General features: G+C 63.0%; 52 protein-coding genes (1 of these 52 cut by a window edge). 14 read left to right on the top strand and 38 right to left on the bottom strand.

Going from position 1 to position 57,508, the window contains the following annotated elements; all coding sequences use genetic code 11:
* The 14 genes from paaK to GSQ88_RS20430 all read right to left on the bottom strand — a co-directional run.
* Positions 1-312 carry the beginning of a phenylacetate--CoA ligase PaaK gene (paaK, locus tag GSQ88_RS20495; RefSeq protein ID WP_159009566.1) on the bottom strand. 1,023 nt of this gene lie to the left of the window's left edge, so the window shows 312 of its 1,335 coding nt (coding positions 1-312); it begins with the start codon at positions 310-312; its stop codon lies off the left edge, out of view.
* A 50-nt stretch (positions 313-362) separates the two neighbouring features.
* On the bottom strand, positions 363-824 hold the full coding sequence (gene paaI, locus GSQ88_RS20490; protein WP_174248073.1) for a hydroxyphenylacetyl-CoA thioesterase PaaI: 462 nt from the start codon (positions 822-824) through the stop codon (positions 363-365).
* Positions 817-1,896 carry a 1,2-phenylacetyl-CoA epoxidase subunit PaaE gene (gene paaE, locus GSQ88_RS20485; protein WP_159009564.1) on the bottom strand — a complete coding sequence of 360 codons (1,080 nt, stop codon included), beginning with the start codon at positions 1,894-1,896 and terminating at the stop codon, positions 817-819. The genes paaI and paaE overlap by 8 nt, the downstream gene beginning before the upstream one ends.
* A 108-nt stretch (positions 1,897-2,004) precedes the next feature.
* The gene (gene paaD / locus GSQ88_RS20480; RefSeq protein WP_159009563.1) at positions 2,005-2,508 is read right to left on the bottom strand and encodes a 1,2-phenylacetyl-CoA epoxidase subunit PaaD; all 504 of its coding nucleotides are present in this window, start codon (positions 2,506-2,508) and stop codon (positions 2,005-2,007) included.
* Positions 2,502-3,278 carry a 1,2-phenylacetyl-CoA epoxidase subunit PaaC gene (gene paaC / locus GSQ88_RS20475; RefSeq protein WP_159009562.1) on the bottom strand — a complete coding sequence of 259 codons (777 nt, stop codon included), beginning with the start codon at positions 3,276-3,278 and terminating at the stop codon, positions 2,502-2,504. Before paaC ends, paaD begins: the two co-directional genes overlap by 7 nt.
* 147 nt (positions 3,279-3,425) lie before the next feature.
* Complete coding sequence (gene paaB, locus GSQ88_RS20470) at positions 3,426-3,713, bottom strand: 1,2-phenylacetyl-CoA epoxidase subunit PaaB (protein ID WP_159009561.1); 288 nt, start codon at positions 3,711-3,713, stop codon at positions 3,426-3,428.
* A gap of 10 nt (positions 3,714-3,723) precedes the next feature.
* Positions 3,724-4,716: a 1,2-phenylacetyl-CoA epoxidase subunit PaaA gene (gene paaA / locus GSQ88_RS20465; protein ID WP_159009560.1), complete on the bottom strand. Its 993-nt coding sequence runs from the start codon at positions 4,714-4,716 to the stop codon at positions 3,724-3,726.
* A gap of 81 nt (positions 4,717-4,797) precedes the next feature.
* Complete coding sequence (paaX, locus tag GSQ88_RS20460; RefSeq protein WP_159009559.1) at positions 4,798-5,661, bottom strand: phenylacetic acid degradation operon negative regulatory protein PaaX; 864 nt, start codon at positions 5,659-5,661, stop codon at positions 4,798-4,800.
* Between the two features lie 304 nt (positions 5,662-5,965).
* Complete coding sequence (locus GSQ88_RS20455; RefSeq protein ID WP_159009558.1) at positions 5,966-6,736, bottom strand: esterase/lipase family protein; 771 nt, start codon at positions 6,734-6,736, stop codon at positions 5,966-5,968.
* Between the two features lie 235 nt (positions 6,737-6,971).
* Complete coding sequence (locus tag GSQ88_RS20450) at positions 6,972-8,258, bottom strand: DUF445 domain-containing protein (RefSeq protein WP_159009557.1); 1,287 nt, start codon at positions 8,256-8,258, stop codon at positions 6,972-6,974.
* Between the two features lie 269 nt (positions 8,259-8,527).
* Positions 8,528-8,995 (bottom strand): phasin, encoded by a 468-nt coding sequence (locus tag GSQ88_RS20445; protein WP_159009556.1) that lies wholly within the window; start codon positions 8,993-8,995, stop codon positions 8,528-8,530.
* 281 nt (positions 8,996-9,276) lie between these two features.
* The gene (locus tag GSQ88_RS20440; RefSeq protein ID WP_174248072.1) at positions 9,277-9,870 is read right to left on the bottom strand and encodes a GNAT family N-acetyltransferase; all 594 of its coding nucleotides are present in this window, start codon (positions 9,868-9,870) and stop codon (positions 9,277-9,279) included.
* Positions 9,867-10,964, bottom strand: coding sequence for a PHA/PHB synthase family protein (locus GSQ88_RS20435; RefSeq protein ID WP_502706754.1), 1,098 nt, complete (start codon positions 10,962-10,964; stop codon positions 9,867-9,869). The genes GSQ88_RS20440 and GSQ88_RS20435 overlap by 4 nt, the downstream gene beginning before the upstream one ends.
* Positions 10,961-11,347, bottom strand: coding sequence for a hypothetical protein (locus GSQ88_RS20430; RefSeq protein WP_159009554.1), 387 nt, complete (start codon positions 11,345-11,347; stop codon positions 10,961-10,963). Before GSQ88_RS20430 ends, GSQ88_RS20435 begins: the two co-directional genes overlap by 4 nt.
* Before the next feature lie 181 nt (positions 11,348-11,528).
* On the opposite strand from GSQ88_RS20430, the gene GSQ88_RS20425 reads away from it, so the two are divergent.
* Positions 11,529-12,452 (top strand): alpha/beta fold hydrolase, encoded by a 924-nt coding sequence (locus GSQ88_RS20425; RefSeq protein WP_159009553.1) that lies wholly within the window; start codon positions 11,529-11,531, stop codon positions 12,450-12,452.
* A 21-nt stretch (positions 12,453-12,473) separates the two neighbouring features.
* Positions 12,474-12,881, top strand: coding sequence for a GFA family protein (locus GSQ88_RS20420; RefSeq protein ID WP_159009552.1), 408 nt, complete (start codon positions 12,474-12,476; stop codon positions 12,879-12,881).
* Positions 12,882-13,154: 273 nt separating this feature from the next.
* Here GSQ88_RS20420 and GSQ88_RS20415 read toward each other — a convergent pair whose 3' ends face one another.
* The 6 genes from GSQ88_RS20415 to GSQ88_RS20390 form a co-directional block, all read right to left on the bottom strand.
* Complete coding sequence (locus GSQ88_RS20415) at positions 13,155-16,391, bottom strand: bifunctional cytochrome P450/NADPH--P450 reductase (RefSeq protein WP_159009930.1); 3,237 nt, start codon at positions 16,389-16,391, stop codon at positions 13,155-13,157.
* 174 nt (positions 16,392-16,565) lie between these two features.
* A complete protein-coding gene (locus tag GSQ88_RS20410; RefSeq protein WP_159009551.1) occupies positions 16,566-17,561 on the bottom strand; it encodes an alpha/beta fold hydrolase in 996 nt (331 codons plus the stop codon).
* A gap of 13 nt (positions 17,562-17,574) precedes the next feature.
* Positions 17,575-19,119 carry a WS/DGAT/MGAT family O-acyltransferase gene (locus tag GSQ88_RS20405; protein WP_159009550.1) on the bottom strand — a complete coding sequence of 515 codons (1,545 nt, stop codon included), beginning with the start codon at positions 19,117-19,119 and terminating at the stop codon, positions 17,575-17,577.
* Between the two features lie 80 nt (positions 19,120-19,199).
* Positions 19,200-20,015, bottom strand: coding sequence for an esterase/lipase family protein (locus GSQ88_RS20400; protein ID WP_159009929.1), 816 nt, complete (start codon positions 20,013-20,015; stop codon positions 19,200-19,202).
* Positions 20,015-20,272, bottom strand: coding sequence for a DUF6489 family protein (locus GSQ88_RS20395; protein ID WP_159009549.1), 258 nt, complete (start codon positions 20,270-20,272; stop codon positions 20,015-20,017). The genes GSQ88_RS20400 and GSQ88_RS20395 overlap by 1 nt, the downstream gene beginning before the upstream one ends.
* Before the next feature lie 145 nt (positions 20,273-20,417).
* Positions 20,418-21,671, bottom strand: a complete 1,254-nt coding sequence (locus GSQ88_RS20390; RefSeq protein WP_159009548.1) for an NAD(P)/FAD-dependent oxidoreductase — start codon at positions 21,669-21,671, stop codon at positions 20,418-20,420.
* Between the two features lie 309 nt (positions 21,672-21,980).
* Between GSQ88_RS20390 and GSQ88_RS20385 the strand changes: the two genes are divergently transcribed.
* The 7 genes from GSQ88_RS20385 (at position 21,981) to GSQ88_RS20355 (ending at position 30,447) form a co-directional block, all read left to right on the top strand.
* Entirely contained in the window at positions 21,981-23,576 is a 1,596-nt protein-coding gene (locus GSQ88_RS20385) for an ABC transporter substrate-binding protein (protein ID WP_159009547.1), read from the top strand.
* 141 nt (positions 23,577-23,717) lie between these two features.
* Positions 23,718-24,698, top strand: a complete 981-nt coding sequence (locus GSQ88_RS20380) for an ABC transporter permease (protein WP_159009546.1) — start codon at positions 23,718-23,720, stop codon at positions 24,696-24,698.
* Positions 24,699-24,712: 14 nt separating this feature from the next.
* Positions 24,713-25,687 (top strand): ABC transporter permease, encoded by a 975-nt coding sequence (locus tag GSQ88_RS20375; RefSeq protein ID WP_159009545.1) that lies wholly within the window; start codon positions 24,713-24,715, stop codon positions 25,685-25,687.
* A gap of 61 nt (positions 25,688-25,748) precedes the next feature.
* Positions 25,749-26,744: an ABC transporter ATP-binding protein gene (locus GSQ88_RS20370; protein ID WP_159009544.1), complete on the top strand. Its 996-nt coding sequence runs from the start codon at positions 25,749-25,751 to the stop codon at positions 26,742-26,744.
* Entirely contained in the window at positions 26,741-27,742 is a 1,002-nt protein-coding gene (locus GSQ88_RS20365) for an ABC transporter ATP-binding protein (protein WP_159009543.1), read from the top strand. The genes GSQ88_RS20370 and GSQ88_RS20365 overlap by 4 nt, the downstream gene beginning before the upstream one ends.
* 100 nt (positions 27,743-27,842) lie before the next feature.
* Positions 27,843-29,648 (top strand): gamma-glutamyltransferase family protein, encoded by a 1,806-nt coding sequence (locus tag GSQ88_RS20360; RefSeq protein ID WP_159009542.1) that lies wholly within the window; start codon positions 27,843-27,845, stop codon positions 29,646-29,648.
* A gap of 76 nt (positions 29,649-29,724) precedes the next feature.
* On the top strand, positions 29,725-30,447 hold the full coding sequence (locus GSQ88_RS20355) for a DUF1028 domain-containing protein (protein ID WP_159009541.1): 723 nt from the start codon (positions 29,725-29,727) through the stop codon (positions 30,445-30,447).
* A 205-nt stretch (positions 30,448-30,652) separates the two neighbouring features.
* Here GSQ88_RS20355 and cnbZ read toward each other — a convergent pair whose 3' ends face one another.
* The 6 genes from cnbZ to GSQ88_RS20325 all read right to left on the bottom strand — a co-directional run bounded on the left by cnbZ (position 30,653) and on the right by GSQ88_RS20325 (position 37,784).
* On the bottom strand, positions 30,653-31,399 hold the full coding sequence (cnbZ, locus tag GSQ88_RS20350; protein WP_159009540.1) for a 2-amino-5-chloromuconate deaminase CnbZ: 747 nt from the start codon (positions 31,397-31,399) through the stop codon (positions 30,653-30,655).
* A 143-nt stretch (positions 31,400-31,542) separates the two neighbouring features.
* Entirely contained in the window at positions 31,543-34,638 is a 3,096-nt protein-coding gene (locus tag GSQ88_RS20345; RefSeq protein ID WP_159009539.1) for a MexW/MexI family multidrug efflux RND transporter permease subunit, read from the bottom strand.
* Positions 34,639-34,670: 32 nt separating this feature from the next.
* Positions 34,671-35,864, bottom strand: a complete 1,194-nt coding sequence (locus tag GSQ88_RS20340; protein ID WP_159009928.1) for an efflux RND transporter periplasmic adaptor subunit — start codon at positions 35,862-35,864, stop codon at positions 34,671-34,673.
* Positions 35,865-35,866: 2 nt separating this feature from the next.
* A complete protein-coding gene (locus GSQ88_RS20335; RefSeq protein WP_159009538.1) occupies positions 35,867-36,568 on the bottom strand; it encodes a TetR/AcrR family transcriptional regulator in 702 nt (233 codons plus the stop codon).
* A gap of 83 nt (positions 36,569-36,651) precedes the next feature.
* Complete coding sequence (locus tag GSQ88_RS20330; protein WP_159009537.1) at positions 36,652-37,242, bottom strand: thiamine pyrophosphate-dependent enzyme; 591 nt, start codon at positions 37,240-37,242, stop codon at positions 36,652-36,654.
* Positions 37,239-37,784, bottom strand: a complete 546-nt coding sequence (locus GSQ88_RS20325; RefSeq protein WP_159009536.1) for a thiamine pyrophosphate-binding protein — start codon at positions 37,782-37,784, stop codon at positions 37,239-37,241. Before GSQ88_RS20325 ends, GSQ88_RS20330 begins: the two co-directional genes overlap by 4 nt.
* Before the next feature lie 213 nt (positions 37,785-37,997).
* Between GSQ88_RS20325 and GSQ88_RS20320 the strand changes: the two genes are divergently transcribed.
* Complete coding sequence (locus GSQ88_RS20320; protein WP_159009535.1) at positions 37,998-39,224, top strand: cytochrome P450; 1,227 nt, start codon at positions 37,998-38,000, stop codon at positions 39,222-39,224.
* On the opposite strand, the gene GSQ88_RS20315 is transcribed toward GSQ88_RS20320, so the two are convergent.
* The 10 genes from GSQ88_RS20315 to GSQ88_RS20270 all read right to left on the bottom strand — a co-directional run bounded on the left by GSQ88_RS20315 (position 39,217) and on the right by GSQ88_RS20270 (position 50,063).
* Positions 39,217-40,362, bottom strand: coding sequence for an alpha-hydroxy acid oxidase (locus GSQ88_RS20315; RefSeq protein WP_159009534.1), 1,146 nt, complete (start codon positions 40,360-40,362; stop codon positions 39,217-39,219). The two genes, GSQ88_RS20320 and GSQ88_RS20315, sit on opposite strands and share 8 nt — an antisense overlap.
* A 129-nt stretch (positions 40,363-40,491) precedes the next feature.
* Complete coding sequence (locus tag GSQ88_RS20310) at positions 40,492-41,355, bottom strand: sugar phosphate isomerase/epimerase family protein (protein WP_159009533.1); 864 nt, start codon at positions 41,353-41,355, stop codon at positions 40,492-40,494.
* Complete coding sequence (locus tag GSQ88_RS20305) at positions 41,355-42,548, bottom strand: dihydrodipicolinate synthase family protein (protein WP_159009532.1); 1,194 nt, start codon at positions 42,546-42,548, stop codon at positions 41,355-41,357. Before GSQ88_RS20305 ends, GSQ88_RS20310 begins: the two co-directional genes overlap by 1 nt.
* Before the next feature lie 10 nt (positions 42,549-42,558).
* Positions 42,559-43,710 (bottom strand): Gfo/Idh/MocA family protein, encoded by a 1,152-nt coding sequence (locus tag GSQ88_RS20300; protein WP_159009531.1) that lies wholly within the window; start codon positions 43,708-43,710, stop codon positions 42,559-42,561.
* The gene (locus GSQ88_RS20295) at positions 43,707-45,101 is read right to left on the bottom strand and encodes an enolase-like domain-containing protein (RefSeq protein WP_502706753.1); all 1,395 of its coding nucleotides are present in this window, start codon (positions 45,099-45,101) and stop codon (positions 43,707-43,709) included. Before GSQ88_RS20295 ends, GSQ88_RS20300 begins: the two co-directional genes overlap by 4 nt.
* A 5-nt stretch (positions 45,102-45,106) precedes the next feature.
* Complete coding sequence (locus tag GSQ88_RS20290; RefSeq protein ID WP_159009529.1) at positions 45,107-45,955, bottom strand: ABC transporter ATP-binding protein; 849 nt, start codon at positions 45,953-45,955, stop codon at positions 45,107-45,109.
* 175 nt (positions 45,956-46,130) lie between these two features.
* On the bottom strand, positions 46,131-47,129 hold the full coding sequence (locus tag GSQ88_RS20285) for an ABC transporter substrate-binding protein (protein WP_159009528.1): 999 nt from the start codon (positions 47,127-47,129) through the stop codon (positions 46,131-46,133).
* 130 nt (positions 47,130-47,259) lie between these two features.
* Complete coding sequence (locus GSQ88_RS20280; RefSeq protein ID WP_159009527.1) at positions 47,260-48,069, bottom strand: ABC transporter permease; 810 nt, start codon at positions 48,067-48,069, stop codon at positions 47,260-47,262.
* A 212-nt stretch (positions 48,070-48,281) separates the two neighbouring features.
* Entirely contained in the window at positions 48,282-48,992 is a 711-nt protein-coding gene (locus GSQ88_RS20275) for a TetR/AcrR family transcriptional regulator (RefSeq protein ID WP_174248071.1), read from the bottom strand.
* A gap of 201 nt (positions 48,993-49,193) precedes the next feature.
* Complete coding sequence (locus GSQ88_RS20270; RefSeq protein WP_159009526.1) at positions 49,194-50,063, bottom strand: VOC family protein; 870 nt, start codon at positions 50,061-50,063, stop codon at positions 49,194-49,196.
* A 285-nt stretch (positions 50,064-50,348) separates the two neighbouring features.
* Between GSQ88_RS20270 and aspA the strand changes: the two genes are divergently transcribed.
* The 3 genes from aspA to GSQ88_RS20255 all read left to right on the top strand — a co-directional run bounded on the left by aspA (position 50,349) and on the right by GSQ88_RS20255 (position 53,793).
* Positions 50,349-51,761: an aspartate ammonia-lyase gene (aspA, locus tag GSQ88_RS20265; protein ID WP_159009525.1), complete on the top strand. Its 1,413-nt coding sequence runs from the start codon at positions 50,349-50,351 to the stop codon at positions 51,759-51,761.
* 185 nt (positions 51,762-51,946) lie between these two features.
* Positions 51,947-52,858 carry a sugar kinase gene (locus GSQ88_RS20260; RefSeq protein WP_159009524.1) on the top strand — a complete coding sequence of 304 codons (912 nt, stop codon included), beginning with the start codon at positions 51,947-51,949 and terminating at the stop codon, positions 52,856-52,858.
* Between the two features lie 2 nt (positions 52,859-52,860).
* A complete protein-coding gene (locus GSQ88_RS20255; protein ID WP_159009523.1) occupies positions 52,861-53,793 on the top strand; it encodes a ribokinase in 933 nt (310 codons plus the stop codon).
* Positions 53,794-53,933: 140 nt separating this feature from the next.
* Here GSQ88_RS20255 and GSQ88_RS20250 read toward each other — a convergent pair whose 3' ends face one another.
* Positions 53,934-55,154, bottom strand: a complete 1,221-nt coding sequence (locus tag GSQ88_RS20250) for an NAD(P)/FAD-dependent oxidoreductase (RefSeq protein WP_159009522.1) — start codon at positions 55,152-55,154, stop codon at positions 53,934-53,936.
* 4 nt (positions 55,155-55,158) lie between these two features.
* A complete protein-coding gene (locus GSQ88_RS20245; RefSeq protein ID WP_159009521.1) occupies positions 55,159-56,361 on the bottom strand; it encodes a cytochrome P450 in 1,203 nt (400 codons plus the stop codon).
* 165 nt (positions 56,362-56,526) lie between these two features.
* Here GSQ88_RS20245 and GSQ88_RS20240 point away from each other — a divergent pair, with 165 nt between their 5' ends.
* Positions 56,527-57,327 carry an enoyl-CoA hydratase/isomerase family protein gene (locus GSQ88_RS20240; protein ID WP_159009520.1) on the top strand — a complete coding sequence of 267 codons (801 nt, stop codon included), beginning with the start codon at positions 56,527-56,529 and terminating at the stop codon, positions 57,325-57,327.
* Positions 57,328-57,508 lie beyond the last annotated feature (181 nt).

Raw genomic sequence — 57,508 nt, 5'->3', positions numbered from 1 at the left:
AGAGGCGTGGACCCGCACCAGTTGCTCGCGCGGCACCGCGAACATGTTGAAGGGATAATTGTCGCGTAAATCGGTTTTCACCGTGAACGGAAATTTGGCGAGATCGGATATCTGCCTGAAATCGGCCGGATGAACGCCGGCTCTGTCGAACGCCTTTTTGTAGTGCGCGACATTGTCGTAGGCATGCGCCAGCGACCATGCGAGGCGTTTGGTTTGCAGGGCCAGGATTTCGTCGCGCGACGCTCGCTCGGCGTCGTCAAGTTCGGCCTGGTAGCCGCCGCTTCCTGCGGACTTAAGCCTTGTGGTAGCCATCTCGCGTTTCCCTGGTTTGCTTTTTGCTTTTATTGTTTTGACTTGTCGTTCTATTTTTCGCCTTTATCCGCCACCGGCAGCCACGTGCCGGCGATGGTGCGGGAATGCCCGCGGAATTCCGCGATCACGACATCATCCGCCATGACCTGAATATCGTAAATCCCCGACCGCCCGCTGCGCGAGATTTCGCGTGCGGTCGCGACCAGCCGGTCGCCGAGCTTGCCCGGTCGGATGAAGGTGATATCGCATTGCGCCGCCACGGCACGCTCGTTGCGCGAATTGCAGGCAAACGCGAACGTCGAATCCGCCAGCAGGAAGATAAAACCGCCATGGGCGATGCGCTGGCCGTTGACCATATGCGGCTTGACCGTCATCGCCAAGGTCGCGCGCCCCGGCCCGACCTCGACGATCTCCATGCCGAGACCCTTGCTGGCATCGTCTTCCGCCCACATCGCGTCCGCACAGGCGCGCGCGAGTTGGTCCGGCGAGAGCGTGGCTGCGGCGTCAGACATGATCATAATCCACCACAACCCTATCCGACGCCGGCCGCGCCTGACAGGTCAGGATAAACCCCGCCTTCAGCTCCCACGGCTCCAGCGAATAATTGACGTCCATCGGCGCCGCGCCCTCGACGAGATGAGCGCGGCAGGTCGAGCACATGCCGCCCTTGCAGGCGAACGGCAGGTCCATGCCGGCGCGCAACGCGGCGTCGAGAATGGACTCACCCTCGGCGACCGGCACTTCGCGGCGTTTGCCGTCCACCGTCAGCGAGGCCACCGCCTTCGGCGGCGCGCCCGGCGCGACCACCGCTTTGGCGCGCGGCTTGCCGCCGAGCCCGGACACAAAACGCTCGACATGGATACGGTCCTCGGCGATGCCGATATCGCGGCAGGTCGCCTCGATATCCTCGCTCATGCCGGTGGGGCCGCAGATGAAGACGTGATCGACACTTGTCGCCGGCACCAGCGAGCGCAGCAGCACCCGCACTTTTTCGCCATCGAGCCGGCCATGCAGGATCGGGATATCCTGCTCCTCGCCGGAGATGACATGGAAGATCGACAGCCGCTGCATGAAGCGGTCCTTGAGTTCTTCGAGCGCCTCGCGGAACAGCATGCCGCCGGTCGAGCGGTTGCCGTAGAACAGGAAGAACCGGCTCAGCGGCTCGCGCGCGAGGACGCCCTTCACGATCGACAGGATCGGCGTGATGCCGGAGCCCGCGGCGAAGCCGACATAGACCCTCGCCTCAGCCGGCGCCGGCGCGATGCCGAAACGGCCGGTCGGCGTCATCACGTCGAGCTGGTCGCCGGCCTTCAATTCATCGGCGGCCCAGTTCGAGAACGCGCCGCCATCGACCTTCTTCACCGCGATGCGCAATTCGCCATCGTCCGGGCCGGAGCAGATCGAATAAGAGCGGCGCACTTCCTCGCCGTCCATCGTGGTGCGCAGGGTCAGATACTGGCCGGGCGCGAAGCTGAAATCATCTTCCAATTCCTGGGGGATCGCAAACGTCAACGACACCGCGTCGGACGATTCACGGCGCAAATCATCGACGGCGAGACGGTGAAAGCGAGGGGTTAGTGACATCGGTTATTTCCCAGCGTCATTGCGAGGAGCGAAGCGACGAAGCAATCCAGTCTTTCTTGCAGCCCTGGATTGCTTCGCTGCGCTCGCAATGACGACATTAGATTAGCCTCAATGACACTTGAAATAATCAAAAGGTTCGCGGCAGCTCTTGCAACGCCACAGCGCCTTGCAGGAGGTCGAGCCGAATTCGGACAGCAATTCGGTATTGTCGGAACCGCATTGCGGGCAAGCCACCTGCTGCTCGCCGAACAGCGCACGGCGGCCGCTGCCGGCTTGTGGCGGCGCGATGCCATATTCGCGGAGCTTGCGGCGGCCATCGTCGCTCATCCAGTCGGTGGTCCAGGCCGGCGACAGCACAGTGCGGACCTTCGGACGGCCGAAACCTTCGCGCTCCAGCGCCAGTTCGATTTCGAGTGCGATCATGTTCATCGCGGGACAGCCCGAATAGGTCGGCGTGATCGCAACCTCGACATGGCCATCGCTGACCACGACATCGCGCAGCACGCCGAGATCGGCGATGGTCAGCACCGGGATCTCGGGATCGACCACGGAAGCCGCGGCATCCCAGGCGCGTTGCCGTAATTCGTTGTCGCTGATCGTGGCGGTCACCATGTCGCCCCCGGAAAACTCCGCTGCATCGATTGCAGATCGCTGAGCAGATGACCGAGATGCTCGCTATGGCGACCGCTGCGGCCGCCCTGCTGCATCCAGTCGCTTTTCGGCAGCGCCAGCGTCGCCTCAGCCACCACGCTTGAAATCGTCTTGAGCCATTGCGGGCGCAACGATGCGGGATCGCAGGCGATGCCGCGATCGATCAAGCCGCGCTCACTGTCATCCACCGCGAACATCTCGCCGGTAAAGGCCCAGAGGTCGTCAATCGCGGTCTGCGCACGGCGATGGCTTTCCTCGGTGCCGTCGCCGAGACGAACGATCCATTCCGAGGAATGCCGCACATGATAGGCGCTCTCCTTCTCGGACTTCGCGGCAATCGCCGCCAGCGTGGCATCCGACGAGTGCATCATCGCGCGCCAATACAGATCGGCGAATACCGCATAGAAGAACTGCCGCACCATGGTGCGCGCGAAATCGCCGTTCAGCTGTTCGACCAGCAACAGATTGCGGTACTGCCGCACATCGCGCAGATAGGCAAACTTGTCTTCGTCGTTATCCCGGTCTTCGACTTTTGCCGCGTAAGCATACAGCTCACGCGCCTGGCCGAGCAGATCGAGCCCCATGTTGGCCAGCGCCATGTCCTCTTCCAGCGCCGGCGCATGGCCGCACCATTCCGACAGCCGGTGTCCGAGGACCAAGGCATCGTCGGCCCGGCGCAGCGTGTACAGCACCAGCGGGGTTTCGGAGACTGATATCGATGCGACGGACATGTTCCACAATCAGGTTAAGAGGTTGCGTTCGTCATTGTGAGGAGCGAAGCGACGAAGCAATCCAGTTCTTCCTTGTTGCCCTGGATTGCTTCGCTGCGCTCGCAATGACGGCCGGTGGCAAGCTCCTCAGGATGAGGGCAGTGCTCTTCACATATGCCCGACTTCGTCCGGCACGTCGTAAAACGTCGGATGGCGATAGATCTTGGATTCCGCCGGCTCGAACATCATGCCCTTCTCGGCGGGATCGGAGGCGGTGATCGCGTTTGACGGCACCACCCAGATCGACAATCCTTCGCCGCGGCGGGTGTAGATGTCGCGTGCGGCCTGTAGCGCCAGGGTCGTGTCGGTCGCGTGCAGCGAGCCGACATGCTTGTGCGCAAGCCCGTTGCGGCTGCGGATGAAAACTTCCCAAAGCGGCACGTTCGGCGTCGCCATGATGATCTCCCTATTCGGCCGCTTGCAGAGCGGAGCGTTGCCGGCGCTTTTCGGCATAGGCCGAGGCGGCCTCGCGCACCCAGGCGCCGTCGTCATGGGCCTTGCGTCGCGCCGCCAGCCGCTCGCGGTTACACGGGCCGTTGCCGGCGAGCACCTGGTTGAATTCGTCCCAATCGATCGCGCTGTATTCCCAATTGCCATCGGCGTTCTGCTTCATGCCGGGATCCGGAATGGTCAGGCCGAGAAACTGCGCCTGCGGCACGGTGGCGTCGACGAATTTCTGGCGCAGCTCGTCGTTGGAAAACCGCTTGATCTTCCATTTGGTCGAGGTGTCCGAGTGCTGGCTCGCTTTATCGGGCGGCCCGAACATCATCAGCACCGGCCACCACCAGCGATCGAGCGCGCCCTGCGCCATCGCCTTCTGGTCTTCGCTGCCGCGCGCCAGCGTCATCATGATCTCAAAACCCTGTCGTTGATGGAACGACTCTTCCTTGCAGACGCGGATCATCGCGCGGGCATAGGGACCGTAAGAACAGCGGCACAACGGAATCTGGTTCATGATCGCGGCGCCATCGACCAGCCATCCGACCGCGCCGATATCGGCCCAGGTCAAAGTGGGATAATTGAAGATCGAGGAATACCTCGACTTCCCCGCCAGCATCATATCGACCAGCTCTTCGCGCGAAGTGCCGAGCGTCTCGGCGGCCGCATAGAGATAAAGTCCGTGGCCGCATTCGTCCTGCACCTTGGCGAGCAAGGCCGCCTTGCGGCGCAGCGACGGCGCGCGCGTGATCCAGTTGCCTTCGGGAAGCATGCCGACGATTTCGGAATGAGCGTGCTGGGAAATCTGCCGCGTCAGCGTCTTGCGATAGGCCGCCGGCATCCAGTCATTGGGCTCGATGCGGTCATCGACATCGATGCGCGCCTGGAATTGCGCGGAGCGTTCGGCGTCCTCGATATTGCGGTCGTCGGTATCCGCATTGTTCAGCGCTTGCGTATACATGGCCTTCCTCCCGGGAAGTTGTTGACGCCAACATATAACATAAAAATCGAAACGCAAGTTAATTTTGTAACATATTCGTACCTAGCCGAACCGGCGCCCGAGTTCCCCGCCCGGCGGCGGAAGCGGTCCATTTTCGTTGCTGGCATGGCGGTCGAGCCATTGTTCGGACGCCGGAAGCAGCCCGCGATAGATCTCGCCGCAGAGCGCACGCGCCGCCCTGCCCGGCCAATCCGCCGGCAATAGCGCGGTGGGCAACAGCGGATCGCGCAGCACCACCCGGCGATAATGGTGGATCAGCAGAATGCGCGCGGTGAAGGCGTCGGCGTCCGAAAGCGCCTCGCCGCGGCCGATCCAGCCGCGCAGGGGTTCAAAGGTCTTCATGAACTTCAGATAGGCATCCGAGGTGCGATCGAGCGGCCAGCTCTGGCTCAGCAATCGCCTGCCGCTGTCGTCTTCGGCGGAGACCTCCAGCCGGATCGCGGAGGCGGCTTCCTCGGGGATGGCAACGCCCGACGGCGCGAGCCATACGCCCGGCAGCGGGCTGCCAAAACCGGCATTCTTCAGCGCCTCCCGGCTGGTGTCGCGATCCTCGCTGGCTGGAATCAGCAACAACTCAAAGCGTCCGGTCCAGTCGGACGGCGGCGGATCGTAGATATGCCGGGTCGCGGCATCGAAGGTCTGCCGCCCCTTCGTGACCAGCCCGTAGTAAGCGTTGCGGCCGACCTTATGGCGCTCGAGCCAGCCATCGGCGGCCAACCGCGACATCGCGGTGCGCACCACGCCGCTGTCGATGTCGAGTGCTTTGAAAAACTCCAGCAGCGTGCCGAGCCAGACCGAACCGCCGCGCGGCACGATGGCATCGCCGAACAGCGTGATGACGATGGAGCCGGTACGCGAGGGTTCGCGCTTGAGCTGGTCGATAATGCGGGAGAGCGGCTGCGGCATCCGAAACGCATAGCGCGTTTTGCGCGGCCGCTACAACGGCGGCATTAACCGGCGCGCGATCCCTCGATACGCCGCGGAGCCTGTGAAGGTATCTCGGCCGTCATCCCCGGGATGAACGCAATTGCGTTCACCCGTGAGGAGCGCGCTCTTGCGCGCGTCTCGAAGGATGGACGCAACACGTGCACTCGCGGCCATCCTTCGAGACGCGGCGAAAACGCCGCTCCTCAGGATGACGTCGGAGATAGCCTCATGGTGAGGAGCGCGGCAACGCCGCGCGTCCCGAACCGTGGCCGCATCACGCGCGTTAGCGAGTGGGATCCGGATAAACCATGCTGCGCCAGCCCGAGCGATCGAACGGCGCCCATTTGCCTTCGGGCTGCGCCAGGCGATCGGCCACCGCATAGACCACGGCGGGGTGATGGCCCATGCCGCAATGGCTGCTTTCGACTTCGATGCTTTCCGACGTCGCCGAGGTCTTTTCCATGCAGCCCTGCCAGGCGCAGATGCCATCGGTGCGGCTGAAGATCGCGGTGGTCGGCACCGGCGGCGTTTCCGACAGCGATCCGCCAAACCGCCTGTCCTCTTCGTCGGCGCGGCGGCCGCTGGCCATCTCATAAACCCGCCAGGCATTGGTCGCCTTCGGGCTGCCGGCAAACGGACTGCCGAGCGTGATCACCGAGCGCACCCGGTCCGGCATCATCTTGGCGAGCTGTCGCGCATAGAGACCGCCCAGGCTCCAGCCGACCAGGCTGATCTTGCGGCCATGCGCGTCGCTGAGTTCATTCACCAGATCGACCATCGCGTGCTGTACGCCGTCGCGCAGTCCGAGATTGCGGCCTTGGCGCCAGCCGCTGACGGCGTAGCCGCGGCTCTTCAGGAAGCTGCGCAGCGGCCGGGTCGACATGTCGGAAGCGACCAGCCCGGGCAGCACCAGCACCGGATGGCCATCGCCGCGCGGCGCCAGGCTGAGCAGCGGCAGCGCCCCGAGAAAGGCGCCGAATTCATGCATGGCGCGCCCTTCCAGAAACATCAGGGTCCTGGAAGGCGGGGCAAGCGTCTGCGCAGCAACGGACATTCTTAGCTCCTGTTCTGGCCCGGCCCCTTACGTCGCGGCAGCCGGCCAATTAGGTCAAATGAAATTCGGGGATCAATCAACCCCGATCGATGGGAAGACGCCAATCTCGACAAATCGTTCCGCAATGCAACAAAACCTGTGAATCAAGTTAGGTCGTCGTCTTGCGCATTCAAGCGGGTGAGCCCGGACCGGACAATAGGCATCAACAACTAAACTCGCTTCCGTGGTTTAAAAGTCACAGCCACCGCAACAGGAATTCGGCCGTGTAGAGCCCCAATCCCGCGAGACCGCCGATCAGCGAGCCGTTGAAGCGGATATATTGCAGGTCGCGGCCGATGTTGATTTCGATCAGCGAAATCAGTTGACCCATATCCCAGCCCTTGACCTGGTCGGAGATGAAGGTGGAGACGCCGCTCTTCTGGTCGGCGATGAAACTTCGCAGCACGGCGACAAAACCCTGGTTGATTTCGCCGCGCAGTTCGCCATCGCCGACCAGCGCCTCCCCGGCTTCCATGAACATACGGCCGAGATGCTGCTGCAACACCTGGCTCTCGCCGGATGCGCTGCGCTCGATGAACGATCGCGCGTTCGACCAGATGTTTCGCGCCAGATCGGCCAGTTCGGGCCGCGCCAGCAGATCGCGTTTCAGGCCGTCGATCTTGCCGGCATACAGCGGATCGCTGCCGAGCCGGTCGACGAACGACAGCACCATGCGGTCGAACTCGCCGCGGAACGGATGGCTGGGATCGTTGCGTACGTCGTCGAAGAACGAGGTCGCGGAGGCAAGGAGCTTGTTCACCAGGAACTTGTCGGCGCGATAGAGTTTCAAAAGCGTCGGCAATTCGTCGCGGACTTTCTCGCGGACCATCGCCATGGTTTTCGGCTGCTTCAGCGACTGATCGATGGCGCGCAGGATATCGTCGAGCAATCCCTGATGGCGGCCTTCGGCGACGAAAGCACGCAGCGTGCCGGCGGCAAGCGGCGCCAGATCGATCGACTGCAATTGCGTGGTGACACGCCGGGTGATGAAGGTCATCAGGCCCGAATTCTCGGTCGCCGAGAGCGCCTCGGGCATCAAATGCAGCACGAAGCGGGCGAGATCGGTGCTGCGCTTGCGGTCGCGCAACCAGTCGGCGATGAACGAGCCGAAATCGATCTGGCGCAATTTCGCATCGACCGGGGCTGCTTCGAGAAAATGCTGCTCGATGAATTCGCCGAGCTTGTCGGCGATGCGGTGCTGGTTGCCCTGGATGATCGCGGTGTGCGGGATCGGCAATCCCAGAGGCCTGCGAAACAGCGCCACCACGGCGTACCAATCGGCGAGGCCGCCGATGGTGGCGGCTTCGGCGAAAGCCGCGACAAAGCCGAACGCCGGATGCACCGGCAGCAGGATCTTGGCCGTCACGAACAGCGCGAGTGTGGCCGCCAGCACCAGCGTCGCCAGCGCCTTGACGCGCCGCAACTCCGCCGCGCGCGCCGCGTCGCCGGGAGACGAGAACGAGAAGGTGCTGGGAAGGGGCATGACGGCTTTCGCGGCTGATCTTGGTTGTAGATAGGTGCCACTCGCACCAGCGTCATCCTGAGGTGCGCGCACTTTCTTGCGCGCCTCGAAGGATGCTGTTCAGCGCCGTGCCTGTGGCCATCCTTCGAGGCGCGCAAGAGCGCGCACCTCAGGGGTGAACGCAATTGCGTTCATCCCGGGGATGACGGTGCCGATGTAGGGTATGCCAGTCAAAAAGAAGGCCCGCCTAAGCGAGCCTTCGAAAAGAGCAGTTGGCTGAACGGTCGCGATCAGGCGGTCTTGGTGTAGACCTTGGAGAAGTTGTCCTGCGCGGTCTTGGCACCGTCGGCGACGAGCTTGCCGAGATATTCGGTGGTCGACTTGGCGCGCGACACGAACACTTCGCCACGCGAACGGAGCATGTCCGACTGGATCTGAACCGCTTCATTGAGCGACTTGGCGGAAGCGAGCTTGTCGATGCCGGCGAAGAACGCTTCGGCGTCCTGGTAGAGCGCCTGCTGGATGTTGCGGCTGATCTTGGCGGCCTCGGAGACCGAACCGGTAACAGCGGTCTCGATCGCGGCGGTCACCTTCTCGGAACCCGCGTGCAGGTCGGCAGCGCGCACCTTGGCGGTCTCGGCCTGCTTGCGCACGAATTCGCGGGCAGCCTCGGGCACTTCAAGGTTCTTGAAGGCGTCGGTAACGGGAGCGAAAGCGTCCTTGACGCTGTTCAGCACGGAATTGGTTTCGGTGGTCATGTGGGTCTCTCCATCCTCAGGTTTGAGCTATGGGCTCACCCCGTCCGGTGTGGCCCGGGGCGAGATCCTTGTGCCATAGTTAATGGTGCATCGCAACATCAATGTTGCACCGCGATATCACGAATTCGTGATTAGCCCGATGGATGAGCGTTCTACCCAGAGAACCGGCAAAAGATCCACTTTGGGCTAATGCCGAGTCGGCCCCATCTACTGTGCATGGGGTCGTTTTCGCAATTTTGTGTCTGGCTCCGCGGTACGGTGTCGCGTCGGCAGAGGCGCCTCTAGTGTTGTACGGCCCCCGGCAGCCCATAGGCCTCCATCTGCGCCCTGACCTGCGCCACGTTATGCCCGAGCATGACGATATCGTGCGTCTTGCCATCAACGTCGCGGACGTGGTCGCGCAGCAGCGCCTCGGCCTTGAAGCCGAGGCCCTCGAACAGCGTAATCGCCGCCTGCTGGTCCACCGTCATCTGCACCGACATCTTTTCCAGTCCGGCGGCGAGCGCCAGCGCAAAGGTCTCCTGCGACAACGCCCGTCCGACGCCCGCGCCGCGGACATCGAGCGATACCACCATGCGGATTTCGCCGACATGCGGCGACCATGAGTGCGGATCGCGCACCACCGTGCCGCAGCCGACGACCTCGCCGTCCTTGACCGCGAGCAGGCTGGTGATCGCGCCGCGCTCGATCTCGTTGATCCAGGCCGACAGCACCTTGGGCTGGCTGATATTCCGCGGCAGGAACAGAAGATCGTGGCTCGGGAGTTTTTGCGCGAAGGCCAGCACCGCGGCTTCGTCGGCCCGGCTCATCAGGCGGAATTCGATATCGCCGGCGTCGGACCTGATGTGCCGGGGGTAGCTGCGCGTCTCGTTCATATCGATCTTCCACCTAGCCAGGAGTCCAGTTTCGGCCACAGCCGCTTGATCGCATTGGCACCGGCGACGAGGCTGACGTGACCGCCTTTCAGCATCACTTCCTCCTTGTCCGATGAGCCAACCTTCGGGATCAGATGCTTGGCTGCGTCATAGGGCACGATGTGATCATGCTCGGCAACCGCGTGCAGGATCGGCACCTTGATTTTGGAGATGTCGGCTGCGCGCCCGCCGACCGACATGGTGTCGTTGAACAGCTTGTTGTCCCACATCAGGTCCTTGACGGTCTGACGAAAATATTCGCCGGCCAACGGCAAGGTGTCCGAGCCCCAGCGATCCATCATCCGGTAACCTTTGACGTACTCGTCGTTCCAGATGTTGTCCCACAACTGCACCTGGCTGAATGCGCGCGACGCCGGCCGCAGCATATCGAACGACGTCATGATCATGTCGCCCGGCACGTTGCCAACGCTGTCGACCAGACCGTCGACATCGAAATAGCGCCGGTCCGAGAAATTCTGGAACAGCTTCATCTCGCGGAAATCGATCGGCGTGGTGAAGCAGATCAGGTTCTTCATCGGCCCGTCATTGAAAATCGAGCCATAGAGCAGCGACAGCACGCCGCCGAAGCAATAGCCGATCACCGAGACATCGGTCTCGCCGGAATCCTGCTGCACGCGGCGAATGCAGTCGGGAATGAAGTCGAGGACGTAATCCTCCATCCGCAAGCTTTTCTCTTCCGGCTTCGGTGCGGTCCAGTCCAGCATGTAGACGTCGTAGCCGCGCTTGAGCAGGAACTCGACGAAGCTCTGGCCGGGCACCAGGTCGAGAATGTAGCCACGGTTGGTGGTCGCCATCACGATCAGGATCGGCACGCGGTAGATCTCGTCCGACATCGGGCGATAGTGATAGAGGTTCATGGTGCCGCGGGAATGCAGGATGTCCTTTGGCGTCGATCCGAGCGACGGCCCCGAGGTCGAAAGATATTCGACGCCCTTGATGCTGCGCTGGATCGCGCGTTGCACCTCGGACTGGATCCGCTCCGGGATCGCCGCCAGATCGAGGCCCGCAGGATTCAGACCAGCACCGGCGCTCATTTTGGTTCTCCGCCCGGCGACGGCGGACGTTTGGTGCGCGGCGGGCGCGCCGCGCCGGAAGACCCGTCATCGCCCGCGCCGGAGGCGCGCTGCATCTGATGCAGCATCGCCTTGATCTCGTTCAACTGCCCTTCCATCGATTGCAGGCGCTCGGCCATGCCGACCATCTGCGCTCGGCTCGGCAGGTTCATGCTGACGAGGTATTTCTCCATGAGATCGCCGAGCTGCTTCTGCGCGCCCGTCGAGGCTCCGCCAACCTGGTTGACGACCTTGCTGAATTCCGGCGACGCCATCGCCTGATTGGCGAAGGAGTTGAATCCCTTCTCCATCTCGCCGATCATGGTCTGCCAGATCGCGACCGGATCGTTGCCTTTGTCGGCCATTGGCGCCCTCCCGCGCTACTCACGAGAGCTTTTTTGCCCTCCTCATTTTCGCGCATACGACACCGTTGCGGCGGCCGGGTCAACTGCGCCGGCCTCGGTCGCCGCGAATCGGAAGACCTTTGCGTTGCGGGAAGCCGTGTCATAAGGTTGCGGAAAGTCTGCCACCGGAGGAACGGCCCAAGTGAATTCGCTCGCCCATCAGCCTGCGCAGATCGCCCGCGCCAATGGCCTCGATCTTTGCTACGAAATCTTCGGCGACGCCGATGCCGAACCGCTGCTGCTGATCATGGGGCTCGGCGCCCAGATGATTCTTTGGGACGACGAATTCTGCCGGCAGTTGGCGGCGCGCGGATTTCGCGTCATCCGCTTCGACAATCGCGACATCGGCAAGTCGAGCCAGCTCTCCGGCGGCGGGCGCCTGACGCCGCTCGAACTGCTCAAGCTGCGTTTCCTGAGGATCCCGGTCGCCGCGCCCTACAAGCTCTACGACATGGCGCAGGATGTGGTCGGACTGATGGACGCGCTGAAAATCAAATCGGCGCATCTGGTGGGCGCGTCGATGGGCGGCATGATCGCCCAGGAAGTCGCGATCTCGTTTCCCGAACGGGTGCGGTCGCTGACCTCGATCATGTCGACCACCGGTAATCCCAAAGTGCCGCCGCCGACCCGCGAAGCGACCGCGATGCTGATGGCACCACCGGTCGCGACGCGGGACGAGTACATCATACGCTTTGCCCAGACCTGGAAGGTGCTGCGCGTCGGTCATTTCCCGGAAGACGAGGCGCAGGATCGCGCGCGCGCCGAACGCAGCTTCGAGCGCGGGCTGAATCCAGCCGGGGTCGGACGGCAGCTTCGCGCGATCCTGGCGTCCGGCAGCCGCAAGCCGCGGCTGGCCTCGGTGAAGGCGCCGACGTTGGTCATTCACGGCACCGTCGATCCGCTGGTGCGCCCGGAGGGCGGCAAGGATACCGCGGCCTCAATCCCCGGCGCCAAGCTGTTGATGATCGACGGCATGGGACACGCGCTGCCGATCCCGATGTGGCCTCAGATCATCGGCGCGATCGACCAACATGCCCACGCGGCGTCCGGCAAGACGACACACTAACCACAACCGAGGGAGGACGACATGAAACTGGAAGGCGGATGTTATTGCGGCGAAGTGCGCTACAAGGCCGAAGGCACGCCGATGCTGAAGGGGCAATGCCATTGCCGCGAATGCCAATATATCAGTGGCGGCTCGCCCAACATGTTCGTGCTGATGCCGGTCGACAGCTTCGGGTACACCAAGGGAACGCCGAAGAAGTTTTCGCGCACCGATCTTGAACACCCGGTGACGCGGGAATTCTGCGCCGAATGCGGCACGCATATCGTCACCCGGCCGGTCGGCATGCCCGCCGTGGTGGTGAAGGTCGGTACGCTCGACGACCCCACGCAGTTCGGCACCTCGCAAATGGCGATCTATACCGTCGACAAGCAGGACTTCCACCAGATTCCCCAGGGCATGCCGGCATTCGAACGCCTGCCGCCGATGTAAGCGAAGGAAAACAACATCACGTTGCCCCGGCGAAGGCCGGGACACACCGGAACCGTCATCCTGAGGTGCGAGCCCTTGCGAGCCTCGAAGGGTGGCCGCAAACGACGCTGAACATCATCCTTCGAGGCTCGCCAAAGACGGCGAGCACCTCAGGATGACGGCCGAGATAGCTTCAGGCAGATGGCTCAACGGCCCTGCTAAAATGAGGCGACACGGCGTATGGGTCCCGGCGCAAGGCCGGGACGACAGTGGTGAGGATTTGTTCTAAAAACTCTACCCGCCGGCCCACACATCCAGCACATAGCGGTTCTTGGCGCCGAGGTCATCGATCCAGCGCGACCCCGCCGCGGCATCGGCGCCGCTGCGCTCGCGATAGATCGCAACCAATGCCGCCTTGACGTCCGGCTCCATCTTGCCGCCGTCGCCGCAGACATAGATGATCGCGCCATTCTCGATCAGGCTCCAGACGCGGTCCTTTTGCGCTGAGACCAGATGCTGCACATAGGTCTTGGGTCCGTCCGCGCGCGAAAACGCGGTGTGCAGTTCGGTGATGCCATCGGCCGCGAAGGCTTTCAGTTCGTCGGCGTAGAGATAATCCTGGTCCGGATGACGGCAACCGAAGAACAGCATCGCCGGACCGAGGCTCGCGGCTGCGGCCTTTCGCGCGGCGCGCTCCTGCAAAAAGCCGCGAAACGGCGCCAGCCCGGTTCCGGGGCCGATCATGATGATCGGCACCGCCGCATCCTCCGGCAGCCGGAAGCCGGCCTTGGTTTCGCGCACGGTCGCATGCACGGTATCGCCGGCGCGGCGGCCCGCGAGATAATTCGAGCAGACCCCCCGATAGACGCCGCGCCCCGAACTCGCGGGCGCCGCGACCACCGCGACCGTGATGCTGCATCTGCCGGCCTCGCCCGATGGCGACGACGAGATCGAGTAATAGCGCGGCGCCAGCAATGACAGCATTTCGAGAAACGCGTGGAACGGCAATTCGCACGCCGGATGCTCCTCCAGCAGGTCGAACACCGATTTGCGCATAGCCAGAACTTCGCCGCGGTAGCGCTCGGCGGAGGCCGCATCGTCGCCGACAAACGCCAGCAGCTTCGGCTTGGTCATCGGACAGCGCGTGTGTTCCGACATGATCTGGATCTGCTTGCGGGTCGCGACTTGCTGCAGCTCGACGAACTCGGTCAGCAGACGCCCGACCGAGACCGTATCGCCGGTCGGCAGTTGCGCGCGGCGGCCTTCCGCGACCTGCAAGCGGATCTGGTCGGCCGGCAGGAAGCCGAAGCGGCGCGCGACGGAATCGACCAGCGCCGGATCGTTGCGCGGCACGACGCTGAGGTGATCGCCGACGCGATAGGTCGCACCATTGGGCAGATGCACCTCGATATGGCGGGTCGATCGCTCGGAAGCGTTGGCGCCGATCTTGTTTTGCAGTTCGGAATTCGCCATCACCTTCATCGGCGCGACGCCGCCCTGGGTGACGATGGTGTTGATCGCCGACGGCGCTACCGGCTCGACGGTGTAGAGCGGCGCATCGTCGGCGCTGCGGCTGAGGGTGGTGTCGACGCCGAGTTCCTTCATCGCGGCCGGAGCCGCGGCGGCAAACCAGCTCTCGAACTGGCCGTCGAGATCGCTGCGGGCATCGCCCTCGCCGCGCGCATACAGGCTGCGCGCACCATGCGCCGCCAACTGCTCGTCGATGAAACGCGGCACCGACTGATAGGTCGCGGCCCAGTCGCTGTTGCCGCAGCCGAACACCGCGTAACGCAGTTTGGCGAAGGCGTCCTTCGGCAGGTCGCCGCCGAGCCATTGATGAAATCGCGTCGCGTTATCGGGCGGCACGCCATTGTAGGAGGCGCAGAAAATCAGCACGCCGCCCTGCTCCGGCAGCTTGCCGACAAAATCATCGAGCGGCGCCAGCCTGGTCGAAAAGCCATTGACCTCGGCGAGATCGGCAACGCGGGTCGCAAGCTCCTCCGCGGTGCCAAGGTTTGAGCCGTACAGCACCAGCAGCGGCGTGTTGTGTCCCGGGCGCGCCTGGCTGCGCGGCGCCGCGGCAGCAGACGTTGCCGCTACGGAAGCGGCCCGGCCGGCATAGGCGCCGCGATCCGCTTCGGCCCGCGGGCGCACCTTGATCTTGAAGCCGTCCGGCTTGATGGTCAGCGTTTCCTTCAGCACCATCTGGTAGCGATTGACGTCGATCAGCTTGAAGCGTTGCAGGATCATGCCGATCGCCAACGCCGCCTCGTGCATCGCAAAACCGCGCCCGATGCACGCGCGCTGGCCGTTGCCGAACGGCTTCCAGGCATTGAGCGGACGCGCCGCCTCCGCTTCGCGGCTGAAATTCTCCGGGTCGAACGCATCAGGGTTGGGTCCCCACACGCTCGGGTCCCGGTGCAGCGCCAGCACCAGCACGGTGATGAACGTGTTCTTCTTGAGCTTGTATTTGCCGCCGATGGTCTCATCGCTGAGCGGCGTGATGCCATAGGCCGGCGCCGGCGGCCACAGCCGCAGCGCTTCTTTCAGGATCTGCGTGACGTAGGTGAGCTGGGTGACCTGCTGATAGGTCGGCCTGACCTCGATATCGGGCCCGAGCACGCGGTCGACTTCCTCATAGGCTTTCTTCAGTACGTCCGGGTGCTTGAGCAGTGCATAGATCGCGCAGGACAACAGACCGCTGGTGGTTTCGTGCCCCGCGATCAGGAAGGTGTTGATCTGGTAGCGGATGTTGACGTCGTCGAGCTGCTCGCCGCTCGAGCGGTCGACGCCGGTCATCATGGCGCCGAGCATGTCTTTCTTGTCGGCGGCGGCTTCGGCGTTCTTGCGCCGTTCGGCGACGATCTCGTCGACCATCTTGTTCATGAAGGCGACGTCGCCGGCAAGATCGCGCCGGCGTTTTCTCATCCACAGATTCTCCATCGGAAGACCGCGGATCATCATGATGGTCTCGAGCGATCGCACCAGCGACGCCACGAACGGATGATAGTCGCGCCGATAGAACGAATTGAAGCGGTAGTCGAAACCACAGAGGCCGATGGTGTCGAGCGTCAGGGCCGTCATGTCGTGGACGACGTCGATCTCCTCGTCGCCGTTGAGCCGCTCCCACTTCTTCACCAGTTGCTCGGCGATATCGACCATGCTCGGATGATAGGATTGCATCGCCCGATTGCCGAACGGTTGCATCAGGATATTGTGCGCCTTGCCCCAGTTCGGCTCAGTCGTATCGGCCGTGAACAGGCCGTCGCCACCGACGGCGCGGACGCGGCGGAGCGCGCCGCGTACCGCCTTGTCGAAGCGCTTTTCGTCGCTGAGCTCTTCGACGAGGTCGTGACCGGACACGATGACTATCGGCGCGCCCATCATGTCGAGCCAGAAGATCGGCCCGAGCTCCTTGGCGAGCCGCGCCAAATTCTGTACCGGCGCGCTCGAATCCAGCGACAGCATATTGCCGACCACAGGTTTGGTCGGCGGTTGCGGTATCGGGCTCAGTCTGTTGCTGGACGCCATATGCGAAAGTATCTCCTGCTGCGCCGTCGTCATCCTGAGGAGCCCGCCGCTTGCGGGCGTCTCGAAGGATGGCCGCAAGCACCTTCGTTTCCTTGCTCATCCTTCGAGGCTCGCCGAAGACGGCTCGCACCTCAGGATGACGCTCCCTTGAGGATCAATTATCTCTGGACGCCCTCACCCGAACCGCTTCCTACGCCACTCGATCAGCTTGTTGCTGACTTCTTCCGGCTTTTCCTGCTGCGTCCAATGGCCGCTGTCCTTCACCAGGTATTTCTCGAGGTCGGGAACCAGCTTCTCCATGCCGTCGGCCGCCGACGGCGGCAGCACGGCGTCGTTCTCGGCCATGATCATCAGCGACGGCACTTTCACCATATGATCGATGTCGGCGGAGCGCTGCCAGTTGCGTGAAAAATTGCGGTACCAGTTGATGCCGCCGGTGAAGCCGGTCCTGGTGAAGGTATCGACGAAGACCTTCTTCTCCTCCGGCGACAGGATCGGCGTCCGCGGATCATGCCTGGCATCGTAGGCCGCGATCATCTGCGGGAATGCCAGGTTGGTGGTCGGCGCAGCCCCGACGCCGGCCACCGGCGGTCCGCTGGAAGGCTCTTCCTTGCGTGGCAGCGGCTTGCGCATGAAGGCGTCAAAGGTTTGCTCGACCCGGCTGCCGAAGATGCGGTCCGGCTCGCGGGCCGGATCCTGGAATTGAACGATATACATGCTGTCGCCAAACCGCTTGCGAAACAGTTCGATCGGATCGGCCGGGCTGCGGCCCCAATGCGGCGTGTTGACGCCCACGACACCGGCGACGCGATGCGGATGGCGCAGCGGCATTTGCCAGACGACAAAGCCGCCCCAGTCATGGCCGACGAAAATCGCCTTGTCGATTCCAAGGTGATCCATCAGGCCGACCAGATCGCCGGTCAGATGCTCCATGTCGTAGGCCTCGACCGGTTCGGGCCGGTCGGTCGCGCCATAGCCGCGCTGGTCCGGCGCGATCACCCTTATGCCGGCTGCGGCCAGTGCCCAGAGCTGGTGACGCCAGGAAAACGCCATCTCCGGCCAGCCGTGGCAGAGGATCAGCGGCGGCGCGTCGGTTTTCGGGCCGGCGTCGTAATAGCCCATGCGAATGCCGTTGGTCTGGGCGAATTGCAGCGGCGGCATCTCGATCATGTATCGGTTCCTGTTAGCTGGCCGCGCTTTTCAGATCGGCCGGCGGCGCAAAGGCGGCCTGCAGCGCGGCGAATTCCCCCGGCAGCATGTCGCAGAGCTCCTGGACATGGGGAATGATGTTGGCGCCGGCGATGAAGCCGAAATCCAGTTGATCGCGATAGCTCTGCACCGTGATGTTCAGCGCCAGGCCATGGGTCGAGATCGAAACCGGAAAGATGTGCAGCAGTTCGGCGCCCGCCGCATACAGGGTCTGGCGCGGACCCGGCACGTTGGAGACCGTGATGTTCGCGCTCGGCGGCAGCACGTCGGACAGGTTCGACCGGCTGTACAGCAGCGCCATGATCTGGACCAGGATCGGCGTGCCGAGCAGCGAGATGTTGGAGACCTGCGGCATCAGCGCCCGCAGCGGATGCGACATCTCCTTGGATTTGGTGGATTGCGCGATGATCGCTTCCAGCCGCGCCTTGGGGTCTTCGATGTTGGTGGCGATCGAGCAGATCATGCCGAACACCTGATTGTTGGCGTCGGTGTTGCCTTCTTCGCGCAACGAGATCGGCACCGCCGCCGTCAGCGATTTCGACGGCAGCGCGCCGCGCTCCAGGAGATAGCGCCGGACCACCCCGGAGGAGATCGCCAATACCACGTCGTTGAGCTTGCCGCCGGCCTGCTTGGCCAGCGCCTTCGCCTCCGACAGCGAGATCGAGGAGCCGGCAAAACTGCGTTCCGACGAAATCGATTTGTTCAGGATGGTCGGCGGCGACATCATGCTGGCGAGGCTGTCGCGCGATTTGGGATCGGAAATCTTGCCGACCACCTCGGAGACGCTCTTGAGGATGGTCGGAACGTTGCCGGCGAATTTGACCGCGGATTCGATCTGGTACATCGCATTGTCGAACAGGATCGAGCCGATATCGCTTTTGCCCGAGCGCGGCAGCTCGATGCCCTTGGCGGCGGCCGAGGCGTCGAACGGCTGGCGCCAGAGCTGCTGATAGGAATCGATGAAATTGGCGGCGATGTCGCGCGGCTCCTGCGCGACTTTTTGCACCGACGGCTTCTCGATCTCGCGGGGCACCGGCGTCACGTCGTAGATCATGTTGGTGAGGGCAGCACCTGCGCCGCCGTCGATGCAGGCGTGATGCATCTTGGAATAAAGACCGATCTCGTTGTCCTTCATGCCTTCGAAGACATAGAACTCCCACAACGGCCGGGCCCGATTGAGCAGCTTGGCATGCATCCAGCCGACGATGCGCTCCAGCGTCGCGCGGTCGTACGGCGCCGGAAGGCTGCCGCGGAAGATATGGCGGTCGATATCGAACTGATCGTCCTCGACCCAGGAGGGATGGTCGATGTCGAGCGGGGCTTTTTCCAGGCGTGCTTTAAGGATCGGCGCGATGTGCAGCCGCGACGCGATCATCGCCTTGAAGTCCTCGAAGAAGCTCCCGTTGTAATTCTCGGGCAAGCGGAAGATCGCCATGCTCCCGACATGCATCGGCATTTCCGGCGTTTCCAGATACAGAAACGACGCATCCATCGAGGACAGCTTCTTGGCGTCACTCATGATTCCCTCCCGAAGAGATTGCACGGCGCCTTTTCGACGCTCTCGCATTTAGGTGGCAGGTCTTTAGCTCGATTGTGCCTTTAGCTCGATTGTGCCTTTTCCGGAGCCCCATATGCAATGGCAAACGGCCCCGATCGTTCAAATTGGCTGAATTGACCTTCGGCTTGGGCCAGACGGTCCGCGACTGCCCATAGAGCGGCGGCATTGACGCCGAGGCCGGTGTGGCTCGCCAGATGCACCTCGATGTTTTCAGCCGTTGCCGAGGGCCGAAGCAGGCAAGTCCTCCAGTTGACGATGCCGTCGGTGCGCGAATAGATCGACGTCGCCGGTACCGGCAGGTCGCCCGCGATCGCCTCACGCAGTTGCGGATCATCTCCCACGACTTCGCCCGACAGCGCCTCGTAGAGCCGGCGCGCATTGGTCGCCCGCACATCGCCCGCAAACGGGCTTCCCAAGGTCACGACAGACCGCACCATGTCCGGGACCTGCAACGCCAGATCGCGCGCATAGACGCCACCGAGACTCCATCCGACCAGACTGACCTTGCGGCCGGTGGCAGCGTGGATCGCGGCCAGCCGATCCGATAGCGCCGCCCGCATCCGCGCCAGGCCGCCGGTGTTGCGGCCCATCTGCCAGCCGTGGGTGTCGTAGCCGAGTTCGCGCAGATATCGTCGCAGCGGCGCGGTCGACAGATCGCTGGCGAGGAATCCGGGCAGGACCAACACCGGATGACCGTCGCCGCGCGGGGCGCGCATCAACAGCGGCGACAGCAAAACGCTGGCGTTGAATTCGAACACCCCCCTCATTTCGGCCAGTAGCAGGCCGAGACCTGGCGCACGAAGTTTTGGCGGATGAAGCTCGTTGGATTCGCGCGGTTCGCGTTCCTGGGATGACATCATTTTTTCTTGTCGCTGGGGCGTGTGCCACCAAGGCCCGCCATCGTCACGAACATATCCTGGAAACGCTCGGCGAGCTTGGGATCGAAGGTGAACCAGCTCTGCATCAGCGCTTCCGGCGAGACCTTTTCGATATTGCTCAGCATCTGGTTTTGCAGTCTTTCCATCACCGCCGTTTGCATCGGCTGGACGTCGGGAAGTCCGATAAATTGCCGGGCCTCCAGCGGCGTGCAATCGATCTCGATGTTTACCTTCATGTCCGCCGCTCCTGCCTGATCTTCTTTGGCTGGCCTTTTGGGCCGCCGTTCGAACGCCCCTGTCAGTATCGCCACGACCGGCCGCACGACGCAAGCGGCCTCGCCTGCGCAAGCTGCACCCTGGGCCTGCGATCTGCAAGGTTGCTCAACCAAAGCGCTCGGCGGCATAGGGCTTGGGATCGGTGAACGGCGCCTCGCCGGTCATCATTTCCGCCAGCAAGCGGCCGGTGGCGGGGCCGAGCGTCAGGCCGTGGTGCTGGTGGCCGAAATCGAACCAGAGACCGGCGTGGCGGGGCGCCTTGCCGATCACCGGAATCATGTCGGGCATACACGGCCGGGCTCCCATCCACGGCTTGGCATCGACGGCATCACCGAGCGGAAACAACGTCCGCGCCCGGGGGAGCGCGCGATCGACCTGAAGCGGCGTCGGCGGCGCATCGCGGCGGGCAAACTCCACGCCGGTGGTGAGGCGGATGCCTCTATTCATCGGCGCCAGCAGATACCCATTGTCCGAATCGAGCACCGGATGATGCAGCACGGCGTTGCCGCCCGGCGCCAGATGCAAATGATAGCCGCGCTTGATGCCGAGCGGCAGGGAATATCCCAGCGGACGAAACACCAGATCGGACCACGGCCCCAACGCGACCACGATGTCGCGCGCGACCACCGTGCCTGCCGTGACGCCGACGCGCCATTTGCCGCCGGATTGTTCCAGGGTTCGCGCGTCGCCCACGGCACAGCGGCCGCCCTTGCGCTGGAACAGCGACGCATAGGCCTTGGCCAATCCCCCGGGATCGGGAATGAAGCCGGGCGCCGGAAAGTAAACCGCGCCGGCGAATTCCCCGGTCAGATTGGGCTCCCGCTCCGCGATCGCCCTGGCATCGAGCACCTCGCCTTCGACGCCATAGGGCCTCGCCCGATCGAGATCGCCGACCGCTCCGACAAGCGTCGCTTCGGAGCGAAACAGCTTGATCCAGCCGGTTCGTCGCAACAATTCCGGCACGCCGGCCTCCGCGATCAACGCCTCATGTTCGATCAGGCTGCGCCGGATCAGGGGCAATTCGGCCATTGCGCTGCGCAGCGCCCGCTCCGGCGAAGAAGCGAGGAAGTAGCGCGCCAGCCAAGGCAGAAAGGCCGGCACATCGGACAGCCGATAATGCGCTTGCGGTGCCTGGTTCAGCGCGTATCGCAGCAATTGTCCGAAATCCCGCGGAAACATGTAGGGGAAAACCGAGGCGCATTCGATCATCCCGGCATTGCCATAGCTGGTTTCCTCGCCCGCGAGTTCATGCCGGTCGACCAGCATCACGTCGCGTCCCCGCTGCTGCAGATGCAGCGCGGCGCCGACGCCGACCATACCCGCGCCCAGCACCACGAGATCGGCCTTCAGTTCCGCCATCCCGCACTCCGAAAGTTGAATGTAACGCATCCATTATCTTTGCTTGATGTGAAGCTAGAGCATGACCCGGAAAAGTGGAAACCGGTTTTCCGATAAGGTCATGCTCAAACAATAAACTAGGGCGGGATGACGATTCGAAGATGAGTCATCCCGCCCTAGTGATAGCGGCATCGCGGCGCAAACCGCTTTACGGCGGCGGAATCACGCTTGCGCGGCGGCCAAACTCTGGCAACATGGAACGGCGATGGCTCCTGGATCAACGCGGGCATCGTCGATCACGGAGAACGAATGCAGATGTCGGTGCGTCAAATGTCGGTACGTCAAATCCTGCTTGCAGCGATCACCGCCTCGATCGCAGCTTTTGCACCGGCATCGGCCCAGACGCTGCGCTACGCCAACCAGGGCGACCTCAAATCGCTCGATCCCTACACGCTCCGGGAAACCACGACCATCGCCCATCACGGGCATGTCTATGAAGGCCTCGTCGCCCGCGACAAGGAGCTGAAGGTCGTTCCCGGGCTTGCCGAAAGCTGGGAAACGCCCGAGCCGACCCGCTGGCGCTTTCATCTGCGGCACGACGTCAAGTTCCACAACGGCGATCCCTTCACCGCCGATGACGTGCTGTTTTCGGCCGACCGCGTCCGCGCCGTCGGATCGGATTTCGCCACCGTCCTTCCGGCCGGCGCCAAGTTCGTCAAGGTCGACGACTACACGGTCGACGTCATGCTGGCCTCGCCCAATCCCATCCTGATCACGCAGTGGGATGGCTGGTACATCATGGACAAGAAATGGTGCGAGGAGAACAGCGCGGTGGCGCCGACGCCGGCGTCGGCAACCACGCCGAGCTACGCTTCGCTGCACGAAAACGGCACCGGGCCCTTCTTCATCGAGAGCCATCAGCCCGGCGTAAAGACCGTTTTCAAGCCCTATGCCGGCTGGTGGCGCAAGCCCGAGCATAATCTGAAGGAGATCGTCTTCACCCCGATTGCCTCGGCATCCACCCGCGTCGCAGCGCTGTTGTCGGGCGAAGTCGACGTCATCGAGCCGGTGCCGATCCAGGACATCCAGCGGGTCAACGCGAGCGGCAACGCCAAGGTTCTGACCGGGCCGGAACTGCGCACCCTCTTCATCGGCATGGACCAGCTCCGTGACGAGCTGTTGTATTCCAACATCAAGGGCAAGAACCCGTTCAAGGACATCCGCGTCCGCGAGGCCTTCTACAAAGCGATCGACGTCGACCTGATCAAGAACCGGGTAATGCGCGGGCTGTCGACGCCGTCGGCGCTGATGATCGCGCCCGAGCTGTTCTCGCTGTCCAAGGACTTCATCCGCCCGAAGGCCGATCCCGAAGCCGCCAAGAAGCTGATGGTCGCGGCCGGCTATCCCGATGGCTTCGAGGTCACGATGGACTGCCCCAACGACCGCTACGTCAACGACGCCGCGATCTGCGAGGCGGTGGTGGGCATGCTGGCGCGGATCGGCGTCAAGATCGACCTGCTGGCGCAACCGAAGCAGCTGTATTTCGCCAAGGTCCTGAAGCCGGGCGGCTTCAAGACCTCCTTCTTCATGCTCGGCTGGCAGCCCGCCTCGCAGGACTCCCACAACGTGATGCATGACATCATGGGTTGCCGGGAAGACCCGCAGGACACCTCGCGGGGCGCCACCAATCTGAGCGGCTACTGCAACAAGGATTTCGATGCGCTCACCGACAAGGCGTTGGTCGAGACCGACGCTGCCAAGCGCGACCAGTTGATCAAGCAGGCGTTCGAGATTTCCATCAAGGATTACGCCTATATTCCGCTGCATCAGCAGGCGCTGGCGTGGGGCGTCTCGAACAAGGTGAAGCTGACCCAGCGTCCCGACAATCAGGTCTTGCTCTACTGGGCGACCAAACAGGAACAGTAATCGGTAACGGCATCAAGGGTCCCGGCGGCGTCGCTTCCGGGACCCTTCGTTTTAGAAGAACGATTGGAAAAGCCCGACGATTGGAAGTCTCGCCCGATGCAACGATGCATCACGGGCTCCACAGGGAAGTGAAAGGACCACATGCTCGCTTTCACTGTTCGCCGCGCCATCCAGGCCGTGGGCGTCATGATCGCCGTCGGCATCATCGCCTTCTCGATGTTCCGTTTCGCCGGCGATCCCGTCAATCAGATGGTCGCGATCGACACCTCGGCCGCCGACCGCGCCGCGCTGCGTCACTCGCTCGGCCTCGACGATCCGATTCCAGTGCAGTTCGCGCATTATTTTGTCAACGCCGCGCAATTCAAATTCGGCGTCTCCTATCAATTTCGCCAGCCGGTCGCCAGCCTGCTGGCGGAACGGATGCCGGCAACGCTCGAGCTTGCGATCTGCGCCACCGTTCTTTCGATGGTGTTCGGCATCCTGATGGGGGTCTATTCGGCGCTGCGGCGCGACAGCCTGCTCGCGAAAATATTCCAGGCGGTGTCGCTGATCGGCATCTCGCTGCCGACCTTCCTGATCGGCATACTCCTGATCTATCTGTTCGCCGTGACGCTGGGCTGGCTGCCGTCGTTCGGGCGCGGCGACGTGGTGCGGATCGGCTGGTGGACCACCGGCCTGCTCACGGTCTCCGGGCTCAAGGCCCTGATCATGCCCTCGGTCACGCTCGGGCTGTTCCAGATGACATTGATCATGCGGCTGGTGCGCGCCGAGATGCTCGAGGTGCTGCGCACCGATTACATCCGCTTTGCCCGCGCGCGCGGCTTGACGACGCGGGCGATCCATTTCGGTCACGCGCTGAAGAACACCCTGGTTCCGGTCATCACCGTGGCCGGGTTGCAGTTTGGCTCGGTTATTGCATTTGCGATCATTACCGAAACCGTCTTCCAGTGGCCCGGCATGGGACTGTTGTTCCTGCAAGCCGTGCAGAATGTCGATATCCCGATCATGGCGGCCTATTTGCTGATGGTGTCCCTGATCTTCGTCACCATCAATTTCATTGTCGATATTCTCTATACGGTGGTCGATCCGCGCCTGCGCGCGACCATCAGCCGTCCGGCGTGAGCGCGAGAGATTCCATGACCGAAACCGCCGTCCCGCAGCAAGCCGAACCGAGCGCGCCGCGCCCACGCGCGGCCCCCGCGGGCTGGCTCGGGCGTGCGCTCGACAGCGACGTGTTTTATTCGTTCCGCCGCTCCCGCCTCACCATGATCGCGGGCGCGGTAACCCTGCTGTTCTTTCTGGTCGCCATTCTCGCTCCCCTGCTCGCGGTGCAAGACCCGTTCGATCCGGCACAGCTTCAACTGATGAATTCGCGGATCGCCCCGCTATGGACCGCGGACGGACAAAGCCCGTTCCTGCTCGGCACCGACGAGCAGGGCCGCGACGTGCTCTCCGCCATTCTCTACGGCTTGCGCATTTCGCTTGCCGTCGGTGTGCTCGGCGTGGTGTTCGCGGGCGCGCTTGGCATCCTGCTCGGACTGATCGCCGGCTATTTCGGCGGCGCCGTCGACAGCCTGATCATGCGCATCGCCGATGTGCAGTTGACGTTCCCGGCAATCCTGATCGCTCTATTGGTCAACGGCGTCGTCAAGTCGGTGTTCGGCAATCGGCTCGATGCCGCGAGTACTTTGGCCGTGCTGGTGTTCGCCATCGGCTTGAGCTTCTGGGTGCAATATGCCCGCACCGTGCGAGGCTCCGTGATGGTGGAAAAGAATCGCGATTATGTCGCCGCCGCCCAACTGATCGGCCTTCCCGCCCCCGTGATCATGTTGCGGCACGTGCTGCCGAATACGATGGGACCTATTCTGGTGATCGCCACCATCAATCTGGCGCTCGCGATCATCACCGAGGCCACGCTGTCGTTTCTCGGCGCCGGCATGCCCGACACCATGCCGTCGCTCGGCACCCTGATCCGGGTCGGCAACAATTATCTGTTTTCCGGCGAATGGTGGATTGTCGCTTTCCCCGGCTTTTCGCTGGCGGCGCTGATCCTCTCCATCAATCTGCTCGGGGATTGGCTGCGCGACGCGCTCAATCCAAAACTTCGATGATAAGTCTGCCGATGACAAGTCCTCCTATGACAAGTCCAGTGGCTCCCGGGGATCGCTTCGCATGACCGAACCCGTGCTCTCGGTACGAAAACTTCAGGTGGAATTCGCCACCCGCCGCCACGTGCTGCGCGCGATCGATGGCATTTCCTTCGATATCGCGCGCGGCGAAGTGCTGGGCGTGGTCGGTGAATCCGGTGCGGGAAAATCCGTCACCGGCCTTGCGGTGATCGGCCTGATCGATCCGCCCGGCCGGATCTCGGGCGGCGAGATCCGTCTGTCCGGCCTGCGGATCGACAATCTCGCGCCGGAGCAACTGCGCCGCATCCGGGGCAAGCGGATCGGCATGATTTTTCAGGATCCGCTCACCAGCCTCAATCCGCTCTATCGGGTCGGCGATCAACTGGTCGAGACCATCACCACCCATCTCAATCTATCAAAGACCGCCGCGCGCAAACGCGCGATTGACCTGCTCGCCGAAGTGGGTATTCCCGCGCCCGACAAGCGCATCGACGCCTATCCCCACGAGTTCTCCGGCGGCATGCGCCAGCGCGTCGTCATTGCGCTGGCGATTTGCGCCGAACCGGAACTGATCGTCGCGGATGAGCCGACCACCGCGCTCGACGTCTCGGTCCAGGCCCAGATCATCGCCCTGATAAAACGCCTCGGACGCGACCACGGCACCGCGGTGATGCTGGTGACCCACGACATGGGCGTGATCGCCGAGACCTGTGATCGCGTCGCCGTGATGTATGCCGGCCGCATCGCCGAGATCGGTCCGGTGCAAGACGTCGTGCAGAACCCGCTGCACCCCTATGCCAAGGGCCTGATGGGCGCGATCCCGACGCTGGCCGGCGACAACGCGCGGCTGGTGCAAATTCCCGGCTCGATGCCGCGGCTTTCGGCGATTCCGCCGGGCTGCTCGTTCAATCCGCGCTGCGATGTGGCGTTCGATCGCTGCCGGATCGAACGGCCGGAACCGGTCCGGCATGGCACGCAAGCCGTGGCCTGCCATCTCTACGACGACGCCAAAGAACCGGCGGAGGAAACCGCGGCATGACATCGGCGCCCTTCATCGACGTCAAGAACCTGCGTTGCCTGTTCGACGTTTCAAAACCCTGGCTCAACCGCGTGCTGGAAGGCGGCCGGCCGGAATTTCTGAAAGCCGTCGACGGCATCAGCTTCGACATCGCCAAGGGCGAGACGTTTGCATTGGTCGGCGAATCCGGCTCCGGCAAAACCACCGTGGCGCGCATGGTGGTCGGGCTGCTGCCGCCGACGTCAGGCGAAGTGATCATCGACGGCGTTTCGATGAGCAACGCCCGGCAGGCACAGGCGCGCCGCAAGCTGCGCCGCCGCATCCAGATGATCTTCCAGGATCCCTATGCGAGCCTCAATCCGCGCTTTCGGGTCGATGCGATCATTGCCGAGCCGATCCGCGCCTTCGACCTGATCCAGGGCGAGCGCGACATCCAGGCCCGGGTCGGTGAATTGCTGGGACTGGTCGGCCTGCACGCCGACGATGGCCTGAAATATCCGCATGAATTTTCCGGCGGCCAGCGGCAACGCATCGCGATCGCGCGTGCGCTGGCCTCCGAAGCCGAATTCATCGTCTGCGACGAGCCGACCTCGGCGCTCGACGTCTCGGTGCAGGCGCAGATCCTGAACCTGATGCGCGACCTCCAGGACAAGTTCGGCCTCACCTACCTCTTCATCAGCCACAACCTCGCGGTCGTCAGGCATATGGCGAGCCGGATCGGCGTGATGTATCTCGGCCGCATCGTCGAAATCGCCAAAGCGCGCGAGCTGTTCGACAACCCGCGCATGCCCTACACCAAAATGCTGCTGGGCGCGGTGCCCGATCTCGCGATGTCCGGCCGTCAGCGGATTCCGGTCAAGGGCGAAATCCCCAATCCGATTAACCCGCCGCCCGGCTGCGCCTTCAACCCGCGCTGTCCGCTGGTGTTCGAGCGTTGCCGGGAGCAAGCGCCGGCGCTGATCGACGGCGTTGCCTGCCACGCCGTCAACGATCCGGCCTCTGCCGCCGTGCCGGCGTGATCACGGGGTTGCGAGCAGGCCTGCGTCCGGGGCCGGTTGGCAGTTAGCCCCCGGTGTGGTCAAGTGCGGCCGCACGACGTTACCAGCGAGACAAATCCTCATGAGCAATATCAATCCCGATCCGTTCACCACGCGGCCGGAAATCGAAGGCACGTTCGGGGTCGTCACCTCGACGCACTGGATCGCCACCGCGGTCGGGATGGGCATTCTGGAGAAAGGCGGCAACGCCTTTGATGCCGGGGTTGCCACCGCCTTTACGCTGCAAGTGGTCGAGCCGCATCTGAACGGCCCCGGCGGCGACGTGCCGATCATCGTCCATGATATGAAACGCGGCCATACCGAGGTGATCTGCGGCCAGGGTCCCGCGCCGTCGCGCGCCACCATCGCACATTACCGCAGCGAGGGCCTCGATATGGTGCCCGGCACCGGGCTGCTCGCCGCCTGCGTCCCCGGCACGTTCGAATCCTGGATGCTGCTGCTGCGCGATTACGGCAGCCTGCGGCTGCGCGATGTGCTGGAGCCGGCGATCGCCTACGCCCGCGACGGCTATCCGCTGGTCGAGCGCGCCGCGGCCACCATTCAGACCGTCGAGCAATTGTTCCGCAAGCACTGGCCGACCTCGGCCGCGGTCTATCTGCCGAACAACGAGGTGCCCAGGCCCGGCACGCTGTTCACCAACACCACGCTGTCCGAAACCTACGCCCGCATCCTGCAAGAGGCCGAAAGCGCCGGCGGCGATCGTGTTGCCCAGATCGAACGCGCGCGCCAAGCCTGGTCGCATGGCTTCGTCGCGGAAGCGATCGACAAATTCTGCCGCACCCAGGAGATCATGGATGTCAGCGGCTCGCCGCATCGCGGCGTGCTGTCCGCCGACGACATGGCGCGCTGGCAGCCCACGATCGAAGCGCCGCTGACCTATGATTACGGGCGCTACACCGTGTGCAAGCCCGGCGTCTGGAGCCAGGGGCCGGTGATGCTGCAACAGCTCGCGCTGCTGAAGGGATTTGAGCTCGACGGGCTCGATCCCGCGGGACCCGAATTCATCCATTTGCAGATCGAGTGCGCCAAGCTTGCTTTCGCCGATCGCGAGAAGTTCTATGGCGATCCGAAATTCACCGAAATCCCGATCTCGACATTGTTGTCCGACGCCTACAATGACGAGCGCCGCAAGCTGATCTCAAGGGATAAGGCGTCGCTGGATTTCCTCCCCGGCTCGGTCGAGGGATTCGGCTCCGTCGTCAAACTGCGTCGCCAGGAGGGCCATCGCGAGGCGGTCGGCGCGATGGGCGCCGGCGAACCCACCGTGGGCCGGTTCGGCGAAGTGCGCGGCGACACCGTGCATTTCGACATCATCGACCAAGCCGGCAACATGATCTCGGCCACGCCATCCGGCGGCTGGCTGCAATCCTCGCCGGTGATTCCGGAACTCGGCTTCTGCCTCGGCAGCCGGGCGCAGATGTTCTGGCTCGAGGAAAACCACCCGGCGGCGCTGGCGCCGGGTAAGCGCCCGCGCACCACGCTCTCGCCCACCATGGCACTGCGCGACGGCGAGCCGTATCTGGCCTGGGGTTCGCCCGGCGGCGACCAGCAGGATCAATGGACCACGCAATTTTTTCTGCGGCACGTCCACGCCAAGATGAATTTGCAGGAGGCGATCGACGCGCCTGCCTGGCATTCCGAGCACTTTCCGATTTCGTTCTGGCCGCGCACCGCGCGGCCCGGCGTGCTGGTGGTTGAAAACCGGGTGCCCAAGGCGACCGTCGATACGCTGAAGAGCCGCGGCCATATCGTCGAGACCGGTCCCGACTGGTCGGAAGGCCGCCTCACAGCGGCCTCGAAAGTCGGCCGGCGCCGGCGCGCCGCCGCCAACCCGCGCGGCATGCAAGGCTACGCGGCCGGAAGATAGCGCGTTTTCGAGCGAAGTGGGCACCGGTTCGCGTGAAGAAAACACGTCAAAATTAAAGACTCGCGCAGGGATAAAGATGACCTGGTCGATCATCGCTCGCGACGCGTCGACCGGCCAGTTCGGCATCGCGGTCGCGACACGATTCTTCGCCGTTGGCGCGCGTGTGCCCTATGTCGCGGCAGGCTTTGGCGCGATCGCGACGCAGGCGCTGGTCAATCCCTATTACGGCATCGACGGTCTAAAGCTGCTGCGTGACGGGCGCAGTCCGCGCGAGATTATCGATACCCTGATCGCAGGCGATGGCGGCCATGCCAGCCGGCAATTGCACGTGATGGATGCGGCCGGCCGCGTCGCTAGCCATACCGGCCAGGAATGCGTCGGCTGGTGCGGACATCTCGAGGGCCACGGTTTTTCAATTGCCGGCAATATGTTGACGGGCGCGCAAGTGCTGGACGACACTGCAGGCGCTTACGCTGAACACACGGCATTGCCCTTCGCGCAGCGCCTGATCGCGGCGATGGTCGCCGGCGAAGCCGCCGGCGGCGACAAGCGCGGCAGGCAATCGGCGGCGCTGGTGATTTATGGCGAAGAGGAATGGTCCGCTCTCGATCTGCGCGTCGATGACCATTCCGATCCGCTCGCCGAACTCGCCCGGCTCGAACAAGTCAGCCGCGCGCATTGGATCCATTTTCGTCAGTTTCTGCCCAACCGCAATAATCCGGCCGGCACCACCGACCGCGACACCATCGATGCCGGAATCAAAGCCAGTATCGCCGCCGGAATCGCGGACAAGCGGTGAGGTCTCCGTTACGGCCTCCGCCGTCATCCTGAGGTGCCCGCCGTCTTCGGCGGGCCTCGAAGGATGGCCGCAAGCTCCACGCGGAACAACATCCTTCGAGACGCGGCCAAGAGGCCGCTCCTCACGGGTGAACGCAATTGCGTTCATCCCGGGGATGACGGTCTTTAATTCTTCACGAGAGAAGCGAAGTAAACGCACGGCCTCACTAAATCACCACTTCCCGCATCACGCGGCGGCAATCCATTTCGTATTCCAGATCGACCACGGGCGGTCTGGCGAAATGCCAGGTCAGGCCGGAACGCAGCGCGCCGTGGCGAACGAGTTCGTCGGCGAGCACATGGTGGAAGTCGCGGATCGAATAGGCCTGCGCCGCGGTGGTGTCCTTCCAAGAAAACCCGAAGGTCTCGAGGCGATTTTCCATTTCGTTGACGGTGCGCTGCACCTTTTCCTTCAAGCCTTCCGGGCTGGCATCACGGTATCGCACGATGCGCTCGGGATAGCTGCCGCTGCCGCCGCGGGTTTCGGCGCCGCCGGCGATCACAAAGGACGGCGTCTTGTTGTTGCTCGGCCGCGTGAACGAGAACGCATAAAACGACGGCTCGGCCGGCGGGTCGATTTCCGGACAGACATTGCTGCGCGCCACCGGATTGGACTTGCCATCGTACAAGCCCCATTCGGTGAGCGTCTTGACATAGTGCAGATTGAAATTCCGGAAGCCGTCCTCGGTGAACGCCGCCGGCGAGCGCAATTCGCAGGCGCAGAACGAAGTCAGCGGCCGCCCCGCGGCGCCGATATATTTCGCGATCGCGGCAAACCCCTCGGCGAGCGCCGGCATCCGGTCGAAGCGCACGCGCTCGATCTCAAAGCCCGGATCGGCCGCAGCCCCGCTCGAATACTGAAACACGGCCGGGATGAAACGGTAATTGCCGGCCGGGAAATCCTGCGTCGTCATGTCCTGAAATCCTCCTGCTTACCCCCATCACCATGGCACGCGGACATGGCCCACGCCATCGGAGGCGACGCAGAGCGATCCATCAGAAAACGCAAACGGCGGCCCGAAGGCCGCCGTCGCGCAAAGTCGTATTGGTCCGGCGCTCAGATCGGCTTGAGCGCCTTCGTATCCAGATCGAATTCAGCGATTTCCTTGGCACGCTCGGAGTCGGCCGCCGCCCGGTGGTCGGTCGCGATCGCGACATAGACCGCGGGCAGCACGAACAGCGTGAACAATGTGCCGATCGACATGCCCGCGACGACAACCAGCCCGATCGAGAACCGGCTCGCCGCACCCGCGCCGGACGCCGTCAGCAGCGGAATCAGGCCGGTGACCATCGCCGCGGTCGTCATCAGGATCGGCCGCAGCCGAACCCGCGCCGACATCTCGATCGCCGAACGGCGGTCGAGACCCTCATTGAGCTGCAACTCGTTGGCGAACTCGACCATCAGGATGCCGTGCTTGCTGATCAGCCCGACCAGCGTGAGCAGGCCCACCTGGGTATAGATGTTCATGGTGGCGGCGCCGAAGAACAGCGGCAGCATGGCGCCGACAATGGCCATGGGAACGCTGATCATGATCACCAAGGGATCGCGCAGGCTCTCGAATTGCGCGGCCAGCACCAAGAAGATGATGATCAGCGCAAACCCGAAGGTCACCGCGAGCTGGTTGCCTTCCTGCACATATTGCCGGGAATCCGCCAGATAATCGTGGCTGAAGCCGGTCGGCAGGTTCTTGGCCTGAGCCTCCAGGAAGTCCACCGCCTGACCGACGGTCACGCCCGGCATCGGCACGGCCGAGAAGGTCGCCGAGTTGAGCTGATTGTAATGCGTCAACGCATTGGCATCGGTGCCGGTCTCGATCGAAACCAGTGTCGACAGCGGCACCTGCTGGCCGGTTGCGGTCGGCACATAATATTCGCCGAGCGATTCCGGCGACAGCCGCATATCGCGCGGCACCTGCGGGATCACCTGATACGACCGCCCCTCGAGATTGAAGCGGTTGACGTAATTGCCGCCGAGCAGCGTCGCCAGTGTATTGCCGATGCTCTGCATCGTGATACCGAGATCGCTGGCCTTGGTGCGGTCGATCTTGATCCTCACCACCGGTTGGTTGAAGTCGAGATCGCTATCGGAGACGATGAACATGCCGCTCTTGCGCGCAGCATCCTTCAACTTGACCATCTGCTCATAGATCGACTGAAAGCCGTTGGTCGAGTAGATTACCATCTGCACGGGCAAACCACCCGGACCACCGGGCAACGGCGGCAGGTTGAAGGCGAACGCGTTGACGCCCTCGATTTTGCTGATTTGCGCCTGCACCAGCGGCTTCAGCTTGATGGCCGAGCGCGTCCGCTCGTCCCACGGCTTGAGCAGCATGCCGGCGATACCGCCCTGCGGGCCGTTGATGCCATTGATGATGAAGCGCAGATCGGTTTCGGGAAAGCCGGCAAAAGCCTTGTCGAGCTTCTCGCTGTAAAAATCCGCATAATCGATGTTGGCGTATTTCGGCGCCTTGGTCACCGCGAACACGATACCCTGGTCTTCCTCGGGCGCGAGTTCCTTCGACGTATGCATGTAGAGGAAGCCGACCAGCCCGAGGATGGTCAGCGCGAACATCGCGGTGATCGGACGATAGTCGAGCGAGCGATCGAGCTGCCGGCCGTACCAGCGCGTCACCGCGCCGAAGACCTTGTTGACGAGCTTGGCAAACCGCCCTTCCTCGGTGTTCTTGAGGAAGATCGAACACATCATCGGCGACAGCGTCAGCGCGATGACGCCTGATACGATCACCGAACCGGCCAGCGTGAAGGCGAACTCCCGAAACAGCGCGCCGGTGAGGCCGCCGAGAAAGCCGATCGGCGCATACACCGCCGCCAGCGTAATCGTCATCGAGATGACCGGGCCGACGATCTCGCGCGCGCCCTGCATCGCGGCCTGCACCGGAGGTTTGCCTTCCTCCAGATGCCGATGGATGTTCTCCACCACCACGATGGCGTCGTCGACCACGAGACCGATCGCCAGCACCATCGCCAGCAAGGTCAGCAGATTGATGCTGAATCCCATCACCAGCATCAGGCTGCAGACGCCGACCAGCGACAACGGTATCGTCACCACGGGGATGATCACCGATCGAAGTGACGCGAGGAACAGGAAGATCACCACGACCACGATCAGGATCGCCTCGCCCAGCGTCTTTTCCACTTCGTCGATCGACGACTGGATGAATTTGGTCGAATCGTAAGCCACCTTCATCTTCATCGATGGCGGCAGATTGCGTTCGAGTTCGGGAAACAGCGTGCGGACACCCTTGACCAGGGTCAAGGGGTTGCCCTGCGGGGTTGCCTGCACGCCGATGAAGATCGCATGCTCGCCGTTGAAGGCGACGCTGGCATCGGTGCTTTGCGCCGCGAGTTCGACGGTGGCGACGTCCTCCATCCGCACGAAACCGCCGTCCTTTGCCTTGACGATCATGCGCTTGAACTGATCGATGTTCTGCAGGTCGGTATTGGTCGAAACGTTGGAGACGATGAAATAACCCTTGGACTGACCCGCCGCGGACTGAAAGTTGTTGGCGGCGATCGCGGCGGAAACATCGAGCGGCGAAACGCCACGGCCCGCCATGCGGGCGGGGTCGAGCCACAGGCGCATCGCGAAGGTCTGGCCGCCGAGAATATCGGCGGACGCCACGCCATCGACGGTGGACAGCACCGGCTGAACCACGCGCGTCAGGTAATCCGAGATCGCCGATCCCGATAGCGTTTCACTGGAAAACCCGAGATACATCACGGCCGTGGTTTGGCCGGTGGTCTTGGTCACGATCGGATCGTTGGATTCCTTCGGGATCAAATATTTGACCGAGTTGACCTTGGCGAGGACTTCGGTCAGCGCCTGGTTCGGGTCGAAGTTCAGCTTGATGTAGACCTGGATCGTGCTGGTGCCGAGCACCGACGACGACGTCATGTAGTCGACGCCTTCTGCCGAGGCGACGGCCTGCTCGATCGGGGTCGTGATGAAACCCTGGATCAAATCGGCCGACGCACCCGGATAAACCGTGGTGACATTGACCACCGTGTTCGACAGTTTCGGATATTGCCGGATCGGCAGGCTGGTCGCGGCCTTGAATCCGATCAGCAGGATCAAAAGGCTCACGACCAGCGCCAACACCGGCCGCTTGATAAAGATATCGGTCCAGGCCATCGCTCAACTCCAAAAATTAGTAGCGCGGCAAATTAGTAGCGCGGAAGATTGGCGGGCATCGGCGGCGGCCCGTCGGGCGAAATGGCCACCGCGGCTCCCGATTGCAGCTTGAGCTGGCCCACCGCGACCACGCGATCGCCGGGCTTCACGCCACTGAGGATCTCGGTCCTGCCCTCAATCCGGTTACCGGTCCGCACGAAGGTGCGTACGGCGGTCAGGCTGGTCTTGCCGTCATCATCTTTCTTCTCGGTGAGAAGGAAGACCGAATCGCCGTAGAGCGTGTAATCGACCGCGGTTTCCGGGACGGTGACGACCGCCGGATTGTCCGGCAGCACCACCGTGGTGGTCGTGAACATACCGGTCTTCAGGATAAGATCGGGATTGGCGATCGTCGCCTGAACATGGATGTTGCGGGTGTCGGCTGAGATCTGAGGTTCGATCGTGGTGATCTTGCCCTCGAAATTACGCTGTGGATAAGCATCGACCTGTACGCGCACGGTCTGTCCGACCTTGAGCTGGGCGCTTTGCTTTTCGGTTACGGTGAAATTGGCGTACAGCATCGACAGGTCGGTCAAGGTGACGATCATCGTGCCGGCGGTGAGGTACTGGCCGACCTCGATGTGACGCACGCCGAGCTCGCCGTCGAACGGCGCCCGCACCAGCTTCTGCGAAATCAACGCCTGGGTCTTGGCGATACCCGCGATAGCCTGGTCGTACGTCGCCTGCGCCTGATCGACGGTCGACTGCGGACCGAACTGTTTTGCAGCGAGCTGCTTGGCACGATCCAGCGACAATTGCCCCACCACGGCCTGCGCCTTGAAGCTCGCGAGATCGCCCTGATCGGGAGCGTCGAACAACTGCACCAGCGGGCTGTCCGCCTTCACGGTCGAGCCGGCCTCAAACATGATGCCGGTGATGCGGCCGCTGACGTCGGAGGTGACGTTGACCTGATGCACGGCGGCAAGATCGCCGACCGCCTTCAGCAGGTTCGGAATCACCTCGGACTTGGCCACGGCAATGCTAACCGGCGTCGGCGGCGGTTTGTTGCCGGCGAAGAACTGCTTGATCGCATGGTCGCGGAAGGCGTTGAAGCCGACCAACGCGGCCGTCAGGAAAGCCAGCAGCAACCCGACGATGATGAACCAGCGCACCATCCGGACCGGACGCGCCTTTGGCTTGTCGGCGATCGGCTTGCCTGCGATATGAGCTTCGGTCGCAATGTTCATTGTCATGCACTTTCTGCAATGACCGGCTGCCCCGAACCCGGCGACAATTCGCGGGCCAGACGCGAGGCAATCGCGGCTTCGTTAAGTCCAATTCCACGGAGAATGAATTCGCAAAGCTGCCGCTCGACATCGGCCGCGTTGCCGTAGGAAAGACAGGGCACGGCCGGCATCCTTGAAACCGCAGCCATCAGCACGGTGTGATGGGCAAACCAGAACAGGTTGAGCGGCTCGCCTCCGATCCGCGTCGCCTCGCCCGCCGCTACCGCGCGATCGATCGAGGCGGCGAACACCGGCCCGATCAGGTCGCCGACCTTGGCATATAGCAGCCGCGCGAATTCGCCGTCATCGAGATGGCTCGTCACCATCAGCCGGACGCGCTGCGCTTCCTGCTGATCGGGGCTATCGGAGATATGCAGGAAATGCCGGACCATGCCCACGGTCAGTTCAACCAGCGTCGCGGTCGATGGCTCCTGACCCAACAAATGCGCCAAGTCCGGATCGGCCTCGCACTCGTCGGCCAGAATCTCGGCATAAAGTGCGGCCTTCGACGGAAAATGCTTGAACAACAAGGCTTCCGAGATCGCGGCCGCAGCCGCCACCCGCTTGGTCGTCGTCCCCGCAAAGCCGTTGCGCGCAAAACAGCGCTTGGCGGCCCCCAAAATGAGCTGCCGCCGCAGGTCGCTGGTCATGCGCAGGGTAGACATGGGCTGCGTGAGTAATCACTCACCAAACCGATGTCAAGAAACTTTATTGCGCCGCAGCAGGTTCCAAAGGGGTCAGCAAAAGCTCAAATCGGCTTGAATCCCAGTGAACCGCGGATGCGGTTCACGATGAAGGTGCCGTCGCGGTTGGACAGCGCCCGTTCGAGGTTGGCGGCGTCGATTTTGACGCTGGCAAAGCGGGGCCCTGCCGAGACATCCTGCAAGGAAGGCGCGAACGCCTCGACCTCGGCCATCGTCGTCATGCTGAAGACCTTGTCGATGCCGCAGGCCTTGGCGACGCCGACGAGATCGGCGCCCGCGGCGGTATGGCTCGCCTGCCCGCCGGTTTCGCCATAGGCCTCGTTGTCGAGCACGACGATGGTGAGATTGCCGGGCTTTTGCAGGCCGACGGTGGCAAGACTGCCCATACCCATCAGCATCTCGCCATCGCCCGTGATCACGACCACCGGCAGCTTGGGTTGCGCCAGCGCGATGCCGAGCCCGATCATGACCGCGCCGCCCATGGCGCCCCACAGATAGAAATTGCGATCATGGTCGCCGGCGGCGGCGATATCGTAGGTCGAGGCGCCAAGGCCGCCGATCGCGATGGCACCCTTGCGGTCCGCCAACAGGCTGGCAACGACTTGGCGGCGGTCGAGGAGGTTGGCTTTGCTCATTTGGTGAAGACCTTTGCGCCGATCAGGCGCTGCGACAGTAAAACGGCGGTCGGCGTGCAGGCGTTGTAGGCCTGTCCCGCCGCGGCTTCGACGACATCGCGGACTTCGTCGGCGCGCGACGCCCGCAACACCTTGATGCCGGACAATTCGAACACCGCCTGGGTGCTCGATCCCATCGGCACCTGCCAGGGATTGAATTCGCCCCATTCGCCGCGCATCGTCACCAGCGTCAGGAACGGCAGCCGGAATATCTGGGTCAGCGAGAACATATTGATGCAATTGCCGACGCCGCTCGACTGCATCAGCAGCGCGCCGCGCTGGCCTCCGGCCCAGGCGCCCGCCAACAGCGCCACACCCTCTTCTTCCGTGGTCAGCGGCACCGCCCGCATCGAGGGCTCGCCGAGCACCCGATTGATCAGTTGGGAGTGCCCGGCATCCGGCACATAGGGCACCTGACGGACATCGAAACGCTGCAAAATCTCAAATATGTCTTCCGGCCAGGCGGTCGCTTGTTCGTCGGAGGATTCGGCGCGGACGTGCATTTTCTGTTTCCGTTCCCTTACTTTTCGGACGCGACTGTAGACAGACCCGCGTTTTTCATCAAAGCGCAAAAACGCATATGGCTCTGCGAAAGCGGGCCGTTGCTCCAAGACGCGTGGGGTGTCCTGCCCAAAACGCTGCCAAATGAGCTTGCGCCCTATGGATGCTTCGCATAAGATAGTTGCAAGTGAAACTAATTCACGAGAAAAGCCCGGATGAGTGGAAACGCGCAGGCGCTGGCGGCGGGCTTCGACCTTGAGAAGCTGACGCCGGAATTCTATGTCGACCCCTATCCGACTTATCGTGCACTGCGGGAGAATGCGCCGGTCAAGCGCTTGCCGAACGGCTCCTACTTTCTGACGCGCTATGACGACCTCGTCAGCGCCTACAAGAACACCAAGCTGTTCTCGTCCGACAAGCGGCGCGAGTTCGCGCCGAAATACGGCGATTCGCTTCTGTACGAGCATCACACCACCAGCCTCGTCTTCAACGACCCGCCGGCCCACACCAGGGTGCGGCGGCTGATCATGGGCGCGCTGTCGCCGCGCGCGATCGCGGCAATGGAGCCTGATCTGATCGCGCTGGTGGACCGGCTGCTCGATCGGCTTGCCGCGAAGGATGATGTCGACCTTATCGAGGATTTTGCCGCTGCGATCCCGATCGAGGTGATCGGCAATCTGCTGGACGTGCCGCACGACGAGCGCGAACCGCTGCGCGACTGGTCGCTGGCGATCCTGGGCGCGCTCGAGCCCGTGATCAGCCCCGACGCTTTTGCCCGCGGCAACAAGGCGGTGAGGGATTTTCTCAGCTATCTCGAAGTTCTGGTCGAGCGCCGCCGCGCCAAACCCGGCAATCCGCAGCACGACGTGCTGACGCGCCTGATTCAGGGCGAGGACAATGGCGAACGCCTGACGGCCAAGGAGCTGCTGCACAACTGCATCTTCCTGCTCAACGCCGGGCACGAGACCACCACCAATCTGATCGGCAACGGACTGGTGGCGCTGTCGGAAAACCCCGCGCAAAAAGCCCGCCTGATCGAACAGCCCGATCTGATCAAGACCGCGGTCGAGGAAATCCTGCGGTTTGAAAGCTCGAACCAGCTCGGCAATCGCATGACGACGGAGCCGGTCGAACTCGGTGGCATCGCGCTCGCGGCCGGAACACCGGTGACGCTGTGCATCGGAGCCGCCAATCGCGATCCCGCGCAATTTTCCGATCCGGAAAACCTCGACATCGGCCGCACGCCGAACCGCCATCTGGCGTTCGGCACCGGCGCGCATCAATGCGCCGGAATGGCACTGGCGCGACTGGAAGGCGCGATCGCGATCTCGCGCTTCCTGGCGCGGTTTCCCGGCTACGCGCTGAACGGCGCGCCGGTGCGCGGGGGCCGGGTGCGCTTTCGCGGATTTTCGAAGGTGCCGTGCATAATGACGACTACCTGAATCGCAGATTATCCCGTGAGAGCTGGCTGACCGAGGAGCAGCCCATCAGCTTCATTCCTCGTTCGATCTCCGTCCGCAGCAGCCCCAAGGCCCGCTCGACGCCTGCCTGACCGGCGGCGGCCAGCGGGTAGAGATAGAAGCGCCCGACCCCCACGGCTTTCGCGCCGAGCGAAAGCGCCTTCAGGACATGGGTGCCGCGCTGAATGCCGCCATCCATCATGACATCGATCCGATCGCCCACGGCATCCACGATCTCCGCGAGTTGATCGAATGCCGCGCGCGAGCCGTCGAGCTGTCGGCCGCCATGATTGGACAGGATGATGCCCGTGCAACCGATCTCAACCGCACGCTTCGCGTCAGCCACCGACATGATGCCCTTGAGGCAAAATTGCCCATTCCAGATCCGGACCATTTCAGCCACATCGTTCCAGTTCATCGAAGGGTCCAGCATCTCGGTGAAGTAACGTCCAATCGACATGGCTCCGCCGCTCATGTCGACGTGTTCGTCCAGCTGGGGCAGTTTGAAGCTTTCATGGCTGACATAGTTGAGACCCCACATCGGCCTGATTGCGAACTGTAGCATCCCGCCAAGCGTCAGTTTGAACGGAATCGAAAATCCGGTGCGCAGGTCGCGTTCGCGGTTTCCGCCGGTGATGCTGTCGACGGTCAACATCATCACCTCGACGCCCGCCTGTTTGGCGCGTTGCATCATCGCGCGATTGAGGCCGCGATCCCTGTGGAAATAAAATTGGTAGACCTGCGGCGTGTCGTAGGCCTTTCGTAATTCCTCCAGGCTGACGGTCCCGAGCGAGGATACGCCAAACATCGTGCCGTATTTCGCCGCCGCAGCGGCAACGGCGCGCTCGCCTTGATGGTGAAACAGGCGCTGCAACGCGGTCGGAGAACAATAAAACGGGGTTGCCAACTTCTGGCCCATCACGGTCACGGACATATCGACCGTTCCCACCCCGCGCAGGACATTCGGCACCAGATCGCAGCGCTCGAAACTTGCGGTATTCTGGCGAAGAGTAGCCTCGTCGTCCGCCGCGCCGTCGATGTAGTCAAAGATCGGACCAGGTAACCGCCGCCGTGCCAGCTCGCGGAAATCATGAAAATTATGACAATCACGCACCCGCATCCTGCGTCTCATACTTCTATCGGCTCACGCACGCCCCAGGCGGCAGCGCTCGGCACCAGAAAGCACGGCAACGGGATCGGAACAAGATATGCCGACGACAGGATACCCGCGATCTCGCTCGCTAAGCGCTCAGACCGCCGACCGATGTCTCTCGATGCAGGTCTGCAAAACTTCGTCGATCGGTCTGTCCCACCAGGCGTTGGAAAAGATCTCGATCTCGGAATAGCCTGAAAATCCTTCCGCCTCGACCGCCGAGCGCAGCGACCTGATGTCGATGACGCCGTCGCCCATCATGCCGCGGTCGTTGAGGATGTCCTTAGTCGGCACCATCCAGTCGCAGACGTGAAACGCGAGCAGGCGATCCTGGCCGGCGCGCGCGATCTGCGGCAACACCTCCGGATCCCACCAGATGTGATAGACATCGAGCGCAACACCGAGTGCGCCGGTGCGTTGCGGGTCCAGTTGGTCGCAAATATCCAGCGCCTGCATCGTCGTATTGACGCAGGCGCGGTCCGCGGCATAGGCCGGATGCAGCGGCTCGATCGCCAGCGGCATCTTGGCTTCGCTCGCATAGACCAGCATTTCGGCGATCGCATCGGTGACCTGCGTCCGCGCCTTGACGATGTCCCTGGAGGCCGCACTGCCCGGCCGCGAATATTGCGGCAGGCCGCCGGCCACCAGCACGATGCAGGGGGCGCCCAGCGCCACGGCTTCATCGATGGCGCGGCGATTGTCGTCGCGCACTTCGATGCGGCGCGCGGCGTCCGAGGTAAACATGCCGCCGCGGCAATAGCCCGATAGTTCAAGCCCGGCATCGCGCACCGCGCGTACCGCGCGATCAAGACCGATGGAAGCGACCTGGTCGCGCCAGGGATCGATGGCACGAATGCCATGCCGCGCACAGGCCTCGACGATGTGCACAAGGTCGCCCTGCTTGCGAACCGTCGCGGTATTGAGCGACAGCCAGCGATGGTCGGCGGAAAAGTCCCGCATCAGGGTTCGATGCCTCGCAGCGCGAGCACGGCCTTCATCCGCCGCGTCGCTACTTCCGGATTTGCCAGCAACCCTGCTTTGTCGGCCAGGCGAAACAGTTCGGCCAGATGCAAGGTCGATCGCGTGCTCTCCTGCCCGCCGACCATCGTAAAATGATCCTGATGGCCATTGAGATAGGCCATGAACACCACGCCGGTCTTGTAGAAGCGTGTCGGCGCCTTGAAGATATGACGCGACAGCGGCACCGTTGGTTCCAGCACGTCGCGGAAACCGGCCTCGTCGCCCGCCGCGAGCCGCGACAGCGCATAGGACGCCGCCGGCGCGATCGCATCGAAGATGCCGAGCAGCGCATGCGAAAAGCCCTGCGCGTCGCCGGCAATCAGTTCGGCGTAGTTGAAATCGTCGCCGGTATACATCTTGACGCGTTGATCGAGCCGCCGGCGCATGTCGATCTCGCGCTGCTTGTCGAGCAACGAAACTTTTACGCCATCGACCTTGGCGGCATTGGCGTTGATGATGCCGACCGCGATATCCATCGCCTGGTCGAGGCTCGCCGTGCCCCAGTAATTCGCCAGCGCCGGATCGAACATGTCGCCGAGCCAATGGATGATCACGGGCTCGCGGACCTGCGACAGCACGCGGTCATAGACTTTGGCGTAGTCGTCCGCGTTGCGGCCGAGCTTCGCCAGTGCCCGCGACGCCATCAGGATGATCCGGCCACCGGCCTTCTCGACCGCCGCGATTTGTTCCTCATAGGCGCGGATCACGTCGTCGATCGTCCTGGCATCCTCGACCGCGAGATGATCAGTGCCGGCGCCGGAAAACACCAGCGCGCCGCCCCTCGCCTTCGCCGCCCTCACCGAACGCGTGATCAGTTCCAGCGAGGTCGGCCAGTCCAGTCCCATGCCGCGCTGCGCGGTATCCATCGCTTCGGCGACGCCGAGACCGAGGTCCCAGACATGTTCGCGAAAGGCGATGGTCCTGTCCCAATCGACCGCGGCGCTCAGCCACGGATCGACATCGGCCAGCGGATCGGCGACGACATGCGCTGCGGAAAACGCCACGCGGTTCAACGTGCCTTCAAGTTTGGCCGGAAACGTTCGTGATGCCGCGAGGCGATAGGTCTCGATCTCGCGAGTGCCGGTGGGCAATTTCAGCGACAGCGACGAGACGGACAAAACCGGCTTGTTCATGGCTTGATCCTCACACCTTGATCGGAGCAACGTCGACCCAGCGCCGTTCACGCCAACTCTGCAGCGCGCATTCGGCAAGCTGCACGCCCTTGGCGCCCTCCAGCAGCGTATATTTATAGGGCGCGTCCTCGCAGACGTGGCGGATGAACATCTCCCACTGCTCCTTGAAGCCGTTATCGTAGCTGACGTTCTCCGGCAGCTTCTGCCAATCGGCATAGAAATCATGCGTGCGCTTCTCGTCCGGATTCCACACCGGCCGCGGTGTCGCCTGCCGCGCCTGGATCACGCAATCGGTCAGGCCCGCCACCGCCGAGCCATGGGTGCCATCGACCTGGAAGGTGACGAGATCGTCGCGATATACCCGCGTGACCCAGGACATGTTGATGTGCGCGATCACGCCGCCCTTGAGGCGAAAGGTCGCGTAGGCGGAATCGTCCGCGGTCGCGGTGTATTTCTTGTTCTTCTCGTCGAAGCGCTCGGGAATGTCGGTGGTGCCGGTGCAGCTGACGCTCTCGACTTCGCCGAACAGATTGTCGAGCACGTAGCGCCAGTGGCAGACCATGTCGAGAATGATGCCGCCGCCGTCTTCGCTGCGATAGTTCCAGGACGGCCGCTGCGCCTCCTGCCAGCCGCCTTCGAACACCCAGTAGCCGAATTCGCCGCGCACCGAGAGCATGCGGCCGAAGAAACCGGAATCGCGCAGGAACGCCAGCTTCTTCAGGCCCGGCAGGAACAGCTTATCCTGCACGGTGCCGTGCTTGACGCCCTTGGCTTGCGCCAATCGCAGCACCGCCACCGCTTCATCGAGATTGGTCGCGATCGGCTTCTCGCAATAGACGTGTTTGCCGGCGTTGATCGCCTGGGTCAGCAGCGAGGGACGCGCCTGCGTGGTCGCGGCGTCGAAGAAAATGCTGTCGTTCTTGTCGGACAGCGCCTGGTCGAGATCGGTGGTCCAGCGTTCGACATTGAAGCGCTTGGCCAGGCGCTCGACCTTGTCGGCATCGCGGCCGACCAGGATCGGATCCGGCATCATGCGGTCGCCGTTCGAAAGCTGCACGCCGCCGGAATCCCTGATCGCCACAATCGAGCGGATCAGATGCTGGTTCAGGCCCATGCGGCCGGTGATCCCGTTCATGATCACGCCGAGACGTTTGGTCGTCATAGTGTTTGCTCCTGTGTTCTTGCTTTTGGCTGTTCGAGGGACGGCAGCGACGACCAGTCAGGATGGACCGACGTCGCAAAACCCGGTGCGACCAGCGATCCCGTCAGCAGATCGCCGTCGCGAATGGAAAGCCGCACCTTGCCGTCGTCGTTGACATAGAGATCGCGATGGGCGGCGAGAAACGCTTGCGCCTCGGCCGGCGGCGTATCGGCAAAACCATCGACATAATGATGGCCGTTGCGCTCGGCGTGGCTGACGCCGATCAACGCGCCGAGCGCGAGGTCCTGCTGCACGGCAAGGCCAGCCTGGCAGGTCAGGTCTTCGCCGGTGACGAAGAACGTTTCGCTGCCGGAACTCCATTTCGCCGCCCGCGTCGCGTTGACCACCGACTTGTAGATGCCTTTGCAGGATTTCGACGAGATGCCGCGATAGCCGAGCGCCCGGGCAGCGGGAAATGCGTCGTAGGAATCGTCGGCTTCGTCGATGATGAAGTCGCGGCCGCTCAGTCGGCCGAGCGGCGATTGCCGGGTGATATCGCGCGGCATCGGTTGCTCGATATAAAGCAGCTTTGCCGCGATCGGCCGCAGCGCGCCGTCGCGATCGAGCCGATCCATCAAAGCGCCCAGCGCCACGAGGTCGGCATATTGCTCGTTGGCATCCAGCGAAACGCGGTAGTCATAGGCCAAAGTGGCGAGCTCATTGCCGATCCGGATCAGTCGCGCGGCGTCGGCGTCGGGATCGCCGTTGAGTTTCAGCTTGAAAAAGCGGGCGCCGGTGTTTTCTTTCGCGTCCGCGACGCCGCCCGCGCCCTCGACCTTGTCGTCGAGACCGACGGTGTGGCGGATCGCGACGCGTTCCAGCCGCTTTCGATCGCTGAGAAACTGCGCGATGTCGCCATTCGCCAGATCCGGCGACAGCCGCGCATCGATGCCGGAGATATTGCCGATCATGCCGTCGAAGAAATTGACCCCGGCGCTGCGCAACAGCGCGTCGAGAATGGCTTTATCGATTTCGGCGGGGCCATAGGCCGCCGCCAGCGGCGGAATGTCTTCTTTCGCACAGGCTTCGACCTGCGCGCCGATGCAGGCGGCGTGCAGACCGAACGCGGTGTCAAAGCCCTTGTGTCCGAGATAGAGATCGCGCGCGATAAGCAGCGAGCGGCGCAATTCGGTAACGGTCTCGTCCGGGCTGAGATGCGCGCGCTTGTCGAACCACTTTGGAACCAGCATTTCCGCGCTGGCGCCAACTGAAGGACCTTTGCCTTCGACCTCGATTTCGACGCGAACGAACATCTGCGACGCGGCATTGATGACCACGGCGCCGAACCGGAACGGCCGCACGAATGCCACCGGCCGCTCGAAAAACGCGATATCGCGCACCGCCAAACGCATCGGACTCAATCCAGTGTACCCTGGGTGAAAAAGTGCTTGCGGATGCGCTGCACCAGATCGGTGAACACCGGATCGGCCATCGAATCCAGCGAGCGCGGCCGCGGCATCGGCACGTCGTAGATCGCCGCGATCGCGCCGGGCCGCTCGGTCATCACCAATACCCGATCGGCCAGGAACACCGCTTCCGGGATCGAATGCGTGATCAGCAGGACGGTCTTGCGGGTTTCGCGCTGGATCCGCATCAGCTCGACATTCATGCGTTCGCGCGTCATCGCATCGAGCGCGCCGAACGGCTCGTCCATTAATATGATCTTGGGATCGTGCACCAACGCCCGGCAGATCGAGGCGCGCTGCTGCATGCCGCCGGACAATTGCCACGGCAGCTTCCTCTCGAAACCTTCGAGTCCGACCATCTTCAACAGCGCTTTCGCGCGCGGCAGATATTCGTCGCGCGGCAGCCGTTTCATGTCGATCGGCAGCATCACGTTGGACAGGATGTTGCGCCACGGCAGCAGCAGCGAATTCTGAAACACGATCCCGACATTGCCGTGCGGGCTCGTCACCTTCTCGCCCTCGACCAGGATTTCGCCGGTCGAAGGGGGCAGCAAGCCGGATATCATTTTCAGCAGCGTGGACTTGCCGCAGCCGGACGGTCCGACCACGACAAAGAACTCGCCCTCGTTGATATGGAAATCCAGCGGACGCAACGACGGCACCTCGCCGTCGCGCGACCGATAGGTCTTCGACACCCCGGACAGTTGAATCCCTGAGGTGGCGCTGGCGGTGCGATCGGACACCACGCGCAGATGCGCCGCCGGTTGATTGATGTCCGATGTTTTGGTCGCTGGGTTCATTCAGCAGGATCCATCCAGGCGAAGTCTCTCCACCCGTCGTCCCTGCGAACGCAGGGACCCATACGCCGTGACTTTTCGTTCGGCCATTGGGTTGGAGACCTTCTGCAACAATTAAGGCCAGGGGGTATGGGTCCCCGCCTGCGCGGGGACGACGATAAGTTTGTCACACGCTCGCTCACGAGCCGCCGCCGGGCAGATAGTCGTTGGTATAAAACATCTTCGGATTGTCCTTGGCCTTGGCGTCGAGACCGCCATATTCGACCATCAGGTTGACGCTGTCGGTCATGTTCTGATCGGTCACCTGGAACGGCCGCTTGCCCTTGGTTTCCGGCGTACGGTACAGCGGGATCGTCAGCTCGAAGCCCTGGGTCAGGGTGTCGATCTTGCCGCCCTTGGGGTTGGCATCGAGGATCGACTGGGCCGCGCCCTTCGGATCTTTTTCAGCGGCCTCGACCGCCTTGGTGGTCGCCGACATGAAGCGCTTGACCAGATCGGTGTGGGTCTTGACGTAGTCGGTGTTGGCGACGAGGCCCGAACTCACCATGTGGATGCCGTAGTCGGCGAACTTGATCGGATAGACGTCCTTACCGGTGGCGTCCTTGATCTTCATCGACTGGTCCATCACGTAGCCGAGCAAAAGATCGGCCTGGCCGTTGATCACCGCGTTCAGCTTGGTCTGGCCGTCACCGGCCACCGTGGTGAAATCGCTTTCCTTGAGGCCGGTCCGCTTCAGGAACAGCGGCCAGATCTGCGTCATCGAATCCGCCGGCGTGATCGCCACGGTCTTGCCCTTGATATCCTCGGGCTTGCGGATGTTCTTGTCGGCGAATCCCATCGCCGACATCGGGCTGGTCTGCAGCAGCACGCCGGTCGCAATGATCGGCGCGCCCTTGACGGTCGCGCGCATCATAGTGGGCACGTCGACATAGCCGAAATCGGCGGTCTTGGCCGCGACCGCCTGGGTGGTCGCAGCCGAGCCGCGGCCTTCCTGAATTTCGAGCTCGATATTTTCAGCCGCATAGATGCCCTTGGCCTTGCCGTAGAAAAACGGCGCGTGCTCGCCATAGACATACCAGTTGAGCATCAGCACGACCTTATCGGCGGCCGCGGCCGGAGCCACCACTGAGCCCATCCAGATCAGGGCAGCGGCTACCGCCACTATTAATCGCACCATTTTATTTCTCCCTTTGCTTTTGTTTTCCGTCATTGCGAGGAGCGTCAGCGACGAAGCAATCCATTCTTCCTTTGTGGCCTAACTGGATTGCTTCGCTACGCTCGCAATGACGGTCTGTATCTCTTCTCGTTCACGCCGCGAAAATGATGTCCTCGCGCTGGCTGACATGCCAGGGAATGACAAGACGCTCGATCCGGTCGACCACCCAGAACAGTATCACACCGAGCAGCGCCAGGATCACCAGTGCTGCAAACATCGTCGGCAAATCGAACGTCCCGATCGAGCGCTGCAACACGTAGCCGATGCCCGAATTGGAACCGACGAATTCGCCGACCACGGCGCCGACCACGGCCAAGGTCACCGAGACTTTCAGGCCGGAGAAAATCGACGGCATCGCGTGCGGCAAATTGACCGCGCAGAACACATGGAAGCGGCTGCCCTGCATCGCACGCGCGAGATCGACCATATCAGGGTCGACCGATTTGAAACCTTGCACCGCGGAGACCACCACCGGAAAAAATCCTAAGAGGAACGCGGCGATGATTTTCGGAACGATGCCGAAGCCGAACCACACCACGAACAAGGGCGCGATCGCGACCTTCGGCACCGATTGCGAGAACACCAGCAACGGATAGACGTAGCTTTCGATGGTCTTCGATCCCGCGATCAGCATCGCGACCGGAATGCCGAACGCCGCCGACAGCAGGAATCCGCCGAGCGTCGCGTAGGTGGTGGGCCATGCCTGGCGCAACAGCTCCGGCCAATCGTTCCAGAGCACGGCCACGACATCGCCCGGTGCCGGCACCTGGTAGGCTGGAATCCGGAACAGCCGGATCGCCACATCCCAGGCCACGACGATGAAAATCAGCAGCAAAAACGGGCGAATCCACGCCACATTCAGCGCTTTCGAGACGCTTCCGGGCGCTTTGGACTCGCTCAAATCTCTCTCCCTCACGTGCCGGCTTCAGGGGACAAATTAACCCGTTGGATAATTACTGTCTAGGGGCGTTGACGCGGGAAACTCGCTTCCGTCGTCCCGGCCTTGCGCCGGGACCCACGCCGTGTCGTCGCGTTTTAGGCATTGGGGCCGATGCCTTGCCTTCGAGCAAACGCAGGGGTTATGGGTCCCTGCGTTCGCCGGGATGGCAGAAATCAAGCGTCGGAATGCGCTGCGGCGGCGCGGTGTTTCAGCGCCTTGCTGTTGCCGAACGCCGCGGTGGATTTTCCAGTCAGCGCCGCCAGCACCAGCGCCACCATGTGGTCGAGGCGCTCGTCCCGCGCCTCCTTCTTCAGGAGGTCGCGGCCGAAAATCACGCTCAAGGTCGCGCTGTTCGACAGATAGAAAAAGCACAGCGCCGCGATCGAAATATAGAGCTGCACCGGATCGACCGCGACCTGGAAGTCGCCGTTCGCGACGCCCCGCATCACCACGGTCCGGATCATCTCGACGAACGGCGAATGCATCGATTTGACCTTGGTGGAGCGCTTGAGATGGCGCGCCTTCGCCAGATTTTCGGTGTTCAACAGCGCGAGGAATTCCGGATTGCGGATGAAATAATTCCACGTAAAACCGATCAGGCGCTCGATCGCTTCCGGCGGATCGAGATGCTCCAGATCGAGCCCGCGCTCCTCGACCCGGATCTGCTCATAGGCGCCTTCGAGCACCGCGAGATAGAGATCGTCCTTCTTGCCGACGTGATAATACAGCATGCGCTTGTTGGCGCCGGCCTTGGCCGCGATCCGGTCGACCCGCGCGCCGGCAAGGCCGTGGGTGGCGAATTCCTGCTTGGCGGCCTCCAGAATACGAATCCGCATGCCTTCGGGATCGCGCTGCCACTTCAGAATGCGTTTAGCCTTGACCAATTCGATCGTCCGTCAACCATGTTCGGCCGGATGGTGTAGCATGCATCGGGCGATTTGAAAAAGATCGGCGCTCTCGGGTGGATGCTTGATTGGTAGGGTGGGCAAAGGCCTGTTGGCCGTGCCCACCATTTTCTCCTGAAGCGACCGGGTGGGCACGGCGCAAGTGCGCCTTTGCCCACCCTACGATCTCAGGCATTCACCTCAGCCCGTTTTAGGCGTCCGTTGCACCAGCAAGGTCGGCACGCCGCAGGTGCCGTTGCGCGCGGTCATCACTTGGGTCCCCGGCTTGCGGCCGGGACGCGCCTCCGACACATCGACGCCCGCTTCGACGAGTCGCGCCCGGGTGGCGTCGATATCGGCGACCCGCCAGCAAATGCCGCGCAACCGGTCCGGCACCGCGACCGCGTCCTTTACAACGTCCTTGGCAACATCTTTGCTCGGCCGATGCGCCACCTCGACGATGAGGTCGCCACAGCGGAAGAACATCAGCCGGCCCCACTCCGGATGCGAGCGATCGAGCGCCATGTCGAGCCCGAGGCGCGCGCCATAAAGCGCGGCGGCGCCTTCGGGATCGGCGGTACCGATCACCACATGATCCATCGCGGTGATCGAAGCCGGCGCGGTGCGGACCGCCAGCGGACGCTCCTTGGCAAGCTCCAGGAAAAACATCCGGATCCCTCGCGTGGCATCGGTGGCCGCCCGGGTCCGCTTCCACGATAGCGTGGCGCCGGTCATCCCGTCGCGGCTCTCGACTTCCGCGATCGGCTCCGGCTTCAAGGTCAGCCGATCCAGCCTGCGGTGCATCCTGGCAATGTCGCCGGTGCGAAAACAGATGCTCGCGAGACCCTCGCCTTGCTCCGCCAGTACGGCGCGAATGCGATCGGCGGTCGCGCCGTCGCCGCTCGGCGCCATCAGTTCCAGGGTCATGTTATCGAGCGTAAATAGCACGCGCTCGGCGCCCTCGCCGGCGTTGTGCCACGATGGCGTGCGCGCAAACAAGGTCTGGTAAGCCGCGGCGCCGGCCTTGATGTCGCTGACGAGAACGACGACGTGATCGAGCCCTGTGATCATGGGAAAAAGTCCTCGGCGCAGATTTCTCCAGGCGAACGTCGCGTGTCACGCCGCTTGTCGCACTGTTTGTCCTGGCGACGCACGCACACTGGTTCTCTCGCCAAATCTGTCCCTGAATGTGGCTCCGTCAGTATTGAGCAAAATCAACCGATTTGCCACGCTTGATTGCCGGTGCCGTACCCTACCCGGAGCTGAACCGATGTGCTTTGATACCAATAGCCCCGGGTCAATACCAAACCCACGATCGAAAGCCCGCTCCCCGAGAAGACCAAGGCGAGAACAACCATGACAACCCGACGCGAACACGACCTGCTGGGTGATCGAGACCTGCCGCAGGACGCCTATTACGGGGTGCACACCTTGCGTGCGGTCGAGAATTTCCCGATCACGGGAACGCCGATCTCGATCTATCCCGATCTCATCAAGGCGTTGGCCTCGATCAAGCTGGCGGCGGCCCGCAGCAATCGCGATCTCGGTTTCCTCTCGGCTGCGCATTGCGATGGCATCGTCGCCGCATGCGAGGAGGTCCGTGCCGGCCGCCTGATCGAACAGTTTGTCGTCGACGTGATCCAGGGCGGCGCCGGCACCTCGACCAACATGAACGCCAACGAGGTGATTGCCAACCGCGCGTTGGAGATCATGGGGCACGCCAAGGGCGAATACCAGTTCTTGCACCCCAACGAGCATGTCAACATGAGCCAGAGCACCAACGACGTCTATCCGACGGCGCTGAAGCTCGCGGCCTATACCCGTATTCTGGCCCTGGTCGAGGCGATGTCCTATTTGCGGGCCGCGTTCGAAGCCAAGGCGGACGAATTCAAGGACGTCATCAAGATGGGCCGCACCCAATTGCAGGATGCGGTGCCGATGACGCTGGGCCAGGAATTCTCCACCTATGCCGTGATGCTCGGCGAGGACGAAATGCGGCTCAGGGAGGCCGTGCTTCTGATCTGCGAAATCAACATGGGCGCGACCGCGATCGGCACCGGCATCAACGCCCATCCGGACTATGGCCGGATCGTGTGTCAGCATTTGCGGGAGATCACCGGCATTCCGGTGGTCACCGCGGCCAACCTGATCGAGGCCACGCAGGATTGCGGCAGTTTCGTGCAGCTTTCGGGGGTGCTCAAGCGGGTCGCGGTCAAGCTGTCGAAGACCTGCAACGATCTGCGGCTGCTGTCGTCGGGGCCCCGGGTTGGACTCGGCGAGATCAACCTTCCCCCGATGCAGGCCGGCTCCAGTATCATGCCGGGCAAGGTCAATCCGGTGATTCCCGAGGTCGTCAATCAGATTGCCTTCGAGATCATCGGCAACGACGTCACGGTGTCTTTCGCGGCGGAAGCCGGCCAATTGCAATTGAACGCCTTTGAGCCGATCATCGCCCATTCGATCTTCAAGAGCGTCAACCATCTTCGCGCCGGCTGCATCGTGCTCGCCGACCGCTGCGTCAAGGGCATCACGGCCAACCGGGAGCATCTGCGCCGCGGCGTCGAACGCTCGATCGGCATCGTTACCGCGCTCAATCCGTATATCGGCTACGCCAACGCCACACGGATCGCGGCCGACGCGCTGATGTCGGGACGCAGCGTCTACGACGTCGTTTTGGAGGAAAAGCTACTGACCAAGGAGCAGCTCGACGAAATCCTGGAGCCGAGCGTCCTCACGGTCCCGCATCTGTTCACGCCCACGCGCACGTGAGGTCTGCAAATGGCGCCACGGTTTGCCGCGCCGTCAGGAACTTGAGGCGGCCGCCGGCTGTTAGGTTGATGGTCGCATGCCTATCCCACAGTCGGCTTGCTGATAATTTTATCGAATGATCCGGCATAAGCAGTGCTAATGTATCTGGCCGGCCGGGACCACCCCTCAGCCACGACGGAAATCCAATGCAGGCTCTCTTCATCGGACAGACCTATATCGACGTCACCTTCATCACCGATCACATGCCGACCGGCGATGAAAAGCATGTCGCCTCGGCCTACGCCGTCTCGTTCGGCGGCAACGCGGTCACCGCGGCATTTTGTTGCGCCAAATTGGGCATCGTACCGGACCTGATCGCCACCGTGGCCAATGACTGGCTCGGGCGGATGTTCTGGGACATGAGCGCCAAATACGGCATCTCGATTCATCCGCGCAAGGTGAACGCCTCCTCGCTCTCCTTCATCATGCCGAAGGACGGCAAGCGCGCCATCGTACGCTGCCGCGACGACGAGCATATCCATCCGTTCCCGATGCTGAACCTGAAGGGCTGCCGCGCGCTGCACGTCGATGGCCACCAGCCGGATGCGGCCATTCATTACGCCAAGCTGTGCCGCGAGGACGGCATCCTGACCTCGCTCGACGGCGGCGGCCTGCGCACCAACACCCACGAACTGCTCGAATTCATCGACGTCGCGATCGTCGCCGAGCGGCTGTGCGAACAGATGGACCTGACGCCCGAGAAGATGCTCGACTATCTCAAGAGCCGAGGCTGCCGGGTCGGCGGCGTCACCCAGGGCGAGAAGGGCCTGCTCTGGTATGACGAGACCGGCGCGGTTCGCACCCTGCCCGCGCTGCCGATCGCGAGCGAGCGCGTGATCGATACCAACGGCGCCGGTGACGTGTTTCACGGCGCTTATATGTTTTCCTATCTCAACAATCCCGGCAAGGGCTGGAAAGAGCATTTCGAGTTTGCCCGCGCCGCATCGACCTACAAGATTCAACGCCTCGGCAACGAGGCCGGATTGCCGACGCTCGCCGATATCGAATCCGTCAAGCAGGAATTCCAGATCGGGCGCAAGAAAGAGTTCTGGGATTAGACATGGGCCGCGTTTTTGTTGCCGGCAGCATCAACATGGACGTGGTGGCGACCGCCGACCGGCATCCCCGAGTCGGCGAGACCGTCGCCGGCCATGAAGTGTTTTATTTTCCAGGCGGCAAGGGAGCCAACCAGGCGGTCTCCGCCGCCAAACTCGGCGCGCCGACGACGTTGATCGGCCGGCTAGGTACCGATGCGTTCGGGCACGACTTGAAGACGTTCCTCGCCGCACAGGGCGTGGATCTGAGCTACGTCACGGACACGGCGGGGATACACAGCGGAACGGCGATCATTACGCTCGCCAATGCCGACAATACGATTGTCGTGGTGCCCGGCGCCAACGGCTTCGTCAGCGCCGACGATATCGCGACAGTTGCTCTGGCCAAAGGCGACATCGCCGTCAGCCAGTTCGAGATTCCACTTGCCACTATCAGCGCCTTCTTCAACCGCGCGCGCGCGGCAGGCGCAACCACCATTCTCAATCCGGCGCCGGCGATCGCATTCGGCGCTGAGCTGCTCGACCTCGTCGATGTCCTGATCCTGAATGAAACCGAACTCAGCCTGCTGGCCAAGACCGAGCTTCGCGACAGCGACGAACCCGCGCGCTTCATTGAAGCCGCGAGAGCTTTGCGAGGTGACCGCGACATGATCGTCTGCGTCACCTTGGGCAAACGCGGCGTGGTTGCGCTGGCGGATGGAAAGCCGCTGGTCGTGGAAGGCCGCGCGGTCAAGGCCGTCGATACCACCGGCGCCGGCGATTGTTTTGTCGGCGCGGTCGCCGCGCAATTAGCGGCCGGAAAATCAATTCGCGACGCACTCGATTACGCCAACATCGCCGCGTCGATCTGCGTCCAGCGGATGGGCGCAGCGCCATCGATGCCGACCGCAGCGGAGGTGAAAGCCTTTCGTCGTCCCGGCGAAGGCCGCGCCCCATAGCCCCTGGCGTTGGTTATTGCAGAAGGCATTCGCTTCACTTGAATTCGTAGGGTGGGCAAAGCGAAGCGTGCCCACCAACTTCGACTTGCACGAGGGATGGTGGGCACGGCGCAAGCGCGCCTTTGCCCACCCTACGACCTTCACCCCAGCGCCGCCTTCAGATCAAACCCCGCATCCATCGCCTGCTCCGGCGTAATCGAGCCGTTGGCGGCCAACAGCCTGCGGCCGAACATGTGATCGCCGGCGCGGTTGACCGATTCGATGCCGACCAGCCGATCCGCTTTGTAGCAAAACGCCGAGAACGCGCCCTGCGTGCGGTCGCCGCGCACCACCACGCGATCATAACCGGTGGTGAGCCCTGCGATCTGCAGCTTGTCGGGACCCTGATCGCTCCAGAACCATGGCAGGCCGTCATAGACCTTGGTGTCGCCGGTCAGCCGCGCCGCGACACAACGCGCGTGATCGGTGGCGTTCTGCACCGACTCCAGCCGCAACGAGCCGCCGAAGCGCTCGCTGGCGTAGAGCGCGCAGTCGCCGATCGCCGAGATATGCGGGTCCGACGTCAGCAGATGCTCCCCGACCATAATGCCTGACGCCACCGGCAGGCCGGCAGCACCCGCGAGTTCGACATTCGGCAACACGCCGACGCCGACCACGACCAGGTCCGCCGCGATATGCCGGCCGTCGCTGAGGCTGACGCCGGCCACTCCGGCGCCGTCGCTTTCGATGCTGGTGACCTGCACGCCGAAATGAATACGAATACCGGCCTCGGCGTGCCTGTTCTGGAAGAACTCGGAGATCTCCGCGGTCACCGCCCGCGCCATCACACGGGCGCCGAGTTCGACGACGTCGACTTCGAGGCCCTTGGCGCGGGCCGTGGCGGCGAATTCCAGGCCGATGAAGCCGGCGCCGATCACCACGACGTGCCGGCGCGAAGCGAGCCTGAGCCGCAACACTTCGCTTTCATCCAGCGTCCGCAGGTACAGCACGTCTTCAAGGTTGGCGTTGGGAAGATCGATCAGGCGATTGCGCGCGCCGGTGGCGAGCACCAGATGCTCGTACTCAAGCGCCGCGCCGGAAGCCAGCGACAACTTCCGCGCGGGCCGGTCGATGGCAGCGGCGCGATCGGCGATCAGCTCAATGTTCTGATCGCGATAAAACTTGTCCGGCCGGAACATCAGGCTATCGGGCGCGCCGCCGCCTTTCAGATAGGCTTTTGAAAGCGGCGGCCGCTGATACGGCAGATGCGGCTCATCATTGAGCAGGAAGATCGGTTCGGCATAGCCGGCTTGCCGCAGCGATGAGGCGAGCTGAAAGCCCGCATGCCCGGCGCCGACGATCACAACAGGAGGCTTCGCCATTCGCTCACGCCGCCTTGATGCGAAGCGGCAAGGTATCGAACCCGCGCAACGTGTTGTTGAGCCGCCGTTCCGGCTGGCCGGTCAGTTCGAACGAGACCACGCGCTTGGCGAGCGCGCCGAAGATCGCCTCGCTTTCCAGCCGCGCCACCGCCTGCCCGACGCAACCATGAATGCCGGTGCCGAATGTCATGTGGCCGGCCGCCCGGCGACGCACGTCGAATGTGTCGGGTCTTTCCCAGCGGCGCGGATCGCGGTTGGCGGCGGCGAGAAACAACAGCACCTTCTCGCCATCGCCGATCCGCACGCCGCCGACGTCAACAGGCTTCGTCGTGGTGCGGAAGAAGGTCTGCACCGGCGATTCGAAGCGCAGCACTTCCTCAAACGAACCGCGGACCAAATTGGGATTTTCGCGCAGCACGGTCCATTGCTCGGGATTGCTGGCAAAGCAATACAGCGCATTGCCGAGCCCATAGACCGTGGTGTCGATGCCGGCCGACAGGAACGAGCGCACCAGCATGCCCGCTTCGTCCTCCGACAACTCACCGGCGTCGACCGCATGGAAAATCTTGATGCCCAATCCATCGGGCGCCAGCGCCGCACGGCTGCATTTCGACATGATCCATTCGCGCACCGGACCGGCATTGGCCATCGCCTTGTCGAACAGGTCGTTGCGCGGGCCGAACGAGTTGAACACCATGGTGCCATACGGCATCAGGTTTTCGCGGCCCTGCTCGGAAATACCAACCGCGTCCGGAAACACTTTTAACGGGTAAGCCTCGGCGAGGTCGGCGACGCCATCGAATTCGCGCTGCTCGACCAGGCGATCGATCAGCGCGTCGGCTTCGCGCGCAAAGGTCTCGCGCAGCACGTTGATCGCCGCCGGCGACAGGATGCGGGTCAACACCGCGCGGGTACGGGTATGCAGCGGCGGATCGGCTTCCAGGATGATGCTCGGCGGACGCCACGGCGGCTCTTTACGAAAATCGCTCAACCCCACGCCGGCGCCGGAACAATAGGTCTCCCAGTCGGTCAGGGCATCGCGGACTTCCTGATGCCGCGCCATCGCCCAGATGCCGTATGGCTCGAGCCAGACCACCGGTCCTGCCTCGCGCATCGCTTCGTGGTGCGGATAGGGATCGCCGAGGAAGCCGTGCGAAAACGGATCGATGGTGGAGACCGGACGGTCGACCGTCATATCGATGCTCATCTGGCTCTCCCGTCATCCCGGTCGTTGCAATGCAGTAATCCGCACGGCCGCTTGCCGGTATTTTGCAGGCTTCGCCGGGGATTGTCACCCCTTCCCTTCTGCGATTTAAATGCCCGTCAGGTGCCCTTGCGGCCTTCGACCTTTGCGGATCGGGAGTTCTGTTCCATGTCTATATCCACCAACGCCTCTCATCCCGACGATCCGGCCCTGCTGGTCATCGACGGCTCGATCGCGACCATCACGCTCAATCGGCCGGCCGCCTTCAACTCAATTGATCTGTCGATCGCCCAAAAGCTGGAACAGCTCGGCGCGGAGGTCGAGGCCGCCGACGATATCAGGGTGCTGGTGATCCAGGGCGAAGGCCGCGCGTTCTGCGCCGGCGGCGATCTGCAAACCATTGGCGCGGCGGCCGCGGCCGACACCATTGCCCCGGTGGTGGGTGAACTGCTGAAGCACTACCATGCCTTCATCACGACGTTGCGGCGGATGCCGAAGATCGTGCTGTCGAGCGTACACGGTTCAGCGGCCGGCGCCGGCCTCTCGCTCGCCTTCGTGGCCGACCTCTGCATCGCCGCCGAGGACGTCAAATTTACCCCGGCCTACGGCAAGCTCGGCGTCTCGCCCGACGGCGGCGGCACCGTCGGCGTGGTCGCCAGCGTCGGCACGCGGCGCGCCTTGCAGATCTACCTCGCCGAAGACAGCTTTTCGGCAGCGCAAGCCCGCGACTGGGGCCTGGTCGCCAAAGTCGTGCCGGCAGCGGAGCTGAAAGCCGCGACGCGAGAGCTGGCCCATCGCCTGGCGCAAAACGCGCCGGCCGCGCTGGCGGCAACCAAGGCGCTGATCCATCAGTCCCATGTCACGCCGATCGAACGACAGCTCGACGCCGAACGCGACGCCATCATCGATTGCATGCATACGGACGAGTTTCGCATTGCCGTGAAGAAGTTCACGAGCAAGGGCAAGTAGACGGCGTCAAGTCGCCGTCGTGCTCACCATGTACCACGTCATCCTGAGGAGCGCTCGCGCTTGCGAGCGCGTCTCGAAGGATAGCTGAACCTCCTCCGAATTAGTGGACACCTGTAGTAGGCTTTAAGAGCCAGGAGGTGTCGAATGGTAAAGCATAAGCGACGGGCGTATGCGGACGACT

Origin of the sequence: Bradyrhizobium sp. S69 (genome assembly GCF_009766005.1) — a bacterium.
GTDB lineage: Bacteria > Pseudomonadota > Alphaproteobacteria > Rhizobiales > Xanthobacteraceae > Bradyrhizobium.
This window is presented reverse-complemented; position numbering and strand designations above follow the sequence as displayed.

Bases quoted from the DNA above. Each gene is read 5' to 3' on its own strand.
- paaI (WP_174248073.1), bottom strand. From the start codon at position 824: ATGTCTGACGCCGCAGCCACGCTCTCGCCGGACCAACTCGCGCGCGCC.
- paaE (WP_159009564.1), bottom strand. From the start codon at position 1,896: ATGTCACTAACCCCTCGCTTTCACCGTCTCGCCGTCGATGATTTGCGC.
- paaD (WP_159009563.1), bottom strand. From the start codon at position 2,508: ATGGTGACCGCCACGATCAGCGACAACGAATTACGGCAACGCGCCTGG.
- paaC (WP_159009562.1), bottom strand. From the start codon at position 3,278: ATGTCCGTCGCATCGATATCAGTCTCCGAAACCCCGCTGGTGCTGTAC.
- paaB (WP_159009561.1), bottom strand. From the start codon at position 3,713: ATGGCGACGCCGAACGTGCCGCTTTGGGAAGTTTTCATCCGCAGCCGC.
- paaA (WP_159009560.1), bottom strand. From the start codon at position 4,716: ATGTATACGCAAGCGCTGAACAATGCGGATACCGACGACCGCAATATC.
- paaX (WP_159009559.1), bottom strand. From the start codon at position 5,661: ATGCCGCAGCCGCTCTCCCGCATTATCGACCAGCTCAAGCGCGAACCC.
- GSQ88_RS20455 (WP_159009558.1), bottom strand. From the start codon at position 6,736: ATGTCCGTTGCTGCGCAGACGCTTGCCCCGCCTTCCAGGACCCTGATG.
- GSQ88_RS20450 (WP_159009557.1), bottom strand. From the start codon at position 8,258: ATGCCCCTTCCCAGCACCTTCTCGTTCTCGTCTCCCGGCGACGCGGCG.
- GSQ88_RS20445 (WP_159009556.1), bottom strand. From the start codon at position 8,995: ATGACCACCGAAACCAATTCCGTGCTGAACAGCGTCAAGGACGCTTTC.
- GSQ88_RS20440 (WP_174248072.1), bottom strand. From the start codon at position 9,870: ATGAACGAGACGCGCAGCTACCCCCGGCACATCAGGTCCGACGCCGGC.
- GSQ88_RS20435 (WP_502706754.1), bottom strand. From the start codon at position 10,964: ATGAGCGCCGGTGCTGGTCTGAATCCTGCGGGCCTCGATCTGGCGGCG.
- GSQ88_RS20430 (WP_159009554.1), bottom strand. From the start codon at position 11,347: ATGGCCGACAAAGGCAACGATCCGGTCGCGATCTGGCAGACCATGATC.
- GSQ88_RS20420 (WP_159009552.1), top strand. From the start codon at position 12,474: ATGAAACTGGAAGGCGGATGTTATTGCGGCGAAGTGCGCTACAAGGCC.
- GSQ88_RS20415 (WP_159009930.1), bottom strand. From the start codon at position 16,391: ATGGCGTCCAGCAACAGACTGAGCCCGATACCGCAACCGCCGACCAAA.
- GSQ88_RS20410 (WP_159009551.1), bottom strand. From the start codon at position 17,561: ATGATCGAGATGCCGCCGCTGCAATTCGCCCAGACCAACGGCATTCGC.
- GSQ88_RS20405 (WP_159009550.1), bottom strand. From the start codon at position 19,119: ATGAGTGACGCCAAGAAGCTGTCCTCGATGGATGCGTCGTTTCTGTAT.
- GSQ88_RS20400 (WP_159009929.1), bottom strand. From the start codon at position 20,015: ATGTCATCCCAGGAACGCGAACCGCGCGAATCCAACGAGCTTCATCCG.
- GSQ88_RS20395 (WP_159009549.1), bottom strand. From the start codon at position 20,272: ATGAAGGTAAACATCGAGATCGATTGCACGCCGCTGGAGGCCCGGCAA.
- GSQ88_RS20390 (WP_159009548.1), bottom strand. From the start codon at position 21,671: ATGGCGGAACTGAAGGCCGATCTCGTGGTGCTGGGCGCGGGTATGGTC.
- GSQ88_RS20385 (WP_159009547.1), top strand. From the start codon at position 21,981: ATGTCGGTACGTCAAATCCTGCTTGCAGCGATCACCGCCTCGATCGCA.
- GSQ88_RS20380 (WP_159009546.1), top strand. From the start codon at position 23,718: ATGCTCGCTTTCACTGTTCGCCGCGCCATCCAGGCCGTGGGCGTCATG.
- GSQ88_RS20375 (WP_159009545.1), top strand. From the start codon at position 24,713: ATGACCGAAACCGCCGTCCCGCAGCAAGCCGAACCGAGCGCGCCGCGC.
- GSQ88_RS20370 (WP_159009544.1), top strand. From the start codon at position 25,749: ATGACCGAACCCGTGCTCTCGGTACGAAAACTTCAGGTGGAATTCGCC.
- GSQ88_RS20365 (WP_159009543.1), top strand. From the start codon at position 26,741: ATGACATCGGCGCCCTTCATCGACGTCAAGAACCTGCGTTGCCTGTTC.
- GSQ88_RS20360 (WP_159009542.1), top strand. From the start codon at position 27,843: ATGAGCAATATCAATCCCGATCCGTTCACCACGCGGCCGGAAATCGAA.
- GSQ88_RS20355 (WP_159009541.1), top strand. From the start codon at position 29,725: ATGACCTGGTCGATCATCGCTCGCGACGCGTCGACCGGCCAGTTCGGC.
- cnbZ (WP_159009540.1), bottom strand. From the start codon at position 31,399: ATGACGACGCAGGATTTCCCGGCCGGCAATTACCGTTTCATCCCGGCC.
- GSQ88_RS20345 (WP_159009539.1), bottom strand. From the start codon at position 34,638: ATGGCCTGGACCGATATCTTTATCAAGCGGCCGGTGTTGGCGCTGGTC.
- GSQ88_RS20340 (WP_159009928.1), bottom strand. From the start codon at position 35,864: ATGAACATTGCGACCGAAGCTCATATCGCAGGCAAGCCGATCGCCGAC.
- GSQ88_RS20335 (WP_159009538.1), bottom strand. From the start codon at position 36,568: ATGTCTACCCTGCGCATGACCAGCGACCTGCGGCGGCAGCTCATTTTG.
- GSQ88_RS20330 (WP_159009537.1), bottom strand. From the start codon at position 37,242: ATGAGCAAAGCCAACCTCCTCGACCGCCGCCAAGTCGTTGCCAGCCTG.
- GSQ88_RS20325 (WP_159009536.1), bottom strand. From the start codon at position 37,784: ATGCACGTCCGCGCCGAATCCTCCGACGAACAAGCGACCGCCTGGCCG.
- GSQ88_RS20320 (WP_159009535.1), top strand. From the start codon at position 37,998: ATGAGTGGAAACGCGCAGGCGCTGGCGGCGGGCTTCGACCTTGAGAAG.
- GSQ88_RS20315 (WP_159009534.1), bottom strand. From the start codon at position 40,362: ATGCGGGTGCGTGATTGTCATAATTTTCATGATTTCCGCGAGCTGGCA.
- GSQ88_RS20310 (WP_159009533.1), bottom strand. From the start codon at position 41,355: ATGCGGGACTTTTCCGCCGACCATCGCTGGCTGTCGCTCAATACCGCG.
- GSQ88_RS20305 (WP_159009532.1), bottom strand. From the start codon at position 42,548: ATGAACAAGCCGGTTTTGTCCGTCTCGTCGCTGTCGCTGAAATTGCCC.
- GSQ88_RS20300 (WP_159009531.1), bottom strand. From the start codon at position 43,710: ATGACGACCAAACGTCTCGGCGTGATCATGAACGGGATCACCGGCCGC.
- GSQ88_RS20295 (WP_502706753.1), bottom strand. From the start codon at position 45,101: ATGCGTTTGGCGGTGCGCGATATCGCGTTTTTCGAGCGGCCGGTGGCA.
- GSQ88_RS20290 (WP_159009529.1), bottom strand. From the start codon at position 45,955: ATGAACCCAGCGACCAAAACATCGGACATCAATCAACCGGCGGCGCAT.
- GSQ88_RS20285 (WP_159009528.1), bottom strand. From the start codon at position 47,129: ATGGTGCGATTAATAGTGGCGGTAGCCGCTGCCCTGATCTGGATGGGC.
- GSQ88_RS20270 (WP_159009526.1), bottom strand. From the start codon at position 50,063: ATGATCACAGGGCTCGATCACGTCGTCGTTCTCGTCAGCGACATCAAG.
- aspA (WP_159009525.1), top strand. From the start codon at position 50,349: ATGACAACCCGACGCGAACACGACCTGCTGGGTGATCGAGACCTGCCG.
- GSQ88_RS20260 (WP_159009524.1), top strand. From the start codon at position 51,947: ATGCAGGCTCTCTTCATCGGACAGACCTATATCGACGTCACCTTCATC.
- GSQ88_RS20255 (WP_159009523.1), top strand. From the start codon at position 52,861: ATGGGCCGCGTTTTTGTTGCCGGCAGCATCAACATGGACGTGGTGGCG.
- GSQ88_RS20250 (WP_159009522.1), bottom strand. From the start codon at position 55,154: ATGGCGAAGCCTCCTGTTGTGATCGTCGGCGCCGGGCATGCGGGCTTT.
- GSQ88_RS20245 (WP_159009521.1), bottom strand. From the start codon at position 56,361: ATGAGCATCGATATGACGGTCGACCGTCCGGTCTCCACCATCGATCCG.
- GSQ88_RS20240 (WP_159009520.1), top strand. From the start codon at position 56,527: ATGTCTATATCCACCAACGCCTCTCATCCCGACGATCCGGCCCTGCTG.